Origin of the sequence: Klebsiella sp. BIGb0399 (assembly GCF_003752615.1) — a bacterium.
Classification (GTDB): Bacteria; Pseudomonadota; Gammaproteobacteria; order Enterobacterales; family Enterobacteriaceae; genus Klebsiella; species Klebsiella lignicola.
Window position 1 is genome coordinate 102,773 of sequence record NZ_RKHT01000005.1, and the last position, 55,902, is coordinate 158,674.

The window sequence follows — 55,902 nt, forward strand, 5'->3', positions numbered from 1 at the left end:
GGTCAGCGCAGCGCCACCGGGAACCGTGCCAGCCGACGCATCTTCCCGGAGGCGGCGCATAGCGCCTGTCCGGGCTACGGGGCGACAACATCGCGGCGGGTAGCCCGGTCAGCGTAGCGCCACCGGGAGCCGTGCCAGCCGATGCATCTTCCCGGAGGCGGCGCATAGCGCCTGTCCGGGCTACGGGGCGACAGCATCGCGGCGGGTAGCCCGGTCAGCGCAGCGCCACCGGGAACCGTGCCAGCCGACGCATCTTCCCGGAGGCGGCGCATAGCGCCTGTCCGGGCTACGGGGCGACAACATCGCGGCATGTAGCCCGGTCAGCGTAGCGCCACCGGGAGCCGTGCCAGCCGATACATTTTCCCGGAGGCGGCGCGTGGCGCCTGTCCGGGCTACGGGCGACAGCATCGCGGCGGGTAGCCCGGTCAGCGCAGCGCCACCGGGAACCGTGCCAGCCGATGCATCTTCCCGGAGGCGGCGCATGGCGCCTGTCCGGGCTACAGGGCGACAGCATCGCGGCGGGTAGCCCGGTCAGCGTAGCGCCACCGGGAGCCGTGCCAGCCGATACATTTTCCCGGAGGCGGCGCCTGGCACCTGTCCGGGCTACGGGGAGACAACATCGCGGTGGGCGGCGGCATTAACTCATCAGGCTGACCTGGGCGGCGACAATCCGCCAGCCGAAAGGAAAGCGCACCCAGGTTTGCTGCTGGCGGCCGATACGCTCGCTGCCGTCGCGGGTAAACTCGGTGCTGCATACCGCGTAATCCTCGCCGAAGGTCACGATCTCGGTGTGGCGCAATTCACGCTGCAACCCCGCCGACGGGCGCGCGGCGCGAAAGGCGCGGATTTCGTCGATGCCGTAGAGATTCTCCCCGGCCCCCAGGCGCACCGTGCGTTTGTCATGCCAGAACAGCTCATCCAGCACCGCAATATTGTTGCTGACCAGCGCCTCTTCATAACGATAAAACGCCGCCGTGACCTCGGCCAGCACCAGCGGGCGGTTAATATTATCCTGATTCATCATGCTGCTATCTCCGCAGGATAGGCCTCGGTAAGGCCCATCGCTTCCAGAACATGTGCCGCGCGCAGGCAGGCCTGCTCATTAAACGGCGCGGCAATCAACTGCACGCCAATGGGCTGCCCGCTGGCCGTGCGCAACGGCACCGTCACCACCGGCAGGCCGAGGAACGAAATCGGCTGGGTGAGCATGCCCATACTGGCGCGCACCGGCAGCGACTGGCCATTGATCGCCATGGTTTGCTGACCGATCAGGGTTGCGCTGCATGGGGTTGCCGGGGCGATGAGCACCTCGGCGTGATCGAACAGCGCGGCCATCGCCTCCCGGGCATGACGACGAAAACGCTGCGCCTGAAGATACCAGGCCGAAGGGATCATCGCCCCGGCCAGCAGCCGCTCCCGGGAGTGCGGCTCAAAGCGTGCCGGCTCGCGGCGCAGGGCGGGGAGATACTGATTGCCTCCTTCACTGGCGCTGATAATAAAGGCCGCAGAACGGGAAAGCTCGGCCTCAGAGAACTGCAGCTCCCGATCCGCGCCGAGGGCCTGCGCCACCTGCGCCACGGCGGCGCGGGCGTCGCTGTCGCACCAGGTGGTGAAGTAGCCGCCGAGCACCGCGCAGCGCAGCCCGTCCAGCCCGCGTTCGAGCAACGGGCTGGCAGGCGCCACGGCGCGATCGGCCTGGGCATCATCGTCAGGATCCAGCCCCTGTAAAGCGTCATACACTGCCGCCAGATCGCCGACGTGACGGGCAAACGGGCCGATGTGATCGAGGCTGGCGACAAACGGATGGCTGCCCGCCCGCGACAGGCGGCCAAAGGTCGGCTTCAGGCCAAAGATCCCGCACAACGAGGCGGGAACGCGGATTGAGCCGTTGGTGTCGGTGCCCAGCGCAAAGTGGACCAGCCCGGCGGCCACCGCCGCCGCTGAACCACCGGACGAGCCGCCGGCGATGCGCTGCAGATCGTGGGGGTTATGGGTAGCGCCATAGTGGCTGTTTTCGGTGGTAAAACCGTAGGCGTAGGCGTCCATATTGACCATGCCGCTGAGCAGGCCGCCCGCCGCCTGGATCTGACGCACCGCCCAGCCGTCGGCGCTGGCCGCCGGACGGTCGCTGAACAGCTGCGCGCCGGCCAGGGTGGTTTCGCCGGCGACATCAAACAGATTTTTGACCGCGTAGGGAATACCGGCCAGCGGCGGCAGCGGCTGCTTGTCCCGGCGCAGGGCGTCAATGCGGTCGGCTTCGGCGAGCATCCGGCTTTCGGTGACCTGGGTCCAGGCGTTGATTTGCGGGTTCACCCGCGCAATGTCGTCGAGGCTACTGCGGGCAATCTCTCTGGCGCTCAGTTCGCCCGCGGCCAGCGCGCGCTGGACTCCGGCAATGGTCATCTGATTGAGCTTCATGCTTTGTACACTCCGGCAATCTCCTGGCGCTCCGCCAGCGGGTAGGCCATCAGCGGTTCGGCCATCGCGGCAATGCGGCTGAACTGCAGTTGCAGCTCGTCGCGGCGTTGCGCATCCAGTTCGAGGCCGAGGATCTGTTCCATCTGCGCCAGCCAGGCGCTCCAGTCAGTCATGGGTTGCGGCATGGGTTTCTCCTAATAACCGGCGGCGGAGCCGTTGCTGCGGGGATCGGATGCCCCTTCAAACAGGCCGTTGGGATGACGCACGATGGCGCCCGCATGGCCCATGGCTTCGCTGTAATCGGCCAGCACGTCAACCTCGTGGCCCAGCGCCCGCAGACGGTTGATGGTGTCAGGGGAGAAGCGGCCCTCCAGCTTCAGCGAGTCAGAGGTCTGCCCCCAGGTGCGGCCCAGCAGCCAGCGCGGACGTGAAATACTCTCCTGCAACGGTACTCCCTGCAGGATGTAGCGGGTGAAGATGGCGGCCTGGGTTTGCGGCTGCCCGTCTCCGCCCATGGAGCCATAGACCATCACCCGGCCATCGTTAAGGCGGGCGGCTGCGGGGTTGAGGGTATGGAACGGCTGTTTGCCGGGCGCCAGCGCCAGAAGGTGCGCGGGGTCGAGACTGAACGAGGCGCCGCGGTTTTGCCAGACGATCCCGCTCTCCGGCAGCACCACGCCGCTGCCAAACTCGTGATAGAGACTCTGAATAAAGGAGACCGCCAGCCCGCTGCTGTCGATAACCCCCATCCAGACGGTATCGCCGGGGCCTTTGCCGGCACCCCAGGGGGCGGCCTGCTGGTCGTCAACCTTCGCCGCCAGTTGCTGCAGCGCCTGCGGTGCAAGCAGGCTCTGGATATCCACGTCCAGATGGCGCGGGTCGGTGATATGGGCATCGCGCAGGCCAAAGGCCAGCTTGGTCGCTTCGACAATCCGGTGGACGGTCTGCGCGTCGTCGGTGTCGCTCATCGCCAGCTGGTCGGTGATCCCGAGGATCGCCAGCGAGACCAGCCCCTGCGTCGGCGGAGCCAGATTCCACAGTTCGCCCTGTTGATGCGACAGTTTCAGCGGCGCCGGGCGGCGGGCGCGGTGCTGCTGTAAATCGCCAAGGGTGATGGGCAGACCATGTTGCGCCATGCCCTGGGCCAGACGGGTTGCCAGCGGGCCACGGTAAAAGCTGTCGAGGCCGTCGTCGACCAGCTGCTGTAACGTCGCCGCCAGCGCGGGCTGACGAAAGCGGCTGCCGGTTTCCGGCGGCTGCCCGTTGACCAGAAAGGTCTCCGCAAATCCCGGCAGGTGCTGAAGCTCAGCCAGTTTGCTGATGGTGGCGCCGGACTGCGAGGCGGTCACCGGCGTGCCGTCGGCGGCATAGCCGATGGCATCCGCCAGCAGACGGGCCAACGGCAGCGCACCACCGGTCAGGGACTTTGATACCTTCAACGCTTCATCCCAGCCGCTAACGGTTCCGGCAACGGTCAGCGCCGCCTGCGGCCCACGGTGCGGAATATGCGCCAGTCCGGCGTAGGCCTCCGGCGTCGCCAGCGATCCCGCCGCGCCGCTGGCGTCAATGGCGATCGGTTCGCCGTCCGGCGGCACGATCAGCCAGAATCCATCGCCGCCCAGCCCGTTCATATGCGGGTAGACCACCGCAATGGTGGCGGCAGCGGCGACCATCGCCTCTATTGCGCTTCCGCCTTCGCGCAGGACGGCAACCGCGCTTTGGCTGGCCAGATGATGGGGGGCAACCGCCATCCCGTGGGCGGATACATGACTCTGCATGGGTTTTCCTCGTAATCGAATCGTAAGGTCAGGTTTGCAAAAGCTGTTCCACTTTGAGCGTAAAGTTTCAGCGCCCCGGGGAAACCCTATTTTTAGTAAACTGGCATGCATTGTGAAAGGGCTTGCATGTATATAACCTTCATCTTTCAAGTTGCCTGGGTGTTGGCCGCACCCGTTCACCCCAGTCACTTACCTGAGTAAGCTCCTGGGGATTTACGGCTTTGCCGCCTACAAGCAACTCGAATTATTTTGGGTATAGTTTGATGAAACAAAAGTTACAGAGGTTTTATGGAGCAACTAGATGAACGCCTGAAGGGACAATATGCGTCACTGTCGCCTCAGGAACAGCGGGTCGCCGATTTTATCTTCGACCATTTTGATGACCTGATCAGCTATAACAGCGCCGAGCTGGCGCAGCTGAGCGGGGTCTCAAAGGCGACGGTCAGCCGCCTGTTTAAGCGGCTGGGCTACGACAAATATAAGGATATGCGCGACGAGCTGCGCACCCTGCGCCAGAGCGGTATGCCGCTGACCGACCAGCGCGACGCGGTGCAGGGTAACACGTTGCTGGCGCGGCATTATAAGCAGGAGATGGCCAACCTGACCCAGTGGGTCAACACGCTCGACGCGCAGCAGTTTGCCGAGGCGATAAGCGCGATGGTCAACGCCCGGCGGATTATCATCATCGGGATGCGTAACTCCTGGCCGGTGGCGCTGCACCTGCGCCAGCAGCTGCTCCAGGCGCGCGGGCAGGTGCAGGTACTGCCGCAGCCGGGGCAGAGCTTAAGCGAAGAGCTGGTGGATCTGTCGCCGGACGATCTGGTGGTGATGGTGGCCTTTCGCCGCCGCCCGCGCATCATTCGCCCGCTGTTACAGCAGTTGCAGCAGCGCGGTATTCCGCTGCTGCTGATGTGCGAACCGCAGGCCTACAGCCTGTTCCCGCTGTCCAGCTGGCAGCTGTGCGCGCCGCTGGACAGCGTGTCGGCCTATGACAGCTACGGGGCGGTGAACAGTTTAATCAACCTGCTGGCGAATGCTTTTCTGCATGAAATTCTCGATAAAGGCCGTCCGCGGATCCACGATATTGCCACCCTGTATCAGCAGCTGGATGAGCTTGAGCAACGATAATGGGGCCTCAGGCTGGTGCTTTGCCTTTTTTTAGTGCAATAAAACGGTGAGAAAATAACAGCGCTTTTATCACCGTTTTTCGCTATCTCTTGTTTATGCTCTCTTTTATTCCGCCCGGCGCGGCAGGGCCACGGGTTGTTGTATCTGGCACATTAGTTGCAAAAGTTTATTTAAAGAATCTTTTGTTTCATACTAACGTAACGGGTAAACACCATGAAAAAACTGCTGATCGCCCTGGCCGGGGCCGCTTGTCTGTTCACCAACATCACCGCGGCGAAAGCCGACCAGCTGCAGGATATTGAAAAGCGCGGGGTGATCCGCATTGCGGTTCCGCAGGATTTCCCGCCGTTCGGTTCGGTGGGGACCGATCTGCAGCCGCAAGGCTATGACATCGATATGGCGCGTTATCTGGCAAAACAGATGAAGCTCAAGTTGCAACTGGTGCCGGTGACCAGCGCCAACCGGGTGCCGTATCTGCAAACTGATAAAGTGGATCTGGTTATCTCCAGCCTCGGGAAAAACGCCGAGCGTGAGAAGGTGATTGATTTCAGCCGCGCCTACGCACCGTTCTTCCTCGGCGTGTTTGGCCCGAAAGGGGCGGAAGTGAAGGATGTGGCGGCGCTGAGCGGCAAAACCATCGGCGTGACCCGTGGCGCGGTGGAAGATATGGTGCTGACCGGCATCGCCCCGAAAGAGGTGCAGATTAAACGCTACGAAGACAACAACACCACGCTGTCGGCATATCTCTCCGGGCAGGTGCAGTACGTCGCGACCGGTAACCTGGTGGTGGCGGCGATCTCCCGCCAAAACCCGGCAAAAGCACCGGTAGCGAGCTTTATGCTGAAAGATTCACCGTGCGTGATTGGCCTGAAAAAGAATGAACCGGCGCTGAAAGAGAAAGTGAACGCCTTGATTGAGCAAGGCGTGAAGGATGGCACCCTGAATGCCCTCTCTCAACAGTGGCTGAAAGCTCCGCTGCCCGCCGACTTTGCTGCATAAGGTCTGTGCATGACGGAACAACTTCATTTTTCTGAGCTCTGGCCGCACTGGCCGGAGCTGCTGGCCGGGCTGTGGGTGACCATTCAGCTGACGGTGCTGGCTACCGCCGGCGGCCTGACCATCGGCATCTTTGGGGCCGCTATTCGGAGCGGGCGTCCATCATGGTTCAGCCGCATCTGGGGCGGCTATGTGGAGCTGATTCGCAACACGCCGTTTGTGGTTCAGCTGTTCTTTATTGTCTTCGGGCTGCCGAATCTTGGGCTCAAAATGACCGCCGGCGAAGCGGCGCTGCTGGCGATGGTGATTAACCTTGGCGCCTACAGCACCGAGATCGTGCGCGCCGGCATTCAGGTGACGCCGAAAGGGCAGTGGGAGGCCGGTCGAGTGCTCGGGCTGAGCCGCACCCAGACCTTTATCCGCGTGGTGCTGCCCCCGGCGTTGCAGCGCATTTATCCGGCGCTGGTGAGCCAGTGCATTATCGTGATGCTGGGATCGTCGGTGGTGTCGCAGGTCTCTTATGAAGAGCTGACCTTTGCCGCCAACCTGATTCAGTCGCGGACGTTCCTGAGCTTTGAGGTCTATCTGGTGACCACGGGGATCTACTTAGTGCTGTCGATAACAATGCGTCAGCTGCTGATGGCAGCGGGGCGAAAATGGTTGAGGGTACAGGCATGATGACCACTTTTACCGACTGGGACATTATCCGTAACCTGCTGCTGGCAGGACGCTGGACGGTGCTGCTGTCGCTGGTGGCGTTTATCGGCGGCGCGCTGGTGACTCTGCCGCTGCTGCTGCTGCGCCTGACCGGCGGGCGTCAGGTGAAGCGCCTGATCCGTGGCTATATCGAGCTGTTTCAGGGCACGCCGCTGCTGATGCAGCTGTTTCTGGCCTTCTTCGGCGTGGCGCTGTTCGGCATCGACGTGTCGCCGTGGACCGCCGCCTCGCTGGCCCTGACGTTTTACACCAGCGCCTTCTTGCTTGATATCTGGTACGGCAGCATTCGCGCACTGCCGAAAGGCCAGTGGGAAGCATCGCGCTGCCTGGGCCTCAGTTTTGGCCAGACCCTGTTTCGCGTCGTGGCGCCCCAGGCGTTACGGATTGCGATTGCCCCGACCGTCGGCTTTGCGGTGCAGGTGGTGAAGGGCACCGCGCTGGCGTCGATTATCGGTTTTGTCGAACTGACCAAAGCCGGCACCATGCTGACTAACGTCACTTATCAGCCGTTTAAAGTCTTTGCGCTGGTGGCGCTGGGCTATTTCGTTCTGTGTTACCCGCTGTCCCGCTACAGCCGCTATCTGGAGAATAAATTCAATGCCTCTCATCACCATTAATCAGATGCAGAAGTACTACGGCGACAACCACGTGCTGAAAGGTGTCGATCTGGACATTGATATGGGCGAGGTCATTTCGATTATCGGCCGCAGCGGCTCGGGGAAAAGCACGCTGCTGCGCTGCATCAACGGGCTGGAAGGGTACCAGGAAGGCAGCATTAAGCTCGGCGGCATGACCATCACCGATCGTGACTCGCAGGCGCGGGAGATCAGCCGCTCCGTCGGGATGGTCTTCCAGAATTTTAACCTGTTCCCGCACATGACCGCCCTCGAAAACGTGATGCTGGCGCCGCGGCGGGTGCTGAAGAAAAGCGCCGCCGAATGCCGGGAACTGGCGCAGCGGATGCTGGAGAAAGTGGGGCTGGGGGACCGGATCGATTATTACCCCTCCAGCCTCTCCGGCGGCCAGCAGCAGCGCGTGGCGATTGCCCGGGCGCTGGCTATGTCGCCCAAAGTTTTACTCTGTGACGAGATTACCTCGGCGCTGGACCCGGAACTGGTGGGCGAAGTGCTCAAAGTTCTGGAGCAGCTGGCGGCGGAAGGCATGACGCTGATTCTCGTCACCCATGAAATGAATTTCGCCCGTGAAGTGGGTGACCGCGTGGTGTTTATGCATCAGGGGCGCGTCTGGGAGCAGGGCGACAGCAAGACGCTGTTTGCCAACCCGCAGACCAGCGAGCTGAAGCAGTTTATCTCCTCCGTGCGCGGTCTCAATTAATAAGGACTAAAAGATGGATATCACTCAGTTTTCGCAAATCAACCCGCCGTCACGTCTGCTGATGGGGCCGGGGCCAATCAACGCCGACCCGCGGGTGCTGCGCGCGATGGCAAGCCAGCTGATCGGCCAGTATGACCCGGCGATGACCCACTATATGAATGAAGTGATGGCGCTCTATCGCGGCGTCTTTCGTACCGAAAACCGCTGGACGATGCTGGTGGACGGCACCTCGCGCGCGGGGATCGAAGCGATCCTGGTTTCGGCGATCCGCCCCGGCGACAAGGTGCTGGTGCCGGTATTCGGTCGTTTTGGTCATCTGCTGTGCGAAATTGCCCGCCGCTGCCGCGCCGAAGTGCACACCATTGAGGTGCCGTGGGGCGAGGTCTTTACCGCGGATCAGGTTGAAGAAGCGATCAAGCGCGTTCGTCCGCGTCTGCTGCTGACGGTGCAGGGCGACACCTCCACCACCATGCTCCAGCCGTTGGCCGAACTGGGGGCGATTTGCCGCCGTTACGACGTGCTGTTTTACACCGACGCCACCGCCTCGCTGGGGGGCAACCCCCTCGAGAGCGACGCCTGGGGGCTGGATGCAGTCTCGGCAGGGATGCAGAAATGCCTCGGCGGGCCGTCCGGTACCTCGCCGATCACCCTGAGCGAGCGCATGGAAGAGGCGATCCGCCGTCGCAAATGCGTTGAAGCGGGCATTCGTACCGATGCTCATCAGGATGGCGTCGACGAGATGGTGTACTCCAACTATTTCGACCTCGGCATGGTGATGGATTACTGGGGGCCGGAGCGCCTGAACCATCACACCGAGGCGACCTCGGCGCTGTTTGCCGCCCGGGAGTGCGCGCGGCTGATCCTGCAGGAAGGGCTGGATAACGGCATTGCCCGGCACAAGCTCCACGGCGATGCGTTGCTCAAGGGCATTCAGGCAATGGGGCTCGATACCTTCGGCGACCTGAAGCATAAAATGAACAACGTGCTCGGGGTGGTTATTCCGCAGGGCATCAACGGCGACCAGGTCCGTAAGCTGATGCTGGAAGACTTTGGTATTGAGATTGGCACCTCGTTCGGCCCGCTGCATGGCAAAGTGTGGCGTATCGGCACCATGGGCTACAACGCACGCAAAGATTGCGTGATGACCACGCTCAGCGCGCTGGAGTCGGTGCTGAACCACCTGAAATTCGCCACCACCCAGGGCGCCGCCATGCAGGCCGCGTGGGATCACTATCGCCGCGAGAGTGCGCTATGAGTCCATTGCCACGCCAGCAGGCGGAGATGACGGAAGCGGCGGAGCGGGTGATGGCCCGTGCCGATGAACTGGCGGCGATCAGCGCCACCGCGCAGGGGCTGACCCGGGTGTATCTCTCCCCGGAGCATCTGCAGGCCAATCAACAGGTGGCCCGCTGGATGACGCAGGCGGGAATGACCGTCTGGCAGGACAGCGTCGGCAACATTTGCGGGCGTTACGAAGGGGCGCAGGAAGGGGCGCCGGCGATCCTGCTGGGGTCGCATCTGGATACGGTGCGTAATGCCGGGCGCTATGACGGCATGCTGGGGGTGCTGACGGCGATCGCCGTGGTGGAAGACCTGCACCGGCAGGGACAGCGGCTGGCGAAAGCCATTGAGATTATCGGCTTCGGCGATGAAGAGGGAACACGCTTTGGCATCACGCTGCTCGGCAGCCGTGGCCTGACCGGGACGTGGCCGGAGGGCTGGCTGGCACAGTGCGATGCGGATGGCATCAGCGTGGCGCAGGCGATGGTTCAGGCCGGTCTCGACCCGGCCCGCATCCGCCAGGCCGAACGTCCGGTCGGAGACATTAGCGCCTACCTTGAGCTGCATATTGAGCAAGGCCCCTGCCTGGAACAGGCCGGATTGGCGCTCGGCGTGGTGGAGGCCATCAACGGCGCCCGCCGCCTGAACTGCCGCTTTACCGGCGAGGCGGGGCACGCGGGTACGGTGCCGATGCTCCATCGGCGGGATGCGCTGGCCGCCGCCGCCGAGTGGATGGTGCTGATTGAAACCATGACCCGGCAGCAGGCCGGCAATCTGGTGGCGACGGTCGGGACGCTGCGCTGCGCGCCCGGCGCGGTGAACGTGATCCCCGGCGAGGTGACCCTGACGCTGGATATTCGCGGGCCGCAGGATGGCCCACTGGATGCGCTGCTCAATGCGTTGCTGGAGGAAGCTCAGGCGATTGCCGCCCGGCGCCAGCTGCAATTCAGCGCCGACGAGTTTTACCGCATCGCGGCTACCGCCTGCGACCGGCACTTACAGGCGGTGCTGGCGACGGCGGTGCATGAGGTGCAGGGGATCTCGCTCTCCCTGCCGAGCGGCGCCGGACACGACGCGATCGCCATCGGCGAGCGCTGGCCGGTGGGGATGCTGTTTGTGCGCTGCAAAGGCGGCGTCAGCCATCATCCGGCGGAGTCGGTGACGCAACCGGACGTTGCGCTCGCCATCGAGGCATTGCATCGCGCGGTGTGGCGACTGGCTGTAGGGGAGTAACGCGCCGACAGGCCTGACGGACGCGCCCGTTGGCGCTTTTCAGTAAAAGTTAGCACAAAATGCTAAAAATGCGGGGGGCGAACTCTATACCATCCGCCGCACTGACCTCGTCGCCATGGATTGGTAGCACGTTGGAAAAATTCCGCGGGGTCAGTCTATTCTCTTCGCCACATCCTTATGATCCCTTGAAATCAAACCAGATTTTTCTTTAACCCTCAGAAAATTATCATTTTTATTCGACGAATATCACCGGGCTGCTATGCTACCTGTTGAAAAAATTTTGATACCGCCGAGAGACATGCCGATGTTGAACTCAGAAAAGAATATCAATATAAAAACCCAGCCCGTCAGCCACCACACCAACCTTCTCCCGGCGTTGCTGGTGATCGTCGCCGTTGCCGCGCTATGTATTACTATTTCGACACCATTAGGGCCCTGGGACATGATTTTTGCCAAAGCCGGGTTGTATATCGATTTGCTGGCGCTGCTGTTTTTGGTCTTTATGTTGTGGATCTCGTCGAAAGTCAGAATGAGCCATGTGGCGGTGAACTGGGTGCGCTACGGGCTGCTGCTGTGGATAGCCGGGGGCACCTTTGATTTAATGGATGAAATGTTCGTTCAGCCGCGGTGGATGGGCTACTACTGCGAAGATCTGCTGCGGCTGTCGGGGATGTTATTGACCACGATTGGCATCTACAAAATCATCGAACGGATTAACGTCCTGTACGTCGACGCACGCTCCCAGTCATTAAAAGATGAGCTGACCCAGCTGCCGAACCGACGCTTCTTTATCGATACGATCCGCGAAAAGCAGGGCCACAGCCCGGTGGCTTTGATGATCCTCGATATCGATTTCTTCAAGAAAATTAACGACACCTACGGCCATCTGGTGGGCGATGAGGTGCTGTTCGCGCTCGGTAAGCAGCTGTCGAAGCTCACCAGCGACACGGTGTTGCCGGCGAGGATCGGCGGCGAGGAGTTTGCCATTATCGTTGACGGCATGCCCGCCGATGAGGTGGCCCAGCTCGCAGAGTCCATTCTGCTCAATGTCCGTTCCATTCTGATTAATCACGATTATCCGCTGTCGGTGAGCATTGGCGTCGGGATGCGTGAAAAAGATGAACCCCAGGATGCGTTTATTAAGAAAGTGGATGAGGCACTGTACGCCGCGAAGCACAACGGGCGTGGCCGGGTAGAGTGGGCCGCTTAAAATGGCCTTGTCTTACCCCTGCTGTGCGCTGCGGCAGTGGCGGCGGTATTCCGACGGCGAGCGCTCGGTGTGGCGCTTGAATACCCGGCAGAAATAGTTGCTGTCGACAAATCCGCAGTTATGGGCAATCTCTTTGACCTTGAGATCGTAGCCGCGCAGCAGCTTTTTCGCCTTTTCCAGGCGCACGCTGGTGAGGAATTCATTGAAGCCGACGGAGCCTGATTTCTGGAAAATATGCGACAGGTAGTTCGGCGTAATATGAAAGCGCTTTGCTACCGATTCGCGGGTTAAAGGCTGGCTGAGGTGTTCTTCAAGATAATCCTGCACCGCCATAAACAGGTCGCGACTGCGGCTGACCCGCATCTCCAGCCCCACCAGTTGCTCAAGGCAGTGGCTCAACAGCGCCGAGACCACCAGCCTGGCCGTTACCGGGTCCGGTTGCAGGCAGATTTCATTAAGCGACAGCAGCAGATAGGAGCCGACCCGTGGCCCCAGACGAGCGACGTTCTGCTTTTCCGTCCGTAGCTGTTTGCCGTCCCAGTGCTGCAGACAGAATCCCAGCTTCTGGCGGCCAAACAGAATGCTGAGCGTCGATGCCGGCCCGCTCCATTCCGGCAGCGTCCATTTCCCGGCCTGCACATACAGAACCTGCGAGGCGGAGAGCATCGACTCCGACAGCGGCAGTCCGTTCTCCTTTAGCTCACCCTCGAGCACAATTTCCAGCCGCGGAAAGGGGACTTTCAGCGCCAGCGCCGGCTCGGAGATATCCGGGTCGGGGAAGCGGGCATGCAGATTATCTTTCTGATTTACCAAACGATTTAAAATATCTGCCAGATCGTCAATCATCCTGTGGGCCTTAGCGTGGAGCAATTATCTTGTTGATTATCATCTATTTTATAACAGCTGAACGATCACGATGCGCTATTTACATCATGGATCGCATCGCGTAGGGCGGTCCGGGTGATAGATTTTGAGGCGTGTCACACTTTTCCCTGCCGTGTACGCGTGTCCAGTTTTTCGTAGTTTTGCCTTCATGTTTTCCGCCCCGCCGCAGCTTAAAGTTGGTTCTGTGTTATCGATACGTTAAGGAATGTAAATATGGAACAACAATCTGCGGTTTATCTGAATGCGCTGGGGGCGAACATCGAGCTGTCCCCGAAGATGAAAGAAGAGCTGGATACCCTGGGCTATACCGTGGTGCATAACGTCGCGGACCCGGAGTGGCTGGCAGCGATGCGCGAGTTGATTGATACCATCGTCGAGAAAGAGGGCGACAATCTGGCGATCGAGCATCATCAGGAGGCGACGGCGACGCGCATTGCCAACCTGATTAACAAAGGGGTGATTTGGGAAAAAGTCTGGTCGCATCCGCTGATCCTCTCCGCCTGCCAGTATGTTTTTCAGGGCGATTTTAAAGTCTCCAGCCTGAACGCCAGGGAGGCGTTGTTTAACGGCGGCCATCAGCCGCTGCATGCGGACTGGAAGAAACCTCGCCCGGATTTTCCGAAAGTGCATCTGGTGAATACCATCTGGGCTATCGACGATTTAAGCGCGGAAAATGGCGCGCCGCGCATTATTCCCGGCACGCATCACCGTCCGGAGCTGCCGGAAGAGGTGCTGGACGATCCGGAGTTAACGCACCCTGACGAGGTGGTATTTGCCGCCCCGGCGGGCAGCGTGATGATTTATAACGCCCACGCCTGGCATGGCGGGACCCGCAACCGGGTTGGCAGCCGACGCCGGGTGTTGCACGGGTTGTACATCGACCGGGAAGATACCGCGCAGCAGGATCAGCAGCGCTGGCTAACGCCGCAGACCGCGAGCCGCCTGACGCCGGCGCAAAAATGGCTGCTGGGCGTGGAGTAAATTTGAGGTTGCCGTTTGGTGTTATTCCCCGGAGGCGGCAGGCCAGCATCGTTTGCGGTCGTGTAGCCCGGACAGGTGCGCAGCACCGCCTCCGGGGAAAACTGAAGATGCCCGAAGAAGGATTCCCCCCGCGTTCAGGGGATGTCGATATAAACCACCGGCTTTTTCATAATGCACTTCACCGCCTCGATAATCAGCTGCGGCTGCAACAGGAAGGTTTTGATACTGGTCTTAATGGTGCGGATGCCGTGAAAACGCTTTGCGTCGTCGATTTCAATATCCGTCACCAGCAGGACGACATCGACATGGGCGATATCGTCAGCCGTGATTTTGTTCTCTACCCCTAACGCGCCCTGGGTCTCGATTTTGATATGCCACTTTTCAAGATGGCCCACCTTTTCCAGACGCTCGGCCGCCATGTAGGTGTGCGCGACGCCGCTGACGCAGGCCGTTACGGCAACGATATTGACATCCATCGTATCCTCCTGGCGTTATCCGCCGATGGTCACCTGAAAACCGGACTGTTCAGCCAGCACCCTGAAGGGGTGGATCTCAGACGCTTGTGGAGCGCGAACCTGCGACAGTGCCCCGATTTTTCCCAGTAACTGGTATTTGGCTTCGCCGTATTGATGGAACGGCAGAAGATGAATTTCCGGCAGCTTAAAGGGGGCCAGAAACGCCAGAATCTGGCGGAAATTCTCTTCGTTGAGGGTATACCCCGGAATTAACGGCACCCGAGGAATGACCTGAATATTCGCCGCGACCAGCCGGGTGAAATTATCCCGCACCCGCTGCATATTTATCTGCAGTACCGTTTGAGCCTGGACGGCATCCATAATTTTCAGATCGAACAGCACTTCATCGCAGGTTTGCGCCAGCGGGAAAAAACGGCTGAACGCCGCGTCGCCCGCGGTTTCAATGGCGGTGCGGATCCCCCATTCGCGCAGCCGGCGCAGCAGACGCGTGGCAAATTCAGCCTGCATCAGCACTTCACCGCCCGACAGGGTCACGCCGCCGCCGGAAGCGCGGAAGAAGACCTCATCTTTCAGCACCTCTTTAAGCAGATTATCCAGGGTGACGTCGCGGCCAATCTGCTCCCAGGCGCCGGTGGGGCATTCGACCACATCCTGCTGGCAATGGGCGCAGTGCAGGCACTTGCTCTCCCGACGCACGATCTGGATTTTGGGCGAGATCGACTCCGGGTTGGCGCACCACGGGCAGGCGTGCGGGCAGCCCTTAAAGAACACGACGGTACGGATCCCCTGACCGTCGTTCAGCGAGTAGCGCTGGATGTTAAAAATGCGCGCCCTGTCGGCGCGCGTGGCCATCACCTCACAGCTGATGCGCGGTGCGACGGATAATGTCATTCTGAATCTCCTGCGACAGCTCGACGAAAAAGGCGCTGTAGCCCGCGACGCGCACCACCAGACCGGCAAAATCCTGCGGACGCTGCTGAGCTTCGCGCAGCGTATCGGCGTTGACCACGTTGAACTGAATATGCTGCAGCTTGAGCCGGGTGAAGGCCTGTAAAAAATCCGCCAGCTTGTTGAGCCCGCTATCTCCGGCCAGCGTCGCCGGCGTGAACTTAACGTTCAGCAGCGTTCCGTTGGAGAGCAGGGTGTTATCCAGTTTGCTGACCGATTTCAGCACCGCCGTCGGCCCGAGGGCATCCTGACCGACCATCGGCGACAGCCCGCCGTCCGCCAGCTGTTCCCCGGCCAGGCGTCCGTCCGGCGTCGCGCCGACCACCGAGCCCAGCGGCACGTGGGCAGAGACGGTGTAGGAACCTGGGGTAAAGCGACCGCCGCGCGGATTCTCATAGCGCTCCACCTCTTTACAGTAAAAACGCAGCAGATCGGCGCTGATGTTGTCCACCTCGTCGATATCGTTCCCGTACTTTTCAAAGCGGTTGATCAGCCGGGCGCGAATTTTGTCGCCCTCCGGCGTCTGGAAGTTGGCTTTCAGCACCGCCACCAGCTCGGCGAAGCTCAGGCGTTTTTGCTCAAACACCATCCCGTTGAGGGCGTGCAGCGAGTCGCTCAGGTTGGCAATGCCGATGCCCTGCACACCGGAGAAGTTATAGCGCGCGCCGCCTTCGGTAATGTCTTTGCCATGCGGCACGCAATCCTCGACGAACGAGGAGAGCAGCGGTACCGGCGCCCAGTCGCGGTGGCCGATATCGCAGATATTGCTGCCTTCAACCATCAGCCTGATGTAGTAGCGGATCTTGTCGCGGATCTGCGTCATCAGCCCGTCCCGGCTGACGTCCGGATTGCTTTCGTTTTCCAGCATCACGATTTCCATCACCTTCAGCAGGTTGAACATCGCGATATCGTGCAGGCCGTACGTCCGTCCGGGGATCGACAGCTCCACGCAGCCGACCACCGCGTAATCCCGCGCGTCTTCCAGCGACACGCCGCGGTTGAGGAACGCCGGGATCACCACTTCATCGTTGAAGATTTGCGGAATACCGGTGCCGAGGCGGATGGTTTCGGCGGTTTTGCGCAGGAAAGGGCGGTCAATCAGCTCGTTGACCCGCACGCCGAGGTTCGGCTGCGGCAGACGAACGTTCTGATAGGCGTCGAGGGACAAAAAGGAGAGGATATTCACCGCGCTGCGCCCGGTTTCGGTGAGGCCGCCGAGCAGGGCGGTATAGCCGGTGGGGAAGCCGGCGAAATAGCGCGCGCTGCTGGTGGATCGCAGCAGGACGATATCGTTGCATTTCACCCACAGTGACTCGAGCAGCTCCTGCAGGTACTGCGGGTCCTGGCCGCGATTCAGCGATGCCTGATAATAGGGCAGCATGTACTGGTCAAAGCGCCCCAGGGAAATCGAGCTGGCGTTAGATTCGTACTGCAAGATGATGTTCATATACCAGAACAGCTGGCAGGCCTGAGGGAAATCTTCCGGGCGGTGCAGGGCGTTATGGCGGGAAATCGTGGCAATGGTTTCCAGCTCTTTGCGCCGCACCGGGTCAACGCAGGCGGCGGCCATCTCGTCAGCCAGGGTCGCATAGCGCAGAATATGGCGCTGGGCGGCCTGCAGCAGGATCAGCACCGCCTCGTAGAACGTGTTTTGCGGCTGCTGAGTGTGGAGGGCGTCAATCTCCGCCACCAGCGCGGCGAGGCCATTGTCCAGCAGGCGCGGGTAGTCGATGATGATATGCCCCTGGCCTTTATCGGTCTGGTTCACGCTAAAAATCTGCGTGCTGATGGCGCGTTTAACCTCATCGGTCATCTGCTGGTTGATAAAGTCCTTCATTGAGCGCTTTTCCCAGTACGGGAACAGCTCTTCACGATAGATGCGTTTGTCTTCTTCGCTAATATTGAAGCGGTCCTGCGGGCGGGCCGGGAATTGATCCAGCTCTTTAAGCAGCCAGTAGGGGTCCATCTCCGGAGAGATAATACCGGCGCGCGGCTTCACGGTGCGGTTACCGGCGATCAGTTCATCATCACGAATCGAAATCTGCACATGGTCGAGGACCCATTCGGTCGCTTTGGCCCGGCGGATCATCACCGGTTGTCCTTCCGTTTGCTGATGGCTGGCGGTATAGAGCAGGGCGCGCTCGAGGGAGATCTCCCGCGGCTGGGCGAACAGACGGTCTTTCAGGCGTTGAGTGCGATTGGTCATGACAAACTCCATGTTATTCAGGCGGGGCACAAACCGTGCCCCGCGTGTTTCATTCAGGCTTTCTGGGCAAGATGGCTGTCGATTTTGTTCATAATGGCGTCGGCCCGTTTCACCGCGTCGCTGATGTTGACGCGCACGATGGTTTTACCGGCGAAGCGCTCTTCGAACTTGATACCGATATCTTTGGTGAGGATCACGATATCGGCGCTGGCGACGTCTTCGTCGGTCAGTTCGTTCTCAATCCCGATAGAGCCCTGCGTTTCGACTTTGACCTGCCAGCCCTTGGTTTTGGCGGCGCTTTCCAGCGACTCGGCGGCCATATAGGTATGGGCAACGCCAGACGGGCAAGCGGTAACGGCGATAATTTTGGTCATACAATATTCCTTCCCGTGTATCAGTTAATTTCGAAATCAAGATCTATCTCGTCGTTGGCTTTCGCGGCGGACGCTTTCTTTCTGGCGAGGGCTTTGAGCAGGATGACGCAGCCCGCGCTGACTACGGCCCCCACCAGCAGGCCCGCAATAAAGCCGCCTTTGCCCTGTACCACCGGCAGGACAATCAGCCCACCCCAGCCGGCGTAACACTGTGCGCCGAGCAGCGCCGCGGTCACGCAGCCTGCGGCGGCACCAATCATATTGGCGGGGATCACCCGCAGCGGGTCAGCGGCGGCAAAAGGAATGGCGCCTTCGGTGACGCCCACGCATCCCATCACCAGCGCGGCTTTACCGGTTTCGCGTTCTTCAGCGGAGAAGTATTTGCGGCCAATCAGCGTCGCCAGACCCATGCCCAGCGGCGGAACGGCGATACCGACGGCGGCGATGGCGACCACGCTGTAGACGCCCTGTGAGACGCAGATCAGCATGAAGGCGTAGGCCACTTTGTTAACCGGGCCGCCCATGTCGAAGGCCAGCATCAGTCCCATAATGACGGCCAGCACGATGATGCTGCCTTCGCGCATTCCCTGCAGCCACCCGGTCAGGCTGGCGGTCAGCGCGCCAATCGGCTCACCGAGGCCCCACATCATGATCCCGGCGGTAATAAAGGTGCCGATAATCGGAATAACGAAGATTGGCATCACCGAGCGCAGCACTTTGTGCACCGGGATTTTTTTCAGGTAGTAGACCACCAGGCCGCCAATCAGCCCGGCAATCAGCGCGCCGAAGAAACCGGCGCCAAAGCTGTTGCCGACCCAGGCGCCGATGGCGCAGGGGGCCAGCGCCGCGCGGTCGGCGATGGAGTAGCCGATGTAGGCCGCCAGAAACGGTACCATCAGCGTCAGGCCGGCCACGCCGATATCAAACAGTTTTTTGAGGTTAGGATCGGAGACCGCGTCGGGTACCGCCCCCTTGCCATACAACATCACGGAGACCGCCAGCAGGATCCCCCCGGACACGACAAATGGGATCATGTGCGAGACCCCGGTCATCAGGTGCTGGCGTGTATTTTTTAGTATTTGCACCAGTTCGTTCATCATTTTTCTCCTGAGCGCTGTGTGGCCCGTGGCTGAGTTGATGCATCAACCTTAGAAAAAGGGCGACGCTTAAAACAGTAGAGAAAAAGTGCATTTACTGGATATTTGTAAGGTGAGCGGAAAATTGCGATCCACCTCAAATCTTAGTCTTGCTGGGGTATTGAATCATTTTGAGACGCGATTTGTGATGGCGGGCATAAAAACGAACGAAGCATACAATTGTCCAGTAATTGCCAGTTTTGTCGTGTAGTGACTGGCAAAGACATTCTTTACCTTTTGAATAACTCACGCATTGCTCAGGAGGAAGGCGATGGCTCTGGTAATTGAATTCATTTGTGATTTGCCCAATGGCGTCCATGCGCGACCGGCAAGTCTGGTTGAAACGCTGTGCAACAAGTTTTCGTCTTCGGTCGAATGGGTCAATACCCGCAGCGACGGGCGCGGCAATGCTAAAAGCGCGCTGGCGATTATCGGCACGAATACCATCAAAGGGGATGGCTGCCAGCTGATTATTGAGGGTCAGGACCAGCAGCAGGCGTTCGATGCGCTGTCGGCGTTTATGCGTGATGAATTTCCGCACTGCGATACGCCGCTGCCGACGGCGGACAAGGTGGATATCCAGCCGGTGCCGCAATCGCTGTCGGGTCTGAATCCAACCCTGTTCCACGCGTTACCGGTCTGCGCCGGCAGCGCCGGGGGCGTGCTCACGCACCTGAAATCGCTGGATCTGCGCGATACCGGGACGTTGCCTGCGGCGGGGAGCATCGAGCAGGAGCAGGCGTTGCTCGATAACGGCCTGACGCTGCTGGTCAAAAATATCGAGTTTCGGCTGCTGGACAACGACGGAACCGCCAGCGCGATCCTCGACGCGCATCGCTCTCTGGCCACCGACGCCTCCCTGCGCCAGCATCTGCTGGGCGGGCTGCTGACCGGCCTGAGCTGTGCCGAGGCGATCGTTGCCACTGGCGAACATTTTTGCGCGCAGTTCAGCGCCTCCGGGAACGCTTATCTGCAGGAGCGGGTACTGGACGTTCGCGATGTCTGCTTCCAGCTGCTGCAGCACATCTATGGCGAATCGCGCTTTCCGGCGCCGGGCAAACTGACGCAAGCCGCCGTGTGCCTTGCCGATGAGTTAACCCCCAGCCAGTTTCTGGAGCTGGATAAAACGCTGCTCAAAGGCCTGCTGCTGCGCAGCGGCGGCACCACTTCACATACGGTGATCCTCGCGCGGTCGTTCAATATTCCGACCCTGGTGGGGGTGGATATGGCGGCGCTGTTGCCGTGGGTTGACCGGCCGGTGCAGATCGACGGCAACGCCGGCCTGGTGGTGGTGCAGCCGGACGAGGCGGTGGCGCGCTACTATCGGCAGGAAGCCTGGGTGCAGGATCAGATACGCCAGCAGCAGCAGGCCTGGCTGGATAAAGCGGGCCGCACCGAAGACGGCATACGCGTAGAAGTGGCGGCGAATATTGCCCACTCTGTCGAGGCCGCGTCGGCGTTCGGTCACGGCGCGCAGGCGGTGGGGCTGTTCCGCACCGAAATGCTGTATATGGATCGCCCGAGCGCGCCGTCGGAAAACGAGCTCTACAATATTTTTTGCCAGGCGCTGGAGCCGGCCAACGGACGCAGCATTATCATTCGCACCATGGATATCGGCGGCGATAAGCCCGTGTCCTACCTTAATATTCCGGCGGAGAACAACCCGTTCCTCGGCTACCGGGCGGTGCGGATCTATGAAGAGTATCAGGCGCTGTTCCGTACCCAGCTGCGGGCCATTTTGCGCGCGTCGGCGCACGGTTCGCTGAAGATCATGATCCCAATGATTTCCTCAATGGAGGAGATTTTATGGGTGAAGGAGCAACTGGCGGATGCCAAACAGTCGCTACGCAGCGAACACATTCCGTTTGATGAGACGATCCCGTTCGGGATTATGCTCGAAGTGCCGTCGGTGATGTTTATCATCGACCAGTGCTGTGAAGAGATTGATTTCTTTAGCATCGGCAGCAACGACCTGACCCAGTATCTGCTGGCGGTGGATCGCGATAACGCCAGGGTGACGCGTCACTATAACAGCCTCAATCCGGCATTTTTACGCGCGCTGGATTATGCGGTTCAGGCGGTGCATCGCCAGGGGAAATGGATCGGCCTGTGCGGCGAGCTGGGGGCTAAAGGGTCGGTGCTGCCGCTGCTGGTGGGGCTGGGGCTGGACGAGCTGAGCATGAGCGCACCGTCGATCCCGGCCACCAAAGCGCGTCTGGCACAGCTCGATAGCCGCGCCTGTCGGCAGTTGCTGAATCAGGCGATGCAGTGTCGCACCTCGCTGGAGGTGGAGCATCTGCTGGCCCAGTTCCGCATGACCCAGCAGGATGCGCCGCTGATTACCCCCCAGTGCATTACGCTGAACAGCGACTGGCGCAGCAAAGAGGAGGTGATCAAAGGCATGACCGATAACCTGCTGTTGGCCGGGCGCTGCCGTTACCCACGCAAGCTGGAGGCCGACCTGTGGGCCCGCGAGGCGGTGTTCTCCACCGGTTTAGGTTTTAGTTTTGCCATCCCGCACAGCAAGTCGGAGCATATCGAGCAGTCGACCATCAGCGTGGCGCGTCTGGCGCAGCCGGTGGCGTGGGGCGATGACGAGGCGCAGTTTGTGATTATGCTGACCCTCAACAAGCATTCCGCTGGCGACCAGCATATGCGGATCTTCTCGCGGCTGGCGCGACGCATTATGCACGAAGCGTTCCGGCAATCGCTGGTGACCGCCGAAAGCAGCGAGGCGATTGCCGCGCTGCTGCAGCGGGAGCTGGAGCTGTAACCCGGGCGTCCTCCCCGGTGGCGCTGCGCTGACCGGGCTACGGGCTTGCGGTAGCCCGGACAGGCGCAACGCGCCGGGGGATTTTCCTTACCGGCCGAGCGCCTGGCAAATTGCGGCGCCCACCTGCTGGGTGGAGGCGCTGCCCTGCATATCCGGCGTTTTCGGTCCGCTGGCGATGGTCTGCTCAATCGCCGCCAGAATACCGTCATGGGCGGCCCGATAACGCGCATCTCCGTTGCCGAGGAAATCGAGCATCATCGCCCCGGCCCAGATGGTGGCGATGGGGTTGGCGATATTTTTACCGTAGATATCCGGCGCCGAGCCGTGAACCGCTTCAAACAGCGACGGGAAGGTGCGCTCCGGATTGAGGTTTGCCGACGGGGCAATCCCGATGGTGCCGGTACAGGCCGGGCCGAGGTCGGAGAGGATATCGCCGAACAGGTTTGAGGCAACCACTACGTCAAAACGCTCCGGCTGTAGCACAAAGCGGGCGCACAGAATATCAATATGCTGCTTGTCCCACTGTACCTGCGGATAGTGCTGAGCCATGGCTTCAACCCGCGAGTCCCAGAATGGCATGCTGATGGCGAGGCCGTTGGATTTGGTCGCCGATGTTAACGTCTTGCGCGGGCGACTTTGCGCCAGCTCAAAGGCGTAGCGCAGGATCCGGTCCACGCCGCGGCGGGTAAACACCGACTCCTGAATCACCACTTCATGCTCGGTCCCAGGATTAACATGCCCGCCGAGGGCGGAATATTCCCCTTCGGTATTCTCGCGCACTACGTAAAAATCGATATCGCCGGGCTGCTTACCTGCCAACGGGCAGGGAACCCCAGGGAACAGACGCACCGGGCGCAGGTTGACGTACTGGTCGAACTCGCGGCGGAACTTCAGCAGCGAACCCCACAGGGAGATGTGATCCGGCACAATATCCGGCCAGCCGACCGCGCCGAAATAGATCGCATCGAACGGTTTCAGTTGCGCCTGCCAGTCGTCGGGCATCATTTTTCCGTGCCGGGCGTAGTAATCGCAGCTGGCCCATTCAATGTGCTCGAAGCTTAACGCCAGCCCCCAGCGTTCGGCGGCGGCCTGCAGTACGCGAATGCCCTCAGGCAGCACTTCTTTACCGATGCCATCGCCGGGGATGGCGGCAATACGTAGGGTTTTATTCATCGTTGTTCTCAGTTTGCGGTAAGGAAAATTGACTTCACCGCTATCCTATAATTGACTGATTCATAATTAATCCCGTCAACTGGTGAAACATAAAACACGAATCATGAATAATCTGCCGCTGCTGAACGATTTACGCGTCTTTATGCTGGTCGCCCGTCGCGCCGGTTTTGCCGCTGCTGCCGAAGAGCTGGGCGTTTCGCCGGCGTTTGTCAGCAAGCGGGTGTCGTTGCTGGAGCAAACGCTTAATGTCCAGCTGCTGCACCGCACCACCCGCCGGGTCGCCATCACCGAAGAGGGGGAGCGTATCTACGAGTGGGGGCAGCGCATTTTGCAGGATGTCGACCAGATGATGGATGAGCTCTCGGACGTGCGGCAGGTGCCGCAGGGGACGCTGCGGATTATCAGCAGCTTTGGCTTTGGTCGCCGGGTGGTCGCTCCGGCGCTGTCTGAGCTGGCCCAGCGCTATCCGCAACTGGAGATCCGTTTTGATGTCGCCGACCGGCTGGTGGATTTAGCCAATGAGGGGGTCGATCTGGATATCCGCGTGGGGGACGATATTGCTCCCCATTTGATTGCCCGCAAGCTAGCCACCAATCACCGGATTCTCTGCGCCTCACCGGAATTTGTGGCCCGTCATTCCCGGCCAAAGCAGCTGAGCGACCTTGCCGCGCTGCCTTGCCTGGTGATCAAAGAACGCGACCGGCCCTTTGGCGTCTGGCAGCTGCACGATAAAGAGGGGGAACACGCGATTAAAGTGACCGGGCCGCTGTCGTCGAACCATGGCGAAATCGTCCACCAGTGGTGCCTGGAGGGCCAGGGGATCGCGCTGCGATCGTGGTGGGACGTCAGGGAGAATATCGCCAGCGGCAATCTGCTGCATCTGCTGCCGGAGTATTATCAGCCCGCCAGCATCTGGGCGGTGTACGTGTCACGGCTGGCGACCTCGGCGAAAATTCGCATCTGCGTGGAGTTTTTGCGCCACTACTTTCAGCAGCATTTCCCCCAGAGCCTGCCGGAACAGGAGAGTGAGGCAAGGTTGCCGACGGCGGGCGCCGTCGGCAGAGGGGATTAAACGCCCAGCCGATCGCGCAGGCTGTAGTAGGCCGCGCCCATGGCGGTAAACGGAATGCGCAAGCTGCGCCCACCGGGGAACGGATAGTGCGGCAGGTTGGCAAAGGCGTCGAAGCGCTCGGCATCCCCGCGCAGCAGCTCGGAAATCAGCCGTCCGGCGAGGTGGGTACAGGTCACGCCGTGCCCGCTGTAGCCCTGCATGTAATAGATGTTGTTATCGAGGCGGCCAAACTGCGGCATCCTCGAGAGCGTCAGCAGGAAGTTGCCGGTCCAGCGGTAGTCGATTTTCACCCCTTGCAGCTGCGGGAAGGTTTTCAGCAGCTTCGGCATAATCAGGCGCTCGACGTCGTCCGGGTCACGAGCGCCGTAGACCACGCCGCCGCCGTACAGCAGACGGTTGTCGCCGGTCAGGCGGTAGTAATCCAGCAGGTAGTTACAATCTTCGACGCAGTAGTTTTTCGGGATCAGCGAACGCGCGACCTCCTCCGAAAGCGGTTCGGTGGTGACGACCTGGGTGCCGCACGGCATGCTGCGTTTGGCCAGTTCTGGCTCGACTTTATCGCCAAGGTAGGCGTTGCCGGCGACGATCACGTAGCGGGCGGTGACCTGGCCTTTGGCGGTGGTCACCACCGCCGGGCTGGTGTGCTGGATGCGGGTGACCGGTGACTGCTCGTACACCCGGCCGCCGTTAAGGCGAATGGCATCTGCTTCGCCGATGGCCAGATTGAGCGGATGAATATGGCCGCCGCTATGGTCGAGCAGGGCGCCGGTGTAGCGGTCGCTGTTAACTTCCTGGCGGATGGCGCTGGCGTCCAGCAGCTCCAGCTGCTGATTACCGTAGCGCTCCCAGTTCGCTTTCTGCTCTTCCAGGGTTTCCAGCTGTTTGTGGTTCATCGCCACAAACAGGCCGCCGGGGCGGTAGTCGCACTGGATCTGGTAGCGCTGGATGCGCTCGCGAATAATATTGCCGCCTTCGAACATCATGCTGCCGAGCATGCGGGCCGCGTCGGGGCCGTAGGTTTTTTCAATCACGTCGATATCGCGGCTGTAGGAGTTGACCAGCTGGCCGCCGTTGCGCCCGCTGGCGCCGAAGCCAATGCGCGCGCTTTCCAGCAGCACCACGTCGTAGCCCATTTCGGCCAGATGGAGGGCCGAAGAGAGGCCGGTATAGCCGCCGCCGATAACGCAGACATCGCAGCTGATGGATTCGCTCAGCGTCGGAAAGGGTTCGTAGCTGTTGGCGCTGGCGGCGTAATAACTGGTGGTATGTTCGGTCATGATTAAGACTCCAGAGTCATCCATATCGTTTTCAGTTCGGTGAATTTTTCCAGCGCGTGCAGCGACTTATCTCGTCCGTTGCCGCTCTGCTTATACCCGCCAAACGGCACGGTCATGTCACCATCGTTATAGTTGTTCACAAACACGGAGCCGGCTTTCAGACGGCGGCTCATCCGGTGGGCGCGGGAAAGATCGCGGGTCCAGACCGCGGCGCCCAGGCCGTAATCGCTGTCATTAGCGAGGCGCAGGGCTTCCTCTTCCGAGGTGAAGCGGGTTACCACCAATACCGGGCCAAAAATCTCCTCGCGGCTCAGCGGGGACGTCGGGTCAACGTCGACGAAAATCGTCGGGCCGACGGCGGCGGGCCACGGATTTTTGCGCCCGTCCAGCAGCAGGGTGCTGTGACTTTCTCCGACGCGGATGAAGCTGTGCACGCTGTCGGCATGGGTGTTATCGATCAGCATTCCCATGGTGGTCTCGGGATCCAGCGGGTTGCCCGGCTGCCAGAGGCGCGCCTGCTCCTGCAGGCGGCGCAGGAACTCGTCGGCGATGCTCGCTTCGACCAGCAGACGGGTGCCGGCGATGCAGACCTGGCCCTGGTTGTAGAAGATGCCGCCGGCGGTGGCGTTAACCGCTTTTTGCAGGTCCGGGCAGTCGGCAAAGACGATGTTGGCGCTCTTGCCGCCCGCTTCCAGCCAGACGCGTTTCATGTTGCTGTCGCCGGCATCTTTTAACAGCTGTTTGCCGGTCCGGGTGGAGCCGGTAAAGGTCAGCACTTCGACGTCGGGGTGTAGCGACAGGGCCTGGCCCGCTTCGTGGCCGTAGCCGCTGATCACGTTCAGCACGCCATCCGGCAGGCCGGCCTCTTTCGCCAGTCCGGCCAGACGCAGGGCGGTCAGCGGGGATTTTTCTGACGGTTTGAGGATCACGCTGTTGCCGGTTGCCAGCGCCGGGCCAAGCTTCCAGCAGGCCAGCAGCAGAGGGAAGTTCCATGGCACCACGGCGGCAATGACGCCAACCGGTTCGCGGACGATCATCGCCAGTTCATTAGCGCCGGTGGGGGCCACTTCGCCATACACTTTGTCGATGGCTTCGGCGTACCAGCGGATGGCGCGGGCGGCGCCGGGAATATCGTCGCGCAGGCTGTGGCGGATCGGCTTCCCGGTATCGAGGGTTTCCAGCAGCGCCAGCTCTTCACGATGAAGCTCCATCAGGTCCGCCAGCTTGTTGAGCACGGCTTTGCGCTGCGCCGGCGAGGCCTGGGACCAGTCACCGCGATCGAACACGCGACGGGCGGCCTGCACGGCGAGTTCGACGTCGGCCTTTTTGCCCCGGGCAACGTGCGCCAGGGTCTGCTGTGCGGCGGGGTCGATGGTTTCAAACGTGGTATTATCGACAGCAGAGCAATAGTCGCCATTAATAAATAACCGCGTTTCAATCTCCATGCTTTTCGCTTTATCCTGCCACCAGGCCAGATGTTTGAAATCCATATAAGACTCCTTAATCACATAATCGAATTGTAGGCATGCCGGACCGTGCGGGGCGTAGGGCGTCCCCGGGGGCAGATACCGTTATTGCGCGTTTTATTCGCGCCTGTGTATTAGTCGGGCCCGCAGGAAATAAGCCGCCGCGCGACGCAGCAGAATCGTTGCGCAGCTGCATATTTGCGTGTTCTTCGCGCCGTGGGAAAATGGGCTTCCGACGGCGCTGGCCTGAAGAAAGCCTGAGATAGTCTCAGGCTAAAAAATCAGAATGTGGTGGGAGTATGGGCACTGATAATTCGGCAGACGCCTGCCGAGGTATTGCTGAAACTGTGCGGTATGCCGGTATTAATGGCATAGCTCTGTCCAGCCACCAGATGATACGACTGGCCGTTCATCTCCAGTACGACTTCACCTTCCAGTATGGTGCCTATTTCCTCACCCTGATGTTTGATCCTCTCCCCGGTCGTGGTTCCAGGCTGGTAAGTTTCAAAAATCATCGCCAGCGTACGGTTCGGATTTCCATTGTGGACCAGCTTCATCGAAACCCCCTGACTGCCGATTTCGATAAGGTCATCCTGATTAATCACCACCTGGGGTTCATCAGGTTTTTCTGGTTCAGAAAAGAATTCCGAGAGCGACAGCCCATAAACTTTCAGCAGCTTTTGCAGCGTACTGATGGCAGGACTGACTTTGTCCTGTTCTATGGTGCTGATGGCACTATGTGTTAACCCAGACAGTTCGGCGGCACGACGTTGTGAGAGACCCAGCTGTTGGCGGATCGCTGACAGACGTTTTCCTGGCGCCAGGCCGTCATCGCTCATATTTGCATTTCCTTAACTGTAATGGTCAGAGCCGCTGCTTTTCAGCCATGTGGTTCTGACAGGCGGTGATAAAACCTTCAAACAACAAACGCGAGAGGGCGTATTCGCTACTGTTCCATTCTGGGTGCCATTGCACGCCCAGCGCGAAAGGGTGGTCATTGACGCTGACCGCCTCAGCCAGCCCATCCGAAGAACGAGCTTCGACGCGCAGACGTGAGCTTACGGTGCGTGCGCCCTGCCCATGTAGCGAGTTTACCCAAAACGTGTTGCAGCCCGGTATTAACTGAGAAAGTAATCCTCCTTCCTGAACCAGTACTTCGTGAGAGGGGGCATATTGTTGCTCAACCGGCAGCTCCGGATCTTCGCGATGCTCAAGGAGCTCCGGCTGCTCGAAAAGACGACGATACAGAGTCCCTCCGGTGGCGACAACCAGTTCCTGTAACCCACGGCAGATGGCGAAAATGGGGATGCGCCTTTCGAGCGCGGCGTTAATCAATGCCATGCTCAGAAGATCACGCCCGGGATCGGCGTCAGGCTCATCGCCGTTTTCACCATAAAGGTGCGGCTGCACATTGCTAGGGCTGCCTGGCAGGTAGATGCCATCCAGTTTCGGTAACAACGCGGCAAGCATTTCCGGCTCGGCCAGCGCGTGCGGCAGGGCAATCGGCAACCCTCCGGCGTTAATAATGGCATTCAGGTACTTTTCTTGCAGAGTCTGGGTCTGGTGACCCTTCAGCCTGTTCCTGCACATCACGACACCAATAACTGGTCTGTACATTATATTTTCCATGATCGCCCTCACAAAGTGGACTAAATAATGACCGTTTAGCGTGCCAAATGGCCACATCGTTCAATATTTTCTCAATCTAGCAGCGCAAATAGCCGTTTGCAAACTTAATTTAACATTTGACAAACATTTTGTTTGCATACACATTCGAATGGTGGACATTATATTTAACGGCAAGATAGCCAGCGGTCCGAAACCAACACAACGGCGGTGAATGATGGAAACCAATATTGTAGAAGTTGAGAATTTTGTTCAGCAGTCAGAAGAGAGACGGGGCAGCGCATTCACTCATGAGGTGAAGCGCTACCTTGAACGTTATCCCGAGACGCAGTATGTCGATGTGTTGCTGACCGACCTGAACGGCTGCTTCCGTGGCAAACGTATTCCGGTCTCCAGCCTGAGCAAGCTGGAAAAAGGCTGCTACTTCCCGGCGTCGGTTTTTGCCATGGATATTCTCGGCAATGTGGTGGAAGAGGCCGGTCTTGGCCAGGATATGGGCGAGCCGGATCGTTCCTGCATCCCGGTGCCGGGGACCTTAACCCCGTCGGCTGCCGATCCGCAATCTATCGCTCAGGTACAGCTGACGATGGTGGATGAAGATGGCGCTCCCTTTGACGTTGAGCCGCGGAACGTACTTAACCGCCTCTGGCAGCAGCTGCGCCAGCGCGGATTGTTCCCCGTGGTAGCGGTAGAGCTGGAGTTCTATTTACTGGATCGTAAACGTGATGCCGAAGGCTATCTACAGCCACCTTGCGCGCCGGGCACCGGCGATCGCAACACCCAGAGCCAGGTCTACTCGGTGGACAACCTCAACCACTTCGCCGACGTGCTCAATGACATCGATGAACTGGCCCAGCTGCAGCTGATTCCGGCCGATGGCGCGGTGGCCGAAGCCTCACCGGGTCAGTTTGAAATCAACCTTCATCATACCGATAACGTGCTCGATGCCTGCGATGATGCGCTGGCGTTAAAACGCCTCGTGCGTTTGATGGCCGAGAAGCATAAGATGCATGCCACTTTTATGGCCAAGCCTTATGAAGAGCACGCGGGCAGCGGGATGCACATCCATATCAGCATGCAAAACCACCGGGGCGAAAACGTGCTGGCGGACGCCGACGGCGAGGATTCTGCGCTGTTGAAACGCGCGCTGGCCGGGATGATTGACCTGATGCCGTCGTCGATGGCGCTGCTGGCGCCGAACGTTAACTCGTGGCGTCGTTTCCAGCCGGGGATGTATGTCCCGACTCAGGCCTCCTGGGGGCATAACAACCGCACCGTGGCGCTGCGGATCCCGTGCGGCGATCGTCAGAACCACCGCGTGGAGTATCGCGTGGCGGGAGCGGATGCCAACCCGTATCTGGTGATGGCGGCGATTTTCGCCGGCATATTGCACGGGCTGGACAATACGCTGCCGCTGCAGGAAGAAGTGGAAGGCAATGGCCTGGAGCAGGAAGGGCTGCCGTTCCCGATCCGTCAAAGCGATGCGCTGTGGGAGTTTATGCAAAACGATAGCCTGCGCGCGCGGCTGGGTGAGCGTTTCTGCCACGTTTATCACGCCTGTAAGAATGATGAATTAATGCAGTTTGAACGGCTTATCACCGAAACCGAAATTGAGTGGATGTTGAAAAACGCCTGATGGTTGCCCCGCAAGGGGCCGCTACCGTCGAGCGATAAAGTTGCATCATACGGCCTGAGCGGAGCCTGGTCGGACGTTTTTGCTGGAAGTCCAGCGATTTCCCGGATGTCGCGTAAAGGAGCGCAGGCGATACCGGGCTTCAGTTAACGACACAGTGTGTGACGAGGAAAGAGATGATGCCGATGTTCAAATATCCGCAGGGAGAAGGGGGCCATGAAGGCCGCAAGATGTCCGAATCAACCGCCGCTCGTCGGTCTGTCCTGAACGATTTTTTATGCCTTACCCCCCTGTTAAGCAGGTTTGTCACCCGATCATTGTGCGCACAAACCAACGTTTGCATGGGGGGGGATGCTCATGGTTGCTAACACCTCGCTCGATGTGTCGTCTGCCGCCGGCAAACCCGGCCTGCGCAAGTCGCTCAAGCTGTGGCAAGTGGTGGTAATGGGGTTGGCCTATCTCACCCCGATGTCGGTATTTGATACCTTCGGGATTGTGTCCGGCATCAGCAACGGCCACGTGCCCGCTTCCTATCTTCTGGCGCTGGCCGGAGTGCTGTTTACCGCGATCAGCTACGGTAAGCTGGTGCGGCAGTTCCCGGAGGCCGGGTCGGCGTACACCTACGCGCAGAAGTCGATCAGTCCTCACGTCGGCTTTATGGTGGGCTGGTCATCGCTGCTCGATTACCTGTTCTTACCGATGATTAACGTCTTACTGGCGAAGATCTATTTGTCGGCGCTGTTCCCGGAAGTGCCGCCGTGGATCTGGGTGGTGGGGTTTGTCGTGATTCTGACGGCGGCGAATCTTAAAAGCGTTAACCTGGTGGCGAACTTTAATACTCTGTTTGTGCTGGTGCAGATTGCGATCATGGTGGTGTTTATCTTCCTGGTGGTGCAGGGGCTGCACAAAGGGGAAGGGGTTGGCACCGTATGGTCGTTGCAGCCGTTTATCAGCCAGAACGCGCATCTGATCCCGATTATTACCGGGGCGACGATCGTCTGCTTCTCGTTCCTTGGTTTTGACGCGGTGACGACGCTGTCAGAAGAGACCCCGGACGCCGCGCGGACGATCCCGAAAGCGATTTTCCTGACGGCGGTGTACGGCGGGATTATCTTTATCGTCGCCTCGTTCTTTATGCAGCTCTTTTTCCCTGATATCAGCCGCTTTAAGGACCCGGATGCAGCGCTGCCGGAAATTGCGCTGTATGTCGGCGGCAAGCTGTTCCAGTCAATTTTCCTGTGCACTACCTTCGTGAATACCCTGGCGTCGGGCCTGGCGTCGCATGCCAGCGTGTCGCGTCTGCTGTACGTTATGGGGCGGGATAACGTCTTCCCGGAACGTATTTTCGGCTATGTGCATCCGAAGTGGCGGACGCCGGCGCTGAACGTGCTGATGGTCGGGGTAGTGGCGCTGTCGGCGCTGTTCTTCGACCTGGTGACCGCGACGGCGCTGATCAACTTCGGCGCGCTGGTGGCCTTTACCTTCGTTAATCTGTCGGTGTTCAACCACTTCTGGCGGCGCAAGGGCTATAACAAAACGTGGAAGGATCGCCTGCATTATCTGATTCTGCCGCTGATCGGCGCTGCGACGGTGGCGGTGCTGTGGATCAACCTTGAGGCGACATCGTTAACGCTGGGGCTGGTATGGGGCGCGGTGGGGCTGCTGTATTTGACCTATTTAACCCGTCGTTTCCGTCAGCCGCCGCCGCAATTCGATGCGGCGAAAGCCGAGCGGGCGTGGGAATCGTAGCCGTTCAGGCTGCTCGGAAGTCAAAGCCGGCATAGTGCCTGAGGCTGGTCACTAAGGTGACCAGCCTGTTTCTTTTCATGGTGACTAACAGAGCGGACTACTTTTTCTTTTTATGGAAAGGGAGTTGACTGGCGCGGCGTTCTTTGATGTATGACACCAGACTGTAAAGCGCAACCCCCAGCAAAATGACCGCGACAACAATGAGAATAATACCGGACATAAGCGATCCTGGGCTTGAGTGGAAAACATGAACTCTATAAATTTGCCGCCACGATAGCATCAGGATGTGTCTGAAATGTGACATATTGCAGTGATAAATTCGACGTAAATCAGGGTGATATGGTTTTTGTGGCTAGCGAACCCGCCGATTTTCTCGCTGAGAAACAATCCGTTAACTGATTTTACAGACGTAAGACCTTCAGGCTGTTACCCTGTATCTGAGTGAGAATTATCTGAGAACAATGCATGTGTAATAGACCTATCGTCGGCCTGCTTGGGCTGACCTTGATCCTGACCTCCTTTACCACTGTGGCAGAGTCAGAGAACCAGCAAACCCGCGAACGGGTTATGGACCAGGTATTAAAACCCTGTGAAGGCAAAAAAGCCGGCGACAAAGTGGTGATGATCGATCGCCGCGGCGGACAGCATGAAGCTATCTGCACCCTGGCGGCGGTCCCGCTGCCGGAGTAACGCCCGCCGCCGTCACGGGATCAGAGATTTTTCGTCCCGCCATCCACCAGGAGCTCGCTGCCAACCACGTAGCCGGACTCATCCGATGCCAGGTACAGCGCGGCTTTGGCCAGCTCCTGCGGGGTGCCCATGCGTCCGACCGGCACCAGGTTCTTGATCTCCTCCTGCAGGGCGCTCATGGCCTCAGCGCTGAGGCCCAGCTTATCCAGCGCCGGGGTGCGAACCGGGCCGGGGCTCAGGCCATTCACGCGAATGCCGCGCGGCAGCAGTTCCGCCGACAGGGTGCGCGCCAGCGACAGCAGCCCGGCTTTACTGGCGGCGTAAGCGCTGCTGGTTGGCAAGCCGATATGGGCGCTGACCGATCCGCACAGAATCACCGACGCGGGGTTGGCGAGCAGCGGCAGCAAGGCCTGCAGTAAGAAGAACGGCCCTTTGAGGTTAACGTTCATCAGCCGATCCCACTCCTCCTCGCGCCATTCACCAAAGTTACCGTGGGTCACGTCACCGGCGTTGATAAACACGGCATCCAGCCGCGGCCAGCGTGCGCTCAGGGTCTCCGCCAGCTGGCGCTGCCCGGCGGCGTCACCGGCATCAGCCGCAATAACCCATGCGTTTTCTCCCAGCAGCGCCTGCGCCTGTTCGCGCGCCGCATGCTGGCGGCCGGTGACCGCGACCTGCGCCCCTTCGGCAATAAATTCCTGCGCGGTGGCGAGGCCGATGCCGCTGGTGCCCCCGGTAATCAGCGTATATTTTCCTGCTAAACGTCCCATGATGATGCTCCTGATTGAGTCTCTGGAAATGGGACTATAAAAGCTTTAGTATCCAAAGGATACCAGGTACCAATTGGATACTAACGAGGCAAAAGGTGTGCTATGGCGAAGACCGCGGCGAGCGTCGATGAAAAAAATTTCGGGCACTCATCTTGCCCGATGACCGACTTTGTTAATCTGATTGCCGGGAAGTGGGCGATCCCGATCCTCTACCGGCTGATCGTCCTCAATGCGCCGGTGCGCTTCGGCGAACTGCTGCGGGCGGCGGCGCCCATCACGCAAAAAGAGCTGACCCGTCAGCTCCGCTTGTTCGAGCAGCGCGGGCTGGTGTCGCGCTGCGTCTATGCCGAAATCCCCCCTCGGGTGGAGTATCAGATAACCGAGCTGGGGCTGTCGATGCGCAGCGCGTTACAGCCGCTGGCGGAGTGGATGAGCCAGCACGGTCATCTGCTGAGGCGTTAAAGTGGGCAGATAAAAATTTCTCCCGGTGCCTCAGTTTGCGAGCGCCGAGGCGGAAAAATGTCATGAATTTGCCACAATAGAAGCGATGAAAATGACTGAGGATAAAGGGATGAGAAAGAGTCTACTCGCAGGTATCGTGGTCCAGGCGCTGGTGTTGTCCGCCGCGGCCCAGGCGCAGGACGCGGTGGCACCGCAGGGTTATCAGCTGCAGCAGGTGTTGATCATGAGCCGTCACAACCTGCGCGCGCCGCTGGCCAATAACGGCAGCGTACTGGAACAGTCGACGCCAAAATCGTGGCCGGAGTGGGATGTTCCCGGCGGTCAGTTGACCACCAAAGGCGGGGTGCTCGAAGTGTACATGGGGCACTATATGCGTGAATGGCTGGCCCAGCAGGGGCTGGTGACCAGCGGTGAGTGCCCGCCGGACAACGCGGTTTACGCTTACGCCAACAGCCTGCAACGGACCGTCGCCACCGCCCAGTTCTTTATCACCGGCGCCTTTCCCGGCTGCGGCGTGACGGTTCATCACCAGCCGCAAATGGGCACCATGGACCCGACGTTTAACCCGGTGATCACCGAAGATTCCGCCGCCTTCAGCGAAAAAGCGGTACAGGCGATGACCAAAGAGCGCCAGGGCATGCAGCTGACCGACAGCTACAAGCTGCTCGAGGAAATGACGGATTACCAAAATTCCCCCTCCTGCAAAGAGAAGCAGGTGTGTGAGTTAAGCGCCGCGAAAGATACTTTCAGCGCGAAATACCAACAGGAGCCGGGGGTTTCCGGGCCGCTGAAAGTGGGTAACTCGCTGGTCGACGCCTTCACGTTGCAGTATTACGAAGGTTTCCCGCTGGACCAGGTGGCATGGGGAGAGATCAAAAGCGATAAGCAGTGGCAGGTGCTGTCGAAGCTGAAAAACGGCTATCAGGACAGCCTGTTCACCTCGCCAGAGGTGGCGCGCAATGTAGCTAAACCGTTGGTGAAATATATCGATAAGGCGCTGGTCGGCGATGCGCAGCAGGCGGCCAAAGTGACGCTGCTGGTGGGGCACGATTCCAATATCGCCTCTCTGCTGACCGCGCTGGACTTCAAGCCTTATCAGCTGCATAACCAGTACGAACGTACCCCCATCGGCGGCAAAATCGTCTTCCAGCGCTGGCATGACAGCGGCAGCAACCGCGAGCTGATGAAAATTGAGTACGTCTATCAAAGCACCTCGCAGCTGCGCAATGCTGAACCGTTAACCCTGCAATCACCACCGCAACGGGTGACCCTGGCGCTTAACGGCTGCCCGGTGGATGCCGACGGGTTCTGCCCGATGACAACCTTTAAGCAGGTGATGAACGAGGCGGCAAAATAGGCATAAAAAAACCGGAGGGCCTGCTGGCCGCTCCGGTTCTCAGTACTGGCGTCCCGGTAGCGATACCGGGGCGTTCTGCGTCAGACGTTTTTACGCTCGATGGTTTGTTCGCCCCAGAACAGCGCGTCTTTGTCCGTTTTGGCGAAGGCCAAAGAGAGCACTTCGTCGCTGCCTTCTTCCCAGATTTTTTCTGCTAGCTTTTCATCGTATTTGGCTAATTCGAAAATCGCCTCGGCGATCTCGATAGAGGTATTACGTAAACTTGCCCATTCGCCCACATGGTGGGTCTTCGCTTCTTGAGTTGGCATGCACATCCTCCTGCTGAAGGTTAGCCGTGTAATTTAACTGCCAGTCCTGCGACGTGTTCACCTTGATAGCGGGCAATCGCCAGCTCTTCCTGACTTGGCTGACGTGAACCGTCGCCGCCGGCGATGGTGGTCGCGCCATACGGCGTACCGCCGCGAACCGCCGACACATCAAAGAGTTCCTGCGCGCCGTAGCCGATTGGCACAATCACCATCCCGTGATGGGCCAGGGTCGTCCAGGTGGAGGTAATGGTTTGTTCTTGCCCGCCACCGGTACCGGTGGAGCAGAAGACGCTGGCCAGTTTGCCGTACAGTGCACCCGATGCCCACAGGCCACCGGTCTGATCGAGGAAGGTGCGCATCTGTCCGGACATATTGCCGAAACGTGTTGGGGTACCAAAGATGATGGCGTCGTACTCTGCCAGTTCCTGCGGCGTGGCGACGGGCGCATTCTGCGTTTTCCCGCCTGCTTTGGCAAACGCCTCTGCTTGCATAGTTTCCGGCACGCGCTTCACGACCACGTCAACGCCATCGACTTTGTTCGCCCCTTCGGCGACGGCATGAGCCATGGTTTCGATGTGTCCATACATTGAATAATAAAGCACCAGAATTTTAGCCATTTGCATCACTCCTCGGTTGCGTATGAGACCAGCCAATCGACTGGCTACCTTTAAAGATAAGGCGTCTGGCTAAGAGTGCAAATCTAACAATCATTTATTTGATTTATAACAAAATTGCAAAAAGTGGGCTGTCGCAAAAAGAAACATCTTTGCCGGACGGCTTTTCGTGAGCCATAAGAAACGCTTAGCGTGACGCGGGCGGGGGAGGGTCTGTTTTACCCCGGCAGGTATTGCAAAATGTTTCTATTTACCAGGCGAATGCGTTTCATTCACTACGCTTAACAGTACGCAGCACCACAATGGCCATGCCCTATGCTGCGCTGCAGGGCCAGGCGCTGCCGGTAATGCGAGATGATGTCTAACCAAGTGGAGGTCAGTGATGGCAAACCATCGTGGCGGTTCCGGCAACTTTGCCGAGGATCGTGAAAGAGCATCAGAAGCAGGTCGCAAAGGTGGCCAGCATAGCGGGGGGAACTTCAAAAACGATCCTCAACGCGCGTCGGAAGCTGGCAAAAAAGGAGGGAAAAACAGTCACGGCAACCGTCATAGCTGACGAGCAGGCTGACTGTTTGTGATGTGGCGTTAATCTCCTGGGCACCCGCCATATCCTCCCCGCCGCCGGTCTCTACCGGCGGTTTTTTTATGCCTGTATACGGGGCGAACGGCACGGTGGGTACCGTCGCCCCGGTGCACAGAGAGGGATTACACAGGCACGTTGGACTGCGCCGTCTCCGGTGCGCGACGGTTAAGCAGGGCGTGGAGCAGGATGGCGCCAAAGGTGGCCGTCCCGATACCGCCGAGGGTAAAGCCGCCGAGGGAGAGGGCAAAATCGCCGGCGCCGAGCACCAGCGTGACCGCCACCATAATCAGGTTGCTGTTGAGGCTCAAATCCACCCGGTGCTGGATCCAGATACGCGCGCCGGCCACCGCAATCAGGCCGAACACCACGATCGACGCTCCACCGATCACCGGTCCGGGAATGGTGTGGATCAGGGCGCCAAACTTCGGCGAGAAGCCGAGCAGGATCGCAATCACCGCCGCCGCCACGAACACCAGCGTGGAGTAGACTTTGGTCACCGCCATCACCCCGATGTTTTCCGCGTAGGTGGTCACCCCGCTGCCGCCAACCGCGCCGGAAAGCATGGTTGCCAGCCCGTCACCGACGAACGCCCGCCCCATGTACGGGTCCATATTGCGCCCGGTCATTCCGGCGACCGCCTTCAGGTGCCCGAGGTTTTCCGCCACCAGGATCACCGCCACCGGGGCGATCAGCATCATCGCCGGACCGCTAAAGGTCGGGGCGGTGAAGTGCGGCATGCCGAACCACGCGGCCTGTTCCAGCAGGCTAAAATCGAGCGGCTTGCCCAGTCCAAACACGTTCGCCAGCAGCGCGTACAGCGCGCAGGCTACGATCAGGCCGACGAGGATCAGCAGACGCTGCACCATTCCGCGGGTAAACACCGCCACCAGCCCGATGCACAGCACGGTCAGCACCGCCATCCAGCCATCGAAGGCCGTGGCCGAGACGCTGCGCACGGCGATGGGCGCGAGGTTCAGGCCGATCGCCATTACCACCGCGCCGGTCACCACCGGCGGCATCAGCCGTTCGATCCAGCGGGTGCCGACTTTCATCACCACCAGGCCAATCAGGGTATACACCAGGCCGCAGGCGATGATCCCGCCGAGCGCGACGCTAAGATTCGGGTTCAGCCCCTGACCGTTAAAGCCGGTCACGGCGATCACCACCCCAATGAAGGCGGCGCTGGAGCCAAGATAGCTGGGCACCCGGCCGCCGGTGACCACGAAAAACAGCAGGGTCCCGACGCCGGAGAGCAAGATCGCGAGGTTCGGATCCAGCCCCATCAGAATCGGCATCAGCACCGTGGCGCCAAACATCGCCACCGCGTGCTGGACGCCCATCACCATCGTCTGCCCGAAGGAAAGCCGTTCATCGGGGGCCACAACGCCGGACGCGGCGGAGGGGGAGGTCAACTGCCAGCGAGGAAAATCGAAAAGTGCCATGATGATATCCCGGGTTTGAGGTTAACAGGCTGGACGCATGAGCGTGTGGTAGCCGCGGTCGAACCACATCAGCCCGCGCGGCTCTGGGTGTCTGACTATATCGGCGACTTCGCAGAACAAAATATCGTGGGTGCCGACGCTGACTATCTGGCTGATACGGCAGTCGAAGCTGACCAGCGCATCGACCAGCCGTGGACAGCCGGTAAGGCCGGTTTGCCATGCGGCGGCGGCAAAGCGCTCTGCCATCGGGGTTTTGCCGCCAAAGACGTTAGATAACGACTCCTGCCCGGCCGCCAGCGTGTTGACGCACAGCGCCTGATGCTGATTGAAGGTCGGCCACACCGAGGCCGAGCGGTTCAGGCACACCAGCAGGGTCGGCGGCGTATCGGTGACGCTGCAGACCGCGCTGGCGGTAAACCCGGCGCGTCCCGCCGGACCGTCGGTGGTAATAATGTTGACCGCCGCGCCGACCTGCGCCATGGCGTCACGAAAATGCTGTTTATCCGCTACGGACATGAGGGCTCCTTACGCCAGCTGGCAGGCATCATCAAACGAAAGACGCGGCAGGCGGCCATACAGCTTGCCGGCGTCGCCATAGCCGATATTGATCAGCAGGTTGCTCTGCCAGCCGCTGTCGGCGAAGAATGCCGCATCGACCTTCTGGCGATCGAATCCCGACATCGGGCCGGTATCCAGCCCGAGGGCGCGGCAGGCGAAAATCAGATACGCCGCCTGCAGCGAGCTGTTGCGAAAGGCGGTCTCCTCTGCCAGCTGCGGGCTGGAGGTGAACCAGCTGCGGGCGTCGCCGTGGGGAAACAGCTCGGGCAGGCGATCGTAGAAGGCGCTGTCCCAGGCGACGATCGCCGTCACCGGGGCGGTCATGGTTTTTTCGAGGTTACCGCTGGAGAGCGTCGGGCGCAGCAGCGCTTTGCCTTCCGGGGTGCGGACAAACAGGATCCGCGCCGGGGAGCAGTTGGCGGTGGTCGGCCCCATTTTCATCAGGTCGTAAATGTCGCGCAGTACCTCATCAGTGACCGGTTGATCCAGCCAGCCGTTATGGGTTCTGGCGTGAGTGAACAGGGTGTCCAGCGCGTTCTGGCTAATGCTTTCGCTCATAGATTTTCCTTAATTACGGGGCCAGCATCGCGGCCAGTCCGTCGCATAAAATGGGGTTGAAGGTCCCGGCATCGGTCACGTTACAGGCGTGTCCTCCCCAGGCCATCTCCACCTGCTGGCTGTTCGGTATCGCTGCCGCCAGGGTTCGGGAACAGGAGGCGGGAACCAGCAAATCGTCATTGGCGCTGATGATCAGCGCCGGGCAGGCAAGCTGGGCCGCCCGGCGTGAAAAATCGGCCTCTTTTAGCGCATGCAGGCGCTTTAGCAGGTTGTCTTTACCCTGGAAATGGCTGAGGGCCAGCGCATCTTCCGCTTCCAGCCTCGGCATGCGGGCGGCCATCCATTCTGCCGGGTAGAGGAACAGCGGCTGGGCTTCGACCCACGCCTGGGCGCCGCCGGCGTGCAGCAGGCGTTCGCGCACCTGGAAGCAGCGGCGGGTATGCGGCGAGAGGCTCAGCCAGGCATTAACCAGCACCAGCGCGCTGACCGCCTGCGGAAAGTCGAGCGCCAGCTGGAGCCCAATCAGGCCGCCCAGGGCGTGGCCGACGAAGGCAAAGCGGGTGATGCCCGCCGCCTGCAGCGCTTGCTTAAGCTCCAGCGCCATCGCCGCCATGCTGTAACCGGCGGGCAGCGGGCCGGCATTTTCGCCGGTGCCGTTCTGGTCATAACTCACCAGCTGATACCGCTCCGCCAGCACCGCGCGCTGCGGGAGCCAGTAGCTGCCCGCGCCGCCTAAACCCGCGCTTAGCACCACCACCGGTGCGCTATCGAAAGGGGCTGGGGAGATATTCAGTTTCATAAGGCTGGTTTCCCGATGTGGGCGACGGTAGCGATTTCGACCAGCGCCTCAGGCTTGACCAGCCCGCACTGGATACAAAAACGCGCCGGTTTATCGCCGGGGAAAAACTCAGCGTAGACTTCGTTAATCGCGGCGTAGTTTTTCCAGTCGGTGATAAAGATGCTGTTGAACGTCACATCCTCCATACTGCCACCCGCCGTTTCGATCACCGTTTTGATGGTGTCGAGGACGTGGCGGGTTTGCGCCTTTGGGTCGCCGGGATAAACCACATTATTTTGTTTATCAAACGGCAGCGTGCCGGAGACATAGACCACCCCGTCGGCCAGGGTGCCGGGGACAAAAGGGGCAATCGGCGTGGTGGTGCCGGGCGGTATAATGACCTGTTTAGGCATAACGTTTCTCCTCCGGGAATGAGAGCGGGGCGGCGGGCTCCAGCGCCTCGCAGAAGCTGGCGACATCGCTGACCCAGCCGAAAAAGGTTTCGATATTGAACAATGCGGCCTGCTGGGCGAAGGCCGGGCCTGCCTGGTGAGTGGCGTCTTCCAGCACGATGCCGAAATACTCAAGGAAGAAGCCGTCGCGCAGGGTCGATTCCACGCAGACGTTGGTGGCAATCCCAGTAAACACCAGGTGGCGAATGCCGCGACTGCGCAGGATGCTGTCGAGCGGGGTGTTGAAAAAGCCGCTGTAGCGCGGTTTCGGTAGCACCACATCGCCGGGCTGCGGTTGCAGTTGATCGACCAGCTGGTAGTCCCAGCCGCCTTTCGCCAGCAGTTTGCCCTGCAGCTCCGGGCGGTTGCGCATGGTCTTCAGGGCGTTCGATTTATGGTAGTTCGGCGAACCGGGACCGCCGGCTTCGACGTACTGTTCGTCCCAGCCGTTCTGGAACCAGATAATCAGCATGCCGGCGGCGCGGGCTGCGGCAACGGCGGTATTGATATTGTCGATCACCGGCCGGGTGGCGGAGACGTCAAACCCGGCGAGGTCGAGGTAGCCGCCCTGGCTGGCATAGGCGTTTTGCATATCGACGACGATCAGCGCGCTGTTCTGCGCCGGGAAGGTCAGGGATTCCGGACGGGCGGGAAGGGTAATCATCAGGCAACCTCGCGGGTAACGGTGGAAACAGCGTCGCGGCAACGCATCAGCGGCTGGATACGCTCGCCAAAGGCTTCAATGCCGAGCAGGAAATCGTCAAAGGTGAGCAGCACACCATCGGTGCCCGGCACCGTCGCCACCTCGTCGAGCATGCGGGCGACATTGGCGTAGGAGCCGACCAGCGTGCCCATGTTGATATTGACCGCTGAGGTCGGGTCCGCCATCTGGCGCACGTTGGTGTCGCTGCCGGAACGGGTGTCTTTCTGGCTCTGTTCGGTGAGCCAGGCCAGGGCGTCGTCATCGGCACCGGCTTTGTAGTGTTCCCATTTGGCGCGCGCCGCCTCGTCGGTTTCGTCGGCGATAATCATAAACAGGACGTACGAGCCGACGTCGCGACCGGTTTTTTCTGCCGCCTGCATCATGCGTGCCGCGGTAGGGGCAAAGGCGGTGGGGGTGTTCACCCCTTTGCCGAAGCAGAAGTTGTAGTCGGCGTATTGTGCGGAGAAGGCCATGCCCGCGTCGCTCTGTCCGGCGCAGATCACCTTCATCGGCTGTGATGGCTGCGGGCTGACCCGGCAGTCGTTCATGGTGAAGTAGTCACCTTTAAAGTCGCTGTGCCCGGTACCCCAGAGGTCGCGCAGCACCTGGACATATTCGGTGAGATACTCGTAGCGACGAGAGAAGTATTCGTCGCCGGGCCAGATGCCCATCTGATCGTATTCCGGTTTTTGCCAGCCGGTCACCAGATTGACCCCGAAGCGTCCGCCGGAGATGGAATCGATGGTGGAGGCCATGCGCGCAACGATCGCCGGGGGCAGGGTGAGGGTGGCGGCGGTGGCATAGATCTGGATCCGCGAGGTCACCGCCGCCAGTCCGGCCATCAAGGTGAAGGATTCGAGGTTGTGATCCCAGAATTCGGTTTTGCCGCCGAAGCCGCGCAGCTTGATCATCGACAGTGCGAAATCAAAGTGGTAGTGCTCGGCTTTCTGAACGATCGCTTTATTCAGCTCAAAGGTCGGCATGTACTGCGGAGCGTGGGTGGAGATCAGCCAGCCGTTATTACCAATCGGAACGAAGACACCAATTTTCATACGTACCTCTCTGCAGTCGGGGAAGAAGAAGGCGCGTGGTGCTGCATCCTGCATCTCCCTGGTCACCTCGCCTGAAAGATAAAGCAAACTCGATGCCAGTTTTTCAAAAACCAATGTTATTAATGTGTTGCGCGTTGGTTGCTGAATGTGTCGATTGAAAAAGTGGACTGAATGGTCAAAAATAGTGCACGAAAAAACGGCAGTCATGCGCAATTGGGGTGCATAACGTCGTGTCGGCGTTGGGCTTTTGCTATGCTGAGGGCGTTGATTACAGGAGATGACCTATGGCGCAGGGCGCTGTGAAAAAAACCGGCAAGCGGGTACAGGCGGTGAACGCCAAAAAAGAGGCGATCCTGGCCGCAGCACTGGACGCGTTTTCACAATTTGGTATTCACGGGACGCGGCTTGAGCAGGTGGCTGACCTGGCGGGGGTATCAAAGACCAATCTGCTCTATTACTACCCGTCGAAAGAGGCGCTGTATGTCGCGGTGCTGCAACAGATCCTGACTATCTGGCTGGCGCCGCTGCGGGCGTTTCGTGAGGATATCAGCCCGCTGGTGGCGATCCGAGAATATATCCGCCTGAAGCTGGAGGTTTCCCGCGATTATCCGCAGGCCTCGCGGTTGTTCTGTCTGGAGATGTTGCAGGGCGCGCCGTTGCTGATGGGCGAGCTGACCGGGGATCTGAAAACCCTGGTGGATGAAAAGTCGGCGATTGTCTCCGGCTGGGTCGAGAGCGGCAAACTGGCGCCGGTGGATCCGCAGCACCTGATCTTTATGATCTGGGCCACCACGCAGCATTACGCCGATTTTGCCACCCAGATTGAGGCGGTAACCGGCGCAACGTTACGCGACGAGGCCTTTTTTCAACAAACCGTGGATAACGTTCAGCGGATGATCATTGAAGGGATCCGTGTACGTTAATTGGCCGGGGGCAGCGGGCAGCTCTGATCGCCATCTTCGCACTGCAGGAGCGAGGCGAGGAACGACTCACGCTCGACGGTTTTATCCGCCATGCATTGATTGAGCAACATCGGCTGGGCGCTGCCGCCATCCGCTGCGGAGACGAGGAACGCGCAGTCGTCGTTGCGCAGCGCAATCCAGGCCAGCTGCGCCTTTTTCAACATCTCCTGCTGCTTGCCTGAGGCCCGCTTCAGCGCTTCCTGATAGGTTTGATTGAGTTTTTGATCGTCTGCCTGATACTGCGCCGCCGTACACTGGTTCATTTCCGCTTGCGTGCTGGCGCTGGCGCATTCGTCCGCCAGCGCCTGTCCGCTTGCCAGCAGGGCGGCAAGGGCAATTACAGTACGTTTCATTGGTTTTCTCCCATAAAAAAAGCTCCCGTCGGGGAGCTTTAATTAAGCACAGCTTTGGCCTGGTGTCATTAGCTGTCGTGGGCTTCCCCGGTGACGCTGCGCTGTCCGGGCTACGTCGCCCGGACAGGTGCGGAAACGGGCTTAGCCAATCGTCATCAGGCTGGCGTTACCACCTGCCGCAGCGGTATTGACGCTCAGCGAGCGTTCAATATAGAGGCGTTCCAGCAGCAGGTTGGTTTCACCGCGCGCAAAGCCCTGCACCGAGATGATGGCGCCATCGCGCGCCGCCACCTGTTCGCACAGCTCGCGCAGCTGGTCGGAATCGCCGTGGTAGATCACCGCGTCGAAGGCCTGGGTGGTCAGCGTCTCTGGTTTGGCAAAATGGATGCGATCGCTGACGTCACGCGGCAGCTTCTTCGCCAGCTCACGCTGCAGGGCGCTATCCGGCCACAGGATTTCAGACCCCACGGCGGTGACCGCCGCCAGCTGAATCAGCGCATCCTGCTCGTTATCCGCGATGCACAACACGCGGTCGCGCGGAATAAAGGTCAGGGTGTTGCGCTCGCCGGTTGGACCCGGCAGCAGGCGCTGGGTCCCGGCCTGGGCCAGCTCGCTGTACTGCTGGCACAGGGCCTGCAGTTCCGGACGACCGGCTGCCCACTGCTGCAGGGCGGTCAGCGGTTTTTCCAGCAGGGTTTTCAGCTGTGCATCCAGCGGACGTTCAGCATCCTGACGGGCGAGGGTGGTCCCCACCGCGTTTTGCGGACGGCTGGAGAGCAGACGATACAGATACAGCGGGCCGCCGGCTTTCGGACCGGTTCCCGACAGACCTTCGCCACCGAACGGCTGGACGCCAACCACCGCGCCAACCATGTTGCGGTTGACGTACAGGTTGCCGACTTTCGCACTGCCGGTGACCTGGGCAATGGTCTCGTCGATACGGGTATGTACGCCGAGGGTCAGACCGTAGTTCGAGGCGTTAATCTGCTCGACCAGCTTATCCAGTTCATTACGGTTGTAGCGAACCACGTGCAGCACCGGGCCAAAGACCTCTTTTTTCAGCTCATCAAAGCTGTCCAGCTCGATCAGCGTCGGCTGGATAAAGGTCCCGCTTTGCCACTCCTGCGCATCGTCGCTGTTTTCACGCACCGCCTGGAAGACGGTACGCCCTTTGGCGCGCAGGGTCTGAATATGACGTTCAATATTCTCTTTGGCTTCGGCATCAATCACCGGGCCAATATCGGTGGTCAGACGGCCCGGGTTGCCCATCCGGCACTCGCCCATCGCGCCGCGCAGCATGGTCAGGGTATGGTCGGCTATCTCTTCTTGCAGGCAGAGGATACGCAGGGCGGAGCAACGCTGTCCGGCGCTATCAAATGCCGAGGCCAGCACATCGACCACCACCTGTTCGGTCAGGGCGGAGGAGTCGACGATCATGGCGTTCATCCCGCCGGTTTCGGCAATCAGCGGCGTCGGGCGGCCCTGAGCATCGAGGCGGCTGGCGATGTTGCGCTGCAGCAGGGTTGCGACTTCGGTGGAGCCGGTAAACATCACGCCACGCACGCGCTCATCGCTGGTCAGTGCAGCGCCGACGGTTTCCCCGCGGCCCGGCAGCAGCTGAATGACGCCCGGCGGCACGCCGGCTTCCAGCAGGATCGCCACGCCCTGAGCGGCAATCAGCGGCGTCTGCTCGGCCGGTTTGGCCAGCACGCTGTTACCTGCTGCCAGAGCGGCAGCAATCTGGCCGGTGAAAATGGCCAGCGGGAAGTTCCACGGGCTAATACATACCACCGGGCCCAGCGGACGGTGGGTTTCATTGTCAAAATCATCACGAACCTGGCCGGCGTAGTAGTGCAGGAAGTCGACCGCTTCGCGCACTTCGGCGATGGCGTTACTGAAGGTTTTACCTGCTTCACGCACCAGAATGCCGATCAGCGTCTGGGTCTGGCCTTCCATCAGGATCGCGGCACGTTCGAGGATCGCGGCGCGTTCCTGCGGCGGCGTCGCAAACCAGATCGGCGCGTTATTGACCGCGCTGGTGAGCGCCAGCTCGACCTCTTCCGGACGGGTTTCACGCACGTGACCGACGATATCTTTCGGCTCGGCTGGGTTCACCACGGGCTGCAGTTCCCCTTCAATCACCGGATGTTCCAGCGCCGGCAGGGCCTGCCATTTGTGCAGCGCGCTGTTCAGCAGCGAAGAGGAGAGGGAGGCCAGGCGGTGTTCGTTCGCCAGATCGAGCCCGGCGGAGTTGATGCGGCCTTTGCCGTAGAGATCGCGCGGCAGCGGGATTTTCGGGTGTGGCAGGCCGGTCTGGCCCTCTTGCTGCGCCAGTTTCTCCACCGCGCTGACCGGGTCGGCAACCAGCTCATCGAGCGGCAGGGTGGTGTCGGCGATGCGGTTGACGAAGGAGGTGTTGGCGCCGTTTTCCAGCAGACGACGCACCAGGTACGCCAGCAGCGTTTCGTGGGTGCCGACCGGAGCATAAATGCGGCACGGACGGTTCAGTTTGCCGTCGGCCACTTTACCAACCACCTGCTCATACAGCGGTTCGCCCATGCCGTGCAGGCACTGGAACTCATACTGACCCGGGTAGTAGTTTTGTCCCGCCAGTTGGTAGATAGCCGCCAGGGTATGGGCGTTATGGGTGGCGAACTGCGGGTAGATCAGGCTCGGGACCGCCAGCAGCTTTTTGGCGCAGGCGAGGTAGGAGACGTCGGTATACACTTTGCGGGTATAGACCGGGTAGCCTTCGAGGCCGTCCATCTGCGCACGTTTGATTTCGCTGTCCCAGTAAGCCCCTTTCACCAGACGGATCATCAGGCGACGGCGGCTGCGGGTCGCGAGGTCGATCAGCGAATCGATGACAAACGGGCAGCGTTTCTGATAGGCCTGAATCACGAAGCCGATGCCGTTCCAGCCAGCCAGTTCCGGTTCAAAGCACAGTTTTTCCAGCAGATCGAGCGAGATCTCCAGACGATCCGCTTCTTCGGCATCGATGTTGATCCCGATATCGTACTGGCGGGCCAGCAGGGTCAGTGATTTCAGACGCGGGTAGAGTTCGTCCATCACCCGGTCGTACTGCGCGCGGCTGTAGCGCGGATGCAGTGCGGAAAGCTTGATGGAAATCCCCGGGCCTTCATAAATGCCCCGTCCGTTGGAGGCTTTGCCAATCGCGTGGATCGCCTGCTGGTAGGAGACCATGTAGGCCTGCGCATCGGCGGCGGTGAGCGCCGCTTCACCCAGCATGTCGTAGGAGTAACGGAATCCTTTCTCTTCCAGCTTGCGGGCGTTGGCCAGCGCTTCGGCAATGGTTTCGCCGGTGACGAACTGCTCGCCCATCAGGCGCATCGCCATATCGACGCCTTTGCGAATCAGCGGCTCGCCGCTTTTACCGATAATCCGGTTCAGCGAGCGCGAGAGGCTGGTTTCATTGTGGGTCGAGACCAGCTTGCCGGTAAACAGCAGACCCCAGGTGGCGGCGTTGACGAACAGCGACGGGCTGCGGCCGATATGCGACTGCCAGTTACCGTTGCTGATTTTGTCGCGGATCAGGGCGTCACGGGTGGCTTTATCCGGAATACGCAGCAGCGCTTCCGCCAGACACATCAGCGCGACCCCTTCCTGTGAAGAGAGGGAGAACTCCTGCAGCAGGCTTTGCACCATCCCCGCGCGGCCGCTGGCCGTTTTCTGATTACGCAGTTTTTCCGCCAGCTGGTACGCCAGCTTGTGTGCTTGCTCGCCCAGAGGCTGTGGCAGACGGGCCTGCTCTAACAGCATCGGTACGGCGTCGGTTTCTGCCCAGCGATACGCGGCGGTGATCGACGCCCGGGAAACGGACTGCGGCAGGATCTGTTCGGCAAATTCCAGGAACGGCTGATAAGGCTCATCCGCCGGGCTGCCGGCTTCGTCGCTTTCATTGGCGGCACCGGAGAGCAGCGCCGGTAACTCAGGCAGCGTCTCGTCGTTTTCCAGTTTTTCCAGGTAATTGAAGATGGCCTGCTTAATCAGCCAGTGCGGCGTGCGGTCAATACGGCTTGCGGCAAACTTAATGCGTTCGCGCGTCGCGTCGTCAAGCTTAACACCCATGGTGGTGGTGCCCATGCTTATCACTCCTGTAATGAATCGTTGTTCTTTTTTCGGTTACGCGAAAATATCTACCATGTTGCAACTTTGTGCAACCTTGTTAATCGTGATTTGTGTCGCACGGCGAGAAATGGGCTGGTTGTTAAATCTAATGGTGTACATTGCCAAAAATTAACATTTGTCCAATAGGGGATTTGTATGCGTGAGTTAACAGTTTCACCAGGTGCAACCAATAAAAATGTGAGAGAGTGCAACCTATGGCGAAATGAAGTTTGGTCACGATAAAAATTAGTGTAAATGCTGTGTTAAATCGTTTGTGAAATGCAGTTGCTTCCGTCAGGATACGGTCGCCCAATACAACCAATGTGCCATTACCCCGTTCCGGTAGTGGAATAAAATGACAAAGCAGGACGTTGTCGACAAAAAAACTGGAGATTTTACATGGCTATCAGCACCCCCATGTTGGTGACTTTTATTATTTATATTTGCGGCATGGTACTTATCGGTTTTATTGCCTGGCGTTCGACGAAAAACTTTGATGATTATATTCTCGGTGGCCGTAGTCTTGGTCCATTCGTGACCGCGCTGTCTGCTGGTGCTTCTGATATGAGCGGCTGGCTGCTGATGGGTCTGCCAGGGGCGATATTTCTCTCCGGTATTTCTGAAAGCTGGATTGCCATCGGCCTGACCCTCGGCGCATGGATTAACTGGAAGCTGGTTGCCGGTCGCCTGCGTGTTCACACCGAAGTGAATAATAACGCACTGACCTTACCGGATTATTTCACCGGTCGTTTTGAAGATAAAAGCCGGGTGCTGCGTATTATTTCCGCGCTGGTTATTCTGCTGTTCTTCACCATCTATTGTGCCTCCGGGATTGTGGCTGGTGCCCGTCTGTTCGAAAGCACTTTCGGTATGAGCTATGAAACGGCGCTGTGGGCCGGTGCGGCCGCCACCATTATTTATACCTTTGTCGGTGGCTTCCTTGCGGTGAGCTGGACCGATACCGTGCAGGCCAGCCTGATGATTTTCGCGCTGATCCTGACGCCGGTGATGGTGATTATTTCCGTTGGCGGTTTCGACACCTCGCTGGAAGTGATTAAGCAGAAGAGCATTGAAAACGTCGATATGCTCAAAGGGCTGAACTTTGTGGCGATTATCTCGCTGATGGGCTGGGGCCTGGGCTATTTCGGCCAGCCGCATATTCTGGCGCGCTTTATGGCGGCGGACTCCCACCACAGTATCGTCCACGCACGTCGTATCAGCATGACCTGGATGATCCTGTGTCTGGCGGGTGCGGTTGCGGTCGGTTTCTTCGGTATTGCCTGGTTCAACAACAACCCGGCGCTGGCAGGGGCGGTCAACCAGAACTCCGAGCGCGTGTTCATTGAACTGGCACAGCTGCTGTTTAACCCGTGGATTGCCGGGATCCTGCTGTCAGCCATTCTGGCGGCGGTGATGTCGACCCTGAGCTGCCAGCTGCTGGTGTGCTCCAGCGCGATTACGGAAGACCTGTATAAAGCGTTCCTGCGTAAAAACGCCGGTCAGAAAGAGCTGGTATGGGTTGGACGGACCATGGTGCTGGTGGTGGCGCTGATCGCCATCGCGCTGGCGGCGAACCCGAACAACCGCGTACTGGGTCTGGTGAGCTACGCGTGGGCAGGCTTCGGGGCGGCATTTGGTCCGGTGGTCCTGTTCTCGGTGATGTGGTCACGTATGACGCGTAACGGCGCTCTGGCCGGGATGGTGATCGGCGCGCTGACCGTGATTGTCTGGAAACAGTTCGGCTGGCTGGGGCTGTACGAAATCATTCCTGGCTTTATCTTCGGTAGCCTCGGGATTGTCCTCTTCAGCCTGTTGGATAAAGCTCCTTCGGCGTCGATGCAGAAGCGTTTTGCCGAAGCGGATGCGCATTATCACTCCGCGCCGCCGGCAGGTACCGTCGCAGAGTAAACCCCGCTTTCTCTTCAAGCCCGCGTCCAGCGGGCTTTTTTGATCCTGTTGCTGCCCGGGTGTGAGCGGCGTCTTCCTCTTGCTAATTCGCTGAAAATACGCTGATATCGTGGCACAAAAAAACAATGAGGATAGCAAAATGACGTTCAGACAGGGTGCGATGGTGCTGGTGATAGCAGGGCTGCTTGGCGGCTGTGTGGCTCCGGCGAAGAACAGTGCACCGGTTCCGGCCAGCGCGGCCTGCCCGGCGGATAATGCCATGGTGCAGACCACGCTCTATTTCGGTTTAAGTCGTCCGGCGGGGAAAGATATTACCGCCCAGGAGTGGCAGCAGTTTGTTGACCGGGACGTAACGCCGCGCTTTCGTGACGGCTTAACGGTGTTTGATGCCCGTGGCCAGTGGCTGGGCAATGACGGCAGCGTGGCCCGCGAGCAGAGTAAAGCGCTGATGCTGATTCACGGTAAAGACGGCAAGAGCGAAGAGGGGATTGAAGCGCTGCGTAACCTCTATAAATCACGCTTTGCTCAGGAGTCGGTGATGCGGGTCGACCAGCCGGTCTGCGTTCACTTCTGATGCTGTGAGGGAAAATCCCGGCTGGCGTTGCGCTTAGCCGGGATAGTTCAGGTACTTACAGCACCAGTCCGGCAAAGCTGGCGGACAGCAGGCTCACCAGGGTAGCGCCGTACACCAGACGCAGGCCGAAGCGGGAAACAATATTCCCTTGCTGCTCGTTCAGCCCCTTAATGGCGCCGGCAATGATGCCAATGGAGGCGAAGTTGGCGAACGAGACCAGGAACACCGAAAGGATCCCCAGCCCGCGCGGCGTCATGCTGGCGGCAATTTTTTGTAGCTCAATCATTGCCACGAACTCATTGGCCACCAGTTTGGTTGCCATAATACTGCCGGCGTTCAGCGCATCGCTCAGCGGAATACCGATAAGCCAGGCCAGCGGATAAAAGACATAGCCGAGGATCTGCTGGAAGCTAAGACCAAACAGCGTGGCAAACAGGGCATTAATGGCGCTGATGATGGCAATAAAGCCAATCAGCATGGCCAGAATAATCATCGCCACTTTGAAGCCGGCGAGAATATATTCCCCGAGCATTTCAAAGAAGCTTTGCGATTCGTGCAGCTTCTCGAGCTTAATTTCTTCTTCGCTGCCCGGACGCGTCGGGTTAATAATCGACAGCACAATAAAGGTGCTGAACATATTCAGGATCAGCGCGGCGACCACATATTTCGCATCGAGCATGCTCATATACGCGCCGACGATGGAAAGCGACACTGTCGACATCGCGGTGGCGGCCATGGTGAACAAGCGGCGCGAGGAGAGGTCGCCCAGCACGCCTTTGTAGGCGATGAAATTCTCGGACTGCCCGAGGATCAGCGAGCTGACGGCGTTAAAGGATTCGAGTTTCCCCATGCCGTTAACTTTCGACAGCAGGGTGCCAATCAGGCGAATAAAGATTGGCAGGATGCGCCAGTGCTGGAGGATACCGATCAGCGCAGAAATAAAGACAATCGGACACAGCACGCCGAGGAAAATAAAGGCCATGCCTTTTTCGCTCATGCCACCAAATACAAAGTTGGTGCCCTCGGCGGCAAAGCCGAGTAAAGAGGTGAAGAAGCTGGAGATATTTTTCACTATCCACAGGCCGCTTTCGGCGTGGAGGAAAAAGAATGCCAGGGCAATTTCAATGATAATTAACTGGATAATATAGCGGATGCGGATTTTTTGTCGGTCATAGCTGACCAGCCAGGCAAGGCCAAGGATAACCACCAGCGCCAGCAGGAAGTGCAAAAATTGTGTCATGTTATTCATTTCGCAGGTCAATAAGGCCGCTATTTAGCCACAGCCGTTACGCCCGGTAAATATCTAAGCGGAAAAATCCACCGTGACGAGAGTATGTTGTCGGCGCAGACAAATAATCCCATAAGTAATTATTTTGTAGCGATTAATTTACAACTCGATACCATTCGCTCTACATTTCGCTTGTGTTTCTGCTTATTGTAATGATAATCACTATCAGAAATATTTACCTATCTTTGCATCCACTGACGGCGATTCACATTTAAGGTGTCGGCATGTTTGTCCCATTTCTCATTATGTTACGCGAAGGGCTGGAAGCAGCGCTGATTGTCAGCCTGATTGCCAGCTATCTCAAACGCACCCAGCGCGGCAACTGGATTGGCGTGATGTGGATCGGCGTTATCCTCGCCGCAGCACTCTGTCTGGGCCTCGGCATCTTTATCAACGAAACCACCGGTGAATTTCCGCAGCGTGAACAGGAGCTGTTCGAAGGCATCGTCGCGCTGGTGGCGGTGTGCATCCTGACCTGGATGGTGTTCTGGATGCGCAAGGTGTCGCGCAACGTTAAGCAACAGCTGGAACAGGCGGTGGATAACGCGCTGCAGCGCGGCAATAACCACGGCTGGGCGCTGGTCATGATGGTCTTTTTCGCCGTAGCGCGGGAAGGGCTGGAGTCGGTGTTCTTCCTGCTGGCAGCCTTTCAGCAGGATGTCGGGATCTGGCCGCCGATCGGCGCGATGCTCGGACTGGCGACCGCCATTGTCCTTGGTTTCCTGCTGTACTGGGGCGGCATTCGCCTTAATCTCGGCGCGTTCTTCAAGTGGACCAGCCTGTTTATTTTGCTGGTGGCGGCGGGTCTGGCTGCCGGGGCGATTCGCGCCTTCCATGAAGCCGGGCTGTGGAACCATTTCCAGGACGTCGCGTTCGATCTGAGCGGCGTGCTGTCAACGCACACCCTGTTCGGGACGCTGCTCGAAGGGATCTTCGGATACCAGGAGACGCCGACCGTCAGCGAAGTGGCGGTGTACTTTATCTATTTGATTCCGGCGTTGGTGCTGTTTGCCCTGCCGCCGCGTAGCAATACAGCAACCTCGCGCACGGCTCCCCTAAAATAGAGCTCCGCAGGATATTGGGTTACACCTACTTACCGAAAGGGATGATCATCATGATTCATTTTCGCCGTAGTGCGCTGCAGCTTGCCGTCGCAGCGTTGTTCAGCTCTGCCTTTTACGCTCAGGCTGCGGATATCCCGCAGGTAAAAGTCACCGTTAATGATAAACAGTGTGAGCCAATGAACGTGACCGTGAAAGCGGGTAAAACACAGTTCATTATTCAGAACCACAGCCAGAAAGCGCTGGAGTGGGAGATCCTCAAGGGCGTGATGGTGGTGGAAGAGCGCGAGAATATTGCGCCGGGCTTCACCCAAAAGCTGACGGCGAACCTGCAGCCGGGCGAATATGACATGACCTGCGGCCTGCTGACAAACCCGAAAGGCAAGCTGATTGTTACCGGCGAGGCCACCAAAGACGCGGCTAAAGCCGATGCGGTCCTGAGCCTGGGCGAGGCGATCACCGCCTATAAAGCCTATGTCACCGCCGAAACCGCTGCGCTGGTCAGCGGCACCAAAGCCTTTACCGATGCAGTGAAAGCGGGCGATATCGAAAAAGCCAAAGCACTGTATGCGCCGACGCGTCAGCATTATGAGCGCATCGAGCCTATCGCCGAGCTGTTCTCCGACCTTGACGGCAGCATTGATGCCCGTGAAGACGATTATGAGAAGAAGGCGGAAGACCCGAAATTTACCGGCTTCCACCGTCTGGAAAAAGCCCTGTTTGGCGACAACAGCGTCAAAGGGATGGAGCAGTATGCCACCCAGCTGAACGACGACGTGCTGGAGCTGCAAAAACGCATCAGCGAGCTGGCGTTCCCGCCGTCTAAAGTGGTGGGCGGCGCGGCTGGCCTGATCGAAGAAGTGGCGGCCAGCAAAATCAGCGGGGAAGAAGATCGCTACAGCCACACTGACCTGTGGGACTTCCAGGCCAACATCGACGGCGCGCAGAAGATTGTTGACCTGCTGCGTCCGCAGCTGCAAAAAGAGAACAGTACGCTGCTGGCGAAAATTGATGCTAACTTCAAGAAAGTTGACGGCATTCTCAGCAAATACCGCACCAAAGACGGCTTCGAAACCTATGACAAGCTGACCGATGCGGACCGTAATGCGCTGAAAGGGCCGATCACCACTCTGGCGGAAGATCTGGCGCAGCTGCGTGGGATCCTCGGTCTGGACTAAGTCGATGGCAGAACAGAAGCAATTCGACGTGGATGAACCTTCACGTCGTCAATTATTAAAAGGGATCGGCGCGCTGGGTGGCGCGCTGGCCATTGCTGGCGGCTGTCCGGTGGCGCACGCGGCGAAGGGCGGCAGCGCGCCGGGCGTGCTCTCTCCTGACGCGCGGGCCGAGGTGCAGCCTTTTTACGGGCAGCACCAGGCGGGCGTACTGACGCCGCAGCAGGCCTCGATGATGCTGGTGGCCTTTGATGTACTGGCCAGCGATAAAGCAGACCTTGAACGGCTGTTTCGTCTGCTGACCCAGCGCATTGCCTTTCTGACCAAAGGTGGCCCGGCGCCGGATACGCCGAATCCGCGTCTGCCGCCGATGGACTCGGGGATCCTCGGACCGTGGATCTCGCCGGACAACCTGACGGTGACCGTGTCGCTGGGCCATTCGCTGTTTGACCAGCGTTATGGGCTGGCGAACCACGCGCCGAAAAAGCTGCAACCGATGACGCGTTTCCCCAACGATTCGCTGGACGCCGCGCTCTGTCATGGCGATCTGCTGCTGCAAATCTGTGCCAATACTCAGGATACGGTGATCCACGCGCTGCGCGATGTGATTAAGCACGCCCCGGATCTGCTGAGCGTGCGCTGGAAGCGTGAAGGGTTTATCTCCAGTAGCGCCGCGCAGAGTAAAGGCAAAGAGACGCCGGTAAACCTGCTGGGCTTTAAGGACGGCACCGCAAACCCGGTCAGCACCGATAAGGCGCTGATGGATGAAGTGGTGTGGGTCACCGCCGGCCAGGGTGAGCCCGCGTGGGCCACCGGCGGCAGCTATCAGGCGGCGCGTATCATCCAGTTCCATGTGGAGTTCTGGGATCGTACTCCGCTGAAGGAGCAGCAGACCATTTTCGGCCGGGACAAGCACAGCGGCGCGCCGCTGGGGATGCAGCACGAGCACGATGTACCGGATTACAGTAAAGATCCGAACGGCGATACTATCGCCCTGGATAGCCATATTCGACTGGCAAATCCGCGCACGCCGCAAACGCAGTCGAGCCTGATGATGCGCCGTGGCTACAGCTATTCATTAGGGGTGACCAACTCCGGTCAGCTGGATATGGGATTGTTGTTTGTCTGCTATCAGCACGACCTCGAGAAGGGGTTCCTGACGGTGCAAAAACGTCTGAATGGCGAGGCGCTGGAGGAGTATGTCAAACCAATTGGCGGCGGCTATTTCTTTGTGTTGCCGGGGGTTATCGACAGCCAGCACTACCTGGGGCAATCTCTGCTTGAAGCCTGATCGCTCTGCCCGTAGGGGCAGGGCGTTTTCTGCTGTTTTTCCATTCTTTTTTTGTATTTCCTGCCTTGTGTTATTTTTCTGTAATCTAAATGACGGAAACTCTCTTCAGCTGTTTGGGGAATTACTGTTGCGTTTGTGTAAAAAAATAGTTGCATCTTAGATGTTTTTTGATGTAATTATTACAGACGCGGTAGTTCCCGGCAGTGATGTCGTTTCACTATGGAGATCGCGAATGGTAGGGTCCCGTACCGGACAAAGCAAAACAACACACCGTACTCTTCAGCGCGGAGGGAAAACCTCCGGCAGCGACTTCGTCACCGTAAATTCACCCCTTTCCACCACGACAGAACATCCGAACCCTGACAGGGTACGCGGTGCGCGTAGCCGTGACTCATCGTCAATTCAACAGGCAAGCAATGGCTTAAAAGGAAGCCAAACCTCAATCGTTTGTGCGCATAGTCGCGTCGATGGTGACGCGTGTGATGTAAACCAACAACGCAAGGTGCTATCCATGGGAAGACAAAAAGCAGTGACCAAAGCTCGTCGTGAAGCAAAACGTGTGCTGAGACGCGATTCACGCAGTCATAAGCAACGCGAAGAAGAATCGGTCACATCGCTGGTGCACATGAGTGGCGTAGAAGCAATTGGCATGGCGCGGGATAGCCGTGATACTTCCCCAATTGAAGCACGCAATGATGCTCAGGCGCATTATTTGAATGCCATAGACAATAAACAGCTGATTTTTGCCACGGGCGAAGCCGGGTGCGGTAAGACCTGGATTAGCGCCGCGAAAGCAGCCGAAGCCCTGGTTCACAAAGATGTGGACAGGATTATTGTTACCCGTCCCGTTCTGCAGGCCGACGAAGACCTCGGCTTCTTACCGGGAGATATCGCCGAGAAGTTTGCTCCCTATTTCCGTCCGGTTTATGACGTTCTGGTCAGGAGATTGGGCGCTTCCTTTATG

54 protein-coding genes (1 of these 54 running past the window's edge) are annotated in these 55,902 nt (G+C 59.3%); 24 read left to right on the top strand and 30 right to left on the bottom strand.

Annotated features, from left to right (window positions below):
• Positions 1–74 precede the first annotated feature (74 nt).
• The 5 genes from EDF82_RS25090 to hpxW all read right to left on the bottom strand — a co-directional run bounded on the left by EDF82_RS25090 (position 75) and on the right by hpxW (position 4,196).
• Positions 75–272: a hypothetical protein gene (locus EDF82_RS25090; protein WP_148060365.1), complete on the bottom strand. Its 198-nt coding sequence runs from the start codon at positions 270–272 to the stop codon at positions 75–77.
• 365 nt (positions 273–637) lie between these two features.
• Complete coding sequence (gene hpxZ / locus EDF82_RS00780; RefSeq protein ID WP_123753734.1) at positions 638–1,024, bottom strand: oxalurate catabolism protein HpxZ; 387 nt, start codon at positions 1,022–1,024, stop codon at positions 638–640.
• Positions 1,021–2,418 carry an AtzE family amidohydrolase gene (locus EDF82_RS00785; protein WP_123753735.1) on the bottom strand — a complete coding sequence of 466 codons (1,398 nt, stop codon included), beginning with the start codon at positions 2,416–2,418 and terminating at the stop codon, positions 1,021–1,023. Before EDF82_RS00785 ends, hpxZ begins: the two co-directional genes overlap by 4 nt.
• Positions 2,415–2,603, bottom strand: coding sequence for an oxalurate catabolism protein HpxX (gene hpxX / locus EDF82_RS00790; RefSeq protein ID WP_123753736.1), 189 nt, complete (start codon positions 2,601–2,603; stop codon positions 2,415–2,417). Before hpxX ends, EDF82_RS00785 begins: the two co-directional genes overlap by 4 nt.
• Positions 2,604–2,612: 9 nt before the next feature.
• Positions 2,613–4,196, bottom strand: coding sequence for an oxamate amidohydrolase (hpxW, locus tag EDF82_RS00795; protein ID WP_123753737.1), 1,584 nt, complete (start codon positions 4,194–4,196; stop codon positions 2,613–2,615).
• 288 nt (positions 4,197–4,484) lie between these two features.
• On the opposite strand from hpxW, the gene hpxU reads away from it, so the two are divergent.
• From hpxU to EDF82_RS00835, 8 genes are all read left to right on the top strand, one after another.
• Positions 4,485–5,324 (top strand): MurR/RpiR family transcriptional regulator HpxU, encoded by an 840-nt coding sequence (gene hpxU, locus EDF82_RS00800; RefSeq protein WP_123753738.1) that lies wholly within the window; start codon positions 4,485–4,487, stop codon positions 5,322–5,324.
• A gap of 213 nt (positions 5,325–5,537) precedes the next feature.
• Positions 5,538–6,323, top strand: a complete 786-nt coding sequence (locus EDF82_RS00805) for a transporter substrate-binding domain-containing protein (RefSeq protein ID WP_123753739.1) — start codon at positions 5,538–5,540, stop codon at positions 6,321–6,323.
• A gap of 9 nt (positions 6,324–6,332) precedes the next feature.
• Positions 6,333–6,998 carry an amino acid ABC transporter permease gene (locus EDF82_RS00810; protein WP_123753740.1) on the top strand — a complete coding sequence of 222 codons (666 nt, stop codon included), beginning with the start codon at positions 6,333–6,335 and terminating at the stop codon, positions 6,996–6,998.
• On the top strand, positions 6,998–7,654 hold the full coding sequence (locus tag EDF82_RS00815) for an amino acid ABC transporter permease (protein ID WP_174510340.1): 657 nt from the start codon (positions 6,998–7,000) through the stop codon (positions 7,652–7,654). The genes EDF82_RS00810 and EDF82_RS00815 overlap by 1 nt, the downstream gene beginning before the upstream one ends.
• A complete protein-coding gene (locus EDF82_RS00820; RefSeq protein WP_123753742.1) occupies positions 7,635–8,372 on the top strand; it encodes an amino acid ABC transporter ATP-binding protein in 738 nt (245 codons plus the stop codon). The genes EDF82_RS00815 and EDF82_RS00820 overlap by 20 nt, the downstream gene beginning before the upstream one ends.
• A 13-nt stretch (positions 8,373–8,385) precedes the next feature.
• Complete coding sequence (locus tag EDF82_RS00825) at positions 8,386–9,627, top strand: alanine--glyoxylate aminotransferase family protein (protein ID WP_123753743.1); 1,242 nt, start codon at positions 8,386–8,388, stop codon at positions 9,625–9,627.
• Positions 9,624–10,886, top strand: coding sequence for an allantoate amidohydrolase (gene hpxK, locus EDF82_RS00830; protein WP_123753744.1), 1,263 nt, complete (start codon positions 9,624–9,626; stop codon positions 10,884–10,886). Before EDF82_RS00825 ends, hpxK begins: the two co-directional genes overlap by 4 nt.
• 304 nt (positions 10,887–11,190) lie before the next feature.
• Positions 11,191–12,096, top strand: a complete 906-nt coding sequence (locus tag EDF82_RS00835; RefSeq protein ID WP_123755434.1) for a GGDEF domain-containing protein — start codon at positions 11,191–11,193, stop codon at positions 12,094–12,096.
• Positions 12,097–12,108: 12 nt separating this feature from the next.
• On the opposite strand, the gene EDF82_RS00840 is transcribed toward EDF82_RS00835, so the two are convergent.
• Positions 12,109–12,942 (bottom strand): AraC family transcriptional regulator, encoded by an 834-nt coding sequence (locus EDF82_RS00840; protein ID WP_123753745.1) that lies wholly within the window; start codon positions 12,940–12,942, stop codon positions 12,109–12,111.
• Between the two features lie 252 nt (positions 12,943–13,194).
• Here EDF82_RS00840 and EDF82_RS00845 point away from each other — a divergent pair, with 252 nt between their 5' ends.
• The gene (locus EDF82_RS00845; RefSeq protein ID WP_123753746.1) at positions 13,195–13,962 is read left to right on the top strand and encodes a phytanoyl-CoA dioxygenase family protein; all 768 of its coding nucleotides are present in this window, start codon (positions 13,195–13,197) and stop codon (positions 13,960–13,962) included.
• Positions 13,963–14,096: 134 nt separating this feature from the next.
• On the opposite strand, the gene EDF82_RS00850 is transcribed toward EDF82_RS00845, so the two are convergent.
• Genes EDF82_RS00850 through EDF82_RS00870 form a run of 5 tightly spaced genes read right to left on the bottom strand, consistent with a single transcriptional unit; the run spans position 14,097 to position 19,063 of the window.
• On the bottom strand, positions 14,097–14,438 hold the full coding sequence (locus tag EDF82_RS00850) for a PTS fructose-like transporter subunit IIB (RefSeq protein ID WP_123753747.1): 342 nt from the start codon (positions 14,436–14,438) through the stop codon (positions 14,097–14,099).
• Between the two features lie 15 nt (positions 14,439–14,453).
• Positions 14,454–15,329 carry a [formate-C-acetyltransferase]-activating enzyme gene (locus EDF82_RS00855; RefSeq protein ID WP_123753748.1) on the bottom strand — a complete coding sequence of 292 codons (876 nt, stop codon included), beginning with the start codon at positions 15,327–15,329 and terminating at the stop codon, positions 14,454–14,456.
• Positions 15,295–17,592, bottom strand: coding sequence for a formate C-acetyltransferase (locus tag EDF82_RS00860; protein ID WP_123753749.1), 2,298 nt, complete (start codon positions 17,590–17,592; stop codon positions 15,295–15,297). The genes EDF82_RS00855 and EDF82_RS00860 overlap by 35 nt, the downstream gene beginning before the upstream one ends.
• Positions 17,593–17,645: 53 nt before the next feature.
• The gene (locus EDF82_RS00865) at positions 17,646–17,966 is read right to left on the bottom strand and encodes a PTS fructose-like transporter subunit IIB (protein ID WP_123753750.1); all 321 of its coding nucleotides are present in this window, start codon (positions 17,964–17,966) and stop codon (positions 17,646–17,648) included.
• A gap of 20 nt (positions 17,967–17,986) precedes the next feature.
• On the bottom strand, positions 17,987–19,063 hold the full coding sequence (locus tag EDF82_RS00870; RefSeq protein ID WP_123753751.1) for a PTS fructose transporter subunit EIIC: 1,077 nt from the start codon (positions 19,061–19,063) through the stop codon (positions 17,987–17,989).
• Positions 19,064–19,373: 310 nt separating this feature from the next.
• On the opposite strand from EDF82_RS00870, the gene ptsP reads away from it, so the two are divergent.
• Complete coding sequence (gene ptsP, locus EDF82_RS00875; RefSeq protein ID WP_123753752.1) at positions 19,374–21,875, top strand: phosphoenolpyruvate--protein phosphotransferase; 2,502 nt, start codon at positions 19,374–19,376, stop codon at positions 21,873–21,875.
• An 87-nt stretch (positions 21,876–21,962) separates the two neighbouring features.
• On the opposite strand, the gene EDF82_RS00880 is transcribed toward ptsP, so the two are convergent.
• Positions 21,963–23,048, bottom strand: a complete 1,086-nt coding sequence (locus EDF82_RS00880; RefSeq protein ID WP_123753753.1) for a tartrate dehydrogenase — start codon at positions 23,046–23,048, stop codon at positions 21,963–21,965.
• Between the two features lie 82 nt (positions 23,049–23,130).
• Between EDF82_RS00880 and EDF82_RS00885 the strand changes: the two genes are divergently transcribed.
• Positions 23,131–24,120, top strand: a complete 990-nt coding sequence (locus EDF82_RS00885; RefSeq protein WP_227540085.1) for a LysR substrate-binding domain-containing protein — start codon at positions 23,131–23,133, stop codon at positions 24,118–24,120.
• On the opposite strand, the gene EDF82_RS00890 is transcribed toward EDF82_RS00885, so the two are convergent.
• The 4 genes from EDF82_RS00890 to puuD all read right to left on the bottom strand — a co-directional run bounded on the left by EDF82_RS00890 (position 24,117) and on the right by puuD (position 28,480).
• Complete coding sequence (locus tag EDF82_RS00890; RefSeq protein ID WP_123753755.1) at positions 24,117–25,397, bottom strand: FAD-binding oxidoreductase; 1,281 nt, start codon at positions 25,395–25,397, stop codon at positions 24,117–24,119. The two genes, EDF82_RS00885 and EDF82_RS00890, sit on opposite strands and share 4 nt — an antisense overlap.
• Before the next feature lie 2 nt (positions 25,398–25,399).
• Complete coding sequence (puuC, locus tag EDF82_RS00895) at positions 25,400–26,887, bottom strand: aldehyde dehydrogenase PuuC (protein WP_123753756.1); 1,488 nt, start codon at positions 26,885–26,887, stop codon at positions 25,400–25,402.
• Positions 26,888–27,144: 257 nt separating this feature from the next.
• Positions 27,145–27,702, bottom strand: a complete 558-nt coding sequence (gene puuR, locus EDF82_RS00900; RefSeq protein ID WP_123753757.1) for an HTH-type transcriptional regulator PuuR — start codon at positions 27,700–27,702, stop codon at positions 27,145–27,147.
• Between the two features lie 25 nt (positions 27,703–27,727).
• Complete coding sequence (gene puuD, locus EDF82_RS00905) at positions 27,728–28,480, bottom strand: gamma-glutamyl-gamma-aminobutyrate hydrolase (protein ID WP_174510323.1); 753 nt, start codon at positions 28,478–28,480, stop codon at positions 27,728–27,730.
• A 226-nt stretch (positions 28,481–28,706) separates the two neighbouring features.
• Here puuD and EDF82_RS00910 point away from each other — a divergent pair, with 226 nt between their 5' ends.
• Both EDF82_RS00910 and EDF82_RS00920 read left to right on the top strand, forming a co-directional pair.
• Positions 28,707–30,125, top strand: coding sequence for a glutamine synthetase family protein (locus tag EDF82_RS00910; RefSeq protein ID WP_123753759.1), 1,419 nt, complete (start codon positions 28,707–28,709; stop codon positions 30,123–30,125).
• A gap of 354 nt (positions 30,126–30,479) precedes the next feature.
• Entirely contained in the window at positions 30,480–31,871 is a 1,392-nt protein-coding gene (locus EDF82_RS00920) for an APC family permease (protein ID WP_123755435.1), read from the top strand.
• 97 nt (positions 31,872–31,968) lie between these two features.
• Here the strand turns inward: EDF82_RS00920 and EDF82_RS00925 are convergent, their stop codons facing one another.
• Positions 31,969–32,091, bottom strand: a complete 123-nt coding sequence (locus EDF82_RS00925; protein ID WP_123753761.1) for a small membrane protein — start codon at positions 32,089–32,091, stop codon at positions 31,969–31,971.
• A gap of 245 nt (positions 32,092–32,336) precedes the next feature.
• On the opposite strand from EDF82_RS00925, the gene EDF82_RS00930 reads away from it, so the two are divergent.
• Complete coding sequence (locus tag EDF82_RS00930; protein ID WP_123753762.1) at positions 32,337–32,561, top strand: hypothetical protein; 225 nt, start codon at positions 32,337–32,339, stop codon at positions 32,559–32,561.
• 20 nt (positions 32,562–32,581) lie between these two features.
• Here the strand turns inward: EDF82_RS00930 and EDF82_RS00935 are convergent, their stop codons facing one another.
• Positions 32,582–33,331, bottom strand: a complete 750-nt coding sequence (locus EDF82_RS00935) for an SDR family oxidoreductase (protein WP_123753763.1) — start codon at positions 33,329–33,331, stop codon at positions 32,582–32,584.
• 102 nt (positions 33,332–33,433) lie between these two features.
• Between EDF82_RS00935 and EDF82_RS00940 the strand changes: the two genes are divergently transcribed.
• A complete protein-coding gene (locus EDF82_RS00940; protein WP_123753764.1) occupies positions 33,434–33,793 on the top strand; it encodes a helix-turn-helix domain-containing protein in 360 nt (119 codons plus the stop codon).
• Positions 33,794–33,902: 109 nt separating this feature from the next.
• Positions 33,903–35,150, top strand: a complete 1,248-nt coding sequence (gene agp, locus EDF82_RS00945; RefSeq protein ID WP_123753765.1) for a bifunctional glucose-1-phosphatase/inositol phosphatase — start codon at positions 33,903–33,905, stop codon at positions 35,148–35,150.
• 80 nt (positions 35,151–35,230) lie between these two features.
• Here agp and EDF82_RS00950 read toward each other — a convergent pair whose 3' ends face one another.
• Positions 35,231–35,458, bottom strand: a complete 228-nt coding sequence (locus EDF82_RS00950) for a YccJ family protein (RefSeq protein ID WP_123753766.1) — start codon at positions 35,456–35,458, stop codon at positions 35,231–35,233.
• A gap of 20 nt (positions 35,459–35,478) precedes the next feature.
• Complete coding sequence (gene wrbA / locus EDF82_RS00955; RefSeq protein ID WP_123753767.1) at positions 35,479–36,075, bottom strand: NAD(P)H:quinone oxidoreductase; 597 nt, start codon at positions 36,073–36,075, stop codon at positions 35,479–35,481.
• 379 nt (positions 36,076–36,454) lie between these two features.
• Between wrbA and EDF82_RS00960 the strand changes: the two genes are divergently transcribed.
• On the top strand, positions 36,455–36,628 hold the full coding sequence (locus EDF82_RS00960) for a general stress protein (protein WP_004860412.1): 174 nt from the start codon (positions 36,455–36,457) through the stop codon (positions 36,626–36,628).
• 149 nt (positions 36,629–36,777) lie between these two features.
• Here the strand turns inward: EDF82_RS00960 and rutG are convergent, their stop codons facing one another.
• Genes rutG through rutA form a run of 7 tightly spaced genes read right to left on the bottom strand, consistent with a single transcriptional unit; the run spans position 36,778 to position 42,198 of the window.
• Positions 36,778–38,097 (bottom strand): pyrimidine utilization transport protein G, encoded by a 1,320-nt coding sequence (rutG, locus tag EDF82_RS00965; RefSeq protein ID WP_123753768.1) that lies wholly within the window; start codon positions 38,095–38,097, stop codon positions 36,778–36,780.
• 21 nt (positions 38,098–38,118) lie between these two features.
• Positions 38,119–38,613: an NADH-dependent FMN reductase RutF gene (gene rutF / locus EDF82_RS00970; RefSeq protein WP_123753769.1), complete on the bottom strand. Its 495-nt coding sequence runs from the start codon at positions 38,611–38,613 to the stop codon at positions 38,119–38,121.
• A gap of 9 nt (positions 38,614–38,622) precedes the next feature.
• Positions 38,623–39,213: a malonic semialdehyde reductase gene (locus EDF82_RS00975; RefSeq protein ID WP_123753770.1), complete on the bottom strand. Its 591-nt coding sequence runs from the start codon at positions 39,211–39,213 to the stop codon at positions 38,623–38,625.
• A 13-nt stretch (positions 39,214–39,226) separates the two neighbouring features.
• Positions 39,227–40,012, bottom strand: coding sequence for a pyrimidine utilization protein D (rutD, locus tag EDF82_RS00980; protein ID WP_123753771.1), 786 nt, complete (start codon positions 40,010–40,012; stop codon positions 39,227–39,229).
• Positions 40,009–40,404 carry a pyrimidine utilization protein C gene (rutC, locus tag EDF82_RS00985; RefSeq protein ID WP_123753772.1) on the bottom strand — a complete coding sequence of 132 codons (396 nt, stop codon included), beginning with the start codon at positions 40,402–40,404 and terminating at the stop codon, positions 40,009–40,011. The genes rutD and rutC overlap by 4 nt, the downstream gene beginning before the upstream one ends.
• Positions 40,397–41,107 carry a pyrimidine utilization protein B gene (gene rutB, locus EDF82_RS00990; RefSeq protein WP_123753773.1) on the bottom strand — a complete coding sequence of 237 codons (711 nt, stop codon included), beginning with the start codon at positions 41,105–41,107 and terminating at the stop codon, positions 40,397–40,399. Before rutB ends, rutC begins: the two co-directional genes overlap by 8 nt.
• A complete protein-coding gene (rutA, locus tag EDF82_RS00995) occupies positions 41,107–42,198 on the bottom strand; it encodes a pyrimidine utilization protein A (RefSeq protein WP_123753774.1) in 1,092 nt (363 codons plus the stop codon). Before rutA ends, rutB begins: the two co-directional genes overlap by 1 nt.
• A 284-nt stretch (positions 42,199–42,482) precedes the next feature.
• On the opposite strand from rutA, the gene rutR reads away from it, so the two are divergent.
• Positions 42,483–43,121: an HTH-type transcriptional regulator RutR gene (gene rutR / locus EDF82_RS01000; protein WP_123753775.1), complete on the top strand. Its 639-nt coding sequence runs from the start codon at positions 42,483–42,485 to the stop codon at positions 43,119–43,121.
• On the opposite strand, the gene EDF82_RS01005 is transcribed toward rutR, so the two are convergent.
• Together EDF82_RS01005 and putA are read right to left on the bottom strand one after the other, a co-directional pair.
• The gene (locus EDF82_RS01005) at positions 43,118–43,513 is read right to left on the bottom strand and encodes a lysozyme inhibitor LprI family protein (RefSeq protein ID WP_123753776.1); all 396 of its coding nucleotides are present in this window, start codon (positions 43,511–43,513) and stop codon (positions 43,118–43,120) included. The two genes, rutR and EDF82_RS01005, sit on opposite strands and share 4 nt — an antisense overlap.
• A 141-nt stretch (positions 43,514–43,654) precedes the next feature.
• Positions 43,655–47,617, bottom strand: coding sequence for a trifunctional transcriptional regulator/proline dehydrogenase/L-glutamate gamma-semialdehyde dehydrogenase (gene putA, locus EDF82_RS01010; RefSeq protein ID WP_123753777.1), 3,963 nt, complete (start codon positions 47,615–47,617; stop codon positions 43,655–43,657).
• 423 nt (positions 47,618–48,040) lie between these two features.
• On the opposite strand from putA, the gene putP reads away from it, so the two are divergent.
• Complete coding sequence (putP, locus tag EDF82_RS01015; protein ID WP_123753778.1) at positions 48,041–49,549, top strand: sodium/proline symporter PutP; 1,509 nt, start codon at positions 48,041–48,043, stop codon at positions 49,547–49,549.
• 139 nt (positions 49,550–49,688) lie between these two features.
• On the top strand, positions 49,689–50,123 hold the full coding sequence (locus EDF82_RS01020; protein WP_123753779.1) for a DUF3574 domain-containing protein: 435 nt from the start codon (positions 49,689–49,691) through the stop codon (positions 50,121–50,123).
• Positions 50,124–50,178: 55 nt separating this feature from the next.
• Here EDF82_RS01020 and EDF82_RS01025 read toward each other — a convergent pair whose 3' ends face one another.
• A complete protein-coding gene (locus tag EDF82_RS01025; protein WP_123753780.1) occupies positions 50,179–51,363 on the bottom strand; it encodes a NupC/NupG family nucleoside CNT transporter in 1,185 nt (394 codons plus the stop codon).
• Positions 51,364–51,635: 272 nt separating this feature from the next.
• On the opposite strand from EDF82_RS01025, the gene efeU reads away from it, so the two are divergent.
• The 4 genes from efeU to phoH form a co-directional block, all read left to right on the top strand.
• Complete coding sequence (efeU, locus tag EDF82_RS01030; RefSeq protein WP_123753781.1) at positions 51,636–52,475, top strand: iron uptake transporter permease EfeU; 840 nt, start codon at positions 51,636–51,638, stop codon at positions 52,473–52,475.
• A 47-nt stretch (positions 52,476–52,522) separates the two neighbouring features.
• Positions 52,523–53,650, top strand: coding sequence for an iron uptake system protein EfeO (gene efeO, locus EDF82_RS01035; protein WP_123755436.1), 1,128 nt, complete (start codon positions 52,523–52,525; stop codon positions 53,648–53,650).
• A 4-nt stretch (positions 53,651–53,654) separates the two neighbouring features.
• The gene (gene efeB, locus EDF82_RS01040; RefSeq protein ID WP_123753782.1) at positions 53,655–54,938 is read left to right on the top strand and encodes an iron uptake transporter deferrochelatase/peroxidase subunit; all 1,284 of its coding nucleotides are present in this window, start codon (positions 53,655–53,657) and stop codon (positions 54,936–54,938) included.
• A 511-nt stretch (positions 54,939–55,449) separates the two neighbouring features.
• A protein-coding gene (gene phoH / locus EDF82_RS01045; protein ID WP_174510337.1) for a phosphate starvation-inducible protein PhoH crosses the window boundary here: on the top strand, positions 55,450–55,902 show its 5' portion. Its footprint extends 336 nt past the window's final position; the window shows 453 of its 789 coding nt (coding positions 1–453); its start codon is at positions 55,450–55,452; the stop codon falls past the right edge of the window.

Bases quoted from the DNA above. Each gene is read 5' to 3' on its own strand.
- EDF82_RS25090 (WP_148060365.1), bottom strand. From the start codon at position 272: ATGCGCCGCCTCCGGGAAGATGCGTCGGCTGGCACGGTTCCCGGTGGC.
- hpxZ (WP_123753734.1), bottom strand. From the start codon at position 1,024: ATGATGAATCAGGATAATATTAACCGCCCGCTGGTGCTGGCCGAGGTC.
- EDF82_RS00785 (WP_123753735.1), bottom strand. From the start codon at position 2,418: ATGAAGCTCAATCAGATGACCATTGCCGGAGTCCAGCGCGCGCTGGCC.
- hpxX (WP_123753736.1), bottom strand. From the start codon at position 2,603: ATGCCGCAACCCATGACTGACTGGAGCGCCTGGCTGGCGCAGATGGAA.
- hpxW (WP_123753737.1), bottom strand. From the start codon at position 4,196: ATGCAGAGTCATGTATCCGCCCACGGGATGGCGGTTGCCCCCCATCAT.
- hpxU (WP_123753738.1), top strand. From the start codon at position 4,485: ATGGAGCAACTAGATGAACGCCTGAAGGGACAATATGCGTCACTGTCG.
- EDF82_RS00805 (WP_123753739.1), top strand. From the start codon at position 5,538: ATGAAAAAACTGCTGATCGCCCTGGCCGGGGCCGCTTGTCTGTTCACC.
- EDF82_RS00810 (WP_123753740.1), top strand. From the start codon at position 6,333: ATGACGGAACAACTTCATTTTTCTGAGCTCTGGCCGCACTGGCCGGAG.
- EDF82_RS00815 (WP_174510340.1), top strand. From the start codon at position 6,998: ATGACCACTTTTACCGACTGGGACATTATCCGTAACCTGCTGCTGGCA.
- EDF82_RS00820 (WP_123753742.1), top strand. From the start codon at position 7,635: ATGCCTCTCATCACCATTAATCAGATGCAGAAGTACTACGGCGACAAC.
- EDF82_RS00825 (WP_123753743.1), top strand. From the start codon at position 8,386: ATGGATATCACTCAGTTTTCGCAAATCAACCCGCCGTCACGTCTGCTG.
- hpxK (WP_123753744.1), top strand. From the start codon at position 9,624: ATGAGTCCATTGCCACGCCAGCAGGCGGAGATGACGGAAGCGGCGGAG.
- EDF82_RS00835 (WP_123755434.1), top strand. From the start codon at position 11,191: ATGTTGAACTCAGAAAAGAATATCAATATAAAAACCCAGCCCGTCAGC.
- EDF82_RS00840 (WP_123753745.1), bottom strand. From the start codon at position 12,942: ATGATTGACGATCTGGCAGATATTTTAAATCGTTTGGTAAATCAGAAA.
- EDF82_RS00845 (WP_123753746.1), top strand. From the start codon at position 13,195: ATGGAACAACAATCTGCGGTTTATCTGAATGCGCTGGGGGCGAACATC.
- EDF82_RS00850 (WP_123753747.1), bottom strand. From the start codon at position 14,438: ATGGATGTCAATATCGTTGCCGTAACGGCCTGCGTCAGCGGCGTCGCG.
- EDF82_RS00855 (WP_123753748.1), bottom strand. From the start codon at position 15,329: ATGACATTATCCGTCGCACCGCGCATCAGCTGTGAGGTGATGGCCACG.
- EDF82_RS00860 (WP_123753749.1), bottom strand. From the start codon at position 17,592: ATGACCAATCGCACTCAACGCCTGAAAGACCGTCTGTTCGCCCAGCCG.
- EDF82_RS00865 (WP_123753750.1), bottom strand. From the start codon at position 17,966: ATGACCAAAATTATCGCCGTTACCGCTTGCCCGTCTGGCGTTGCCCAT.
- EDF82_RS00870 (WP_123753751.1), bottom strand. From the start codon at position 19,063: ATGAACGAACTGGTGCAAATACTAAAAAATACACGCCAGCACCTGATG.
- ptsP (WP_123753752.1), top strand. From the start codon at position 19,374: ATGGCTCTGGTAATTGAATTCATTTGTGATTTGCCCAATGGCGTCCAT.
- EDF82_RS00880 (WP_123753753.1), bottom strand. From the start codon at position 23,048: ATGAATAAAACCCTACGTATTGCCGCCATCCCCGGCGATGGCATCGGT.
- EDF82_RS00890 (WP_123753755.1), bottom strand. From the start codon at position 25,397: ATGACCGAACATACCACCAGTTATTACGCCGCCAGCGCCAACAGCTAC.
- puuC (WP_123753756.1), bottom strand. From the start codon at position 26,887: ATGGATTTCAAACATCTGGCCTGGTGGCAGGATAAAGCGAAAAGCATG.
- puuR (WP_123753757.1), bottom strand. From the start codon at position 27,702: ATGAGCGATGACGGCCTGGCGCCAGGAAAACGTCTGTCAGCGATCCGC.
- puuD (WP_174510323.1), bottom strand. From the start codon at position 28,480: ATGTACAGACCAGTTATTGGTGTCGTGATGTGCAGGAACAGGCTGAAG.
- EDF82_RS00910 (WP_123753759.1), top strand. From the start codon at position 28,707: ATGGAAACCAATATTGTAGAAGTTGAGAATTTTGTTCAGCAGTCAGAA.
- EDF82_RS00920 (WP_123755435.1), top strand. From the start codon at position 30,480: ATGGTTGCTAACACCTCGCTCGATGTGTCGTCTGCCGCCGGCAAACCC.
- EDF82_RS00925 (WP_123753761.1), bottom strand. From the start codon at position 32,091: ATGTCCGGTATTATTCTCATTGTTGTCGCGGTCATTTTGCTGGGGGTT.
- EDF82_RS00930 (WP_123753762.1), top strand. From the start codon at position 32,337: ATGTGTAATAGACCTATCGTCGGCCTGCTTGGGCTGACCTTGATCCTG.
- EDF82_RS00935 (WP_123753763.1), bottom strand. From the start codon at position 33,331: ATGGGACGTTTAGCAGGAAAATATACGCTGATTACCGGGGGCACCAGC.
- EDF82_RS00940 (WP_123753764.1), top strand. From the start codon at position 33,434: ATGGCGAAGACCGCGGCGAGCGTCGATGAAAAAAATTTCGGGCACTCA.
- agp (WP_123753765.1), top strand. From the start codon at position 33,903: ATGAGAAAGAGTCTACTCGCAGGTATCGTGGTCCAGGCGCTGGTGTTG.
- EDF82_RS00950 (WP_123753766.1), bottom strand. From the start codon at position 35,458: ATGCCAACTCAAGAAGCGAAGACCCACCATGTGGGCGAATGGGCAAGT.
- wrbA (WP_123753767.1), bottom strand. From the start codon at position 36,075: ATGGCTAAAATTCTGGTGCTTTATTATTCAATGTATGGACACATCGAA.
- EDF82_RS00960 (WP_004860412.1), top strand. From the start codon at position 36,455: ATGGCAAACCATCGTGGCGGTTCCGGCAACTTTGCCGAGGATCGTGAA.
- rutG (WP_123753768.1), bottom strand. From the start codon at position 38,097: ATGGCACTTTTCGATTTTCCTCGCTGGCAGTTGACCTCCCCCTCCGCC.
- rutF (WP_123753769.1), bottom strand. From the start codon at position 38,613: ATGTCCGTAGCGGATAAACAGCATTTTCGTGACGCCATGGCGCAGGTC.
- EDF82_RS00975 (WP_123753770.1), bottom strand. From the start codon at position 39,213: ATGAGCGAAAGCATTAGCCAGAACGCGCTGGACACCCTGTTCACTCAC.
- rutD (WP_123753771.1), bottom strand. From the start codon at position 40,012: ATGAAACTGAATATCTCCCCAGCCCCTTTCGATAGCGCACCGGTGGTG.
- rutC (WP_123753772.1), bottom strand. From the start codon at position 40,404: ATGCCTAAACAGGTCATTATACCGCCCGGCACCACCACGCCGATTGCC.
- rutB (WP_123753773.1), bottom strand. From the start codon at position 41,107: ATGATTACCCTTCCCGCCCGTCCGGAATCCCTGACCTTCCCGGCGCAG.
- rutA (WP_123753774.1), bottom strand. From the start codon at position 42,198: ATGAAAATTGGTGTCTTCGTTCCGATTGGTAATAACGGCTGGCTGATC.
- rutR (WP_123753775.1), top strand. From the start codon at position 42,483: ATGGCGCAGGGCGCTGTGAAAAAAACCGGCAAGCGGGTACAGGCGGTG.
- EDF82_RS01005 (WP_123753776.1), bottom strand. From the start codon at position 43,513: ATGAAACGTACTGTAATTGCCCTTGCCGCCCTGCTGGCAAGCGGACAG.
- putA (WP_123753777.1), bottom strand. From the start codon at position 47,617: ATGGGCACCACCACCATGGGTGTTAAGCTTGACGACGCGACGCGCGAA.
- putP (WP_123753778.1), top strand. From the start codon at position 48,041: ATGGCTATCAGCACCCCCATGTTGGTGACTTTTATTATTTATATTTGC.
- EDF82_RS01020 (WP_123753779.1), top strand. From the start codon at position 49,689: ATGACGTTCAGACAGGGTGCGATGGTGCTGGTGATAGCAGGGCTGCTT.
- EDF82_RS01025 (WP_123753780.1), bottom strand. From the start codon at position 51,363: ATGACACAATTTTTGCACTTCCTGCTGGCGCTGGTGGTTATCCTTGGC.
- efeU (WP_123753781.1), top strand. From the start codon at position 51,636: ATGTTTGTCCCATTTCTCATTATGTTACGCGAAGGGCTGGAAGCAGCG.
- efeB (WP_123753782.1), top strand. From the start codon at position 53,655: ATGGCAGAACAGAAGCAATTCGACGTGGATGAACCTTCACGTCGTCAA.